The organism is Fodinicola feengrottensis (genome assembly GCF_039530045.1).
In the GTDB taxonomy this organism is placed as follows: domain Bacteria; phylum Actinomycetota; class Actinomycetes; order Mycobacteriales; family HKI-0501; genus Fodinicola; species Fodinicola feengrottensis.
Window position 1 is genome coordinate 37,453 of the sequence record NZ_BAAANY010000038.1, and the last position, 55,549, is coordinate 93,001.

At 66.5% G+C, this 55,549-nt stretch carries 56 protein-coding genes and 1 pseudogene (1 of these 57 cut by a window edge); 28 read left to right on the forward strand and 29 right to left on the reverse strand.

Translation table 11 applies throughout. The annotated features are described in order from the left end of the window. Positions 1–73: 73 nt before the first annotated feature. Complete coding sequence (locus ABD301_RS35775) at positions 74–334, reverse strand: hypothetical protein (RefSeq protein ID WP_344314591.1); 261 nt, start codon at positions 332–334, stop codon at positions 74–76. A 169-nt stretch (positions 335–503) separates the two neighbouring features. Between ABD301_RS35775 and ABD301_RS35780 the strand changes: the two genes are divergently transcribed. Then, on the forward strand, positions 504–1,721 hold the full coding sequence (locus tag ABD301_RS35780; protein ID WP_344314592.1) for a helix-turn-helix domain-containing protein: 1,218 nt from the start codon (positions 504–506) through the stop codon (positions 1,719–1,721). Between the two features lie 242 nt (positions 1,722–1,963). Here the strand turns inward: ABD301_RS35780 and ABD301_RS35785 are convergent, their stop codons facing one another. The 5 genes from ABD301_RS35785 to ABD301_RS35805 all read right to left on the reverse strand — a co-directional run bounded on the left by ABD301_RS35785 (position 1,964) and on the right by ABD301_RS35805 (position 4,248). After that, positions 1,964–2,257 carry a hypothetical protein gene (locus ABD301_RS35785; RefSeq protein WP_163567101.1) on the reverse strand — a complete coding sequence of 98 codons (294 nt, stop codon included), beginning with the start codon at positions 2,255–2,257 and terminating at the stop codon, positions 1,964–1,966. Between the two features lie 247 nt (positions 2,258–2,504). After that, entirely contained in the window at positions 2,505–2,681 is a 177-nt protein-coding gene (locus ABD301_RS35790; protein ID WP_163567100.1) for a hypothetical protein, read from the reverse strand. 422 nt (positions 2,682–3,103) lie between these two features. After that, on the reverse strand, positions 3,104–3,454 hold the full coding sequence (locus ABD301_RS35795) for a hypothetical protein (RefSeq protein WP_163567099.1): 351 nt from the start codon (positions 3,452–3,454) through the stop codon (positions 3,104–3,106). Beyond that, positions 3,451–3,606 (reverse strand): hypothetical protein, encoded by a 156-nt coding sequence (locus ABD301_RS35800; RefSeq protein WP_344314593.1) that lies wholly within the window; start codon positions 3,604–3,606, stop codon positions 3,451–3,453. The genes ABD301_RS35795 and ABD301_RS35800 overlap by 4 nt, the downstream gene beginning before the upstream one ends. A gap of 111 nt (positions 3,607–3,717) precedes the next feature. Further along, a complete protein-coding gene (locus tag ABD301_RS35805) occupies positions 3,718–4,248 on the reverse strand; it encodes an HNH endonuclease family protein (protein WP_279579327.1) in 531 nt (176 codons plus the stop codon). A 621-nt stretch (positions 4,249–4,869) separates the two neighbouring features. Between ABD301_RS35805 and ABD301_RS35810 the strand changes: the two genes are divergently transcribed. Further along, entirely contained in the window at positions 4,870–6,117 is a 1,248-nt protein-coding gene (locus tag ABD301_RS35810; RefSeq protein ID WP_344314594.1) for a hypothetical protein, read from the forward strand. Here the strand turns inward: ABD301_RS35810 and ABD301_RS35815 are convergent. The 4 genes from ABD301_RS35815 to ABD301_RS35830 form a co-directional block, all read right to left on the reverse strand. Continuing rightward, positions 6,114–6,701: a hypothetical protein gene (locus tag ABD301_RS35815; protein WP_163567095.1), complete on the reverse strand. Its 588-nt coding sequence runs from the start codon at positions 6,699–6,701 to the stop codon at positions 6,114–6,116. The two genes, ABD301_RS35810 and ABD301_RS35815, sit on opposite strands and share 4 nt — an antisense overlap. Positions 6,702–6,704: 3 nt before the next feature. Beyond that, on the reverse strand, positions 6,705–7,274 hold the full coding sequence (locus tag ABD301_RS35820) for a hypothetical protein (RefSeq protein ID WP_163567094.1): 570 nt from the start codon (positions 7,272–7,274) through the stop codon (positions 6,705–6,707). Between the two features lie 136 nt (positions 7,275–7,410). After that, positions 7,411–8,163 (reverse strand): ABC transporter permease, encoded by a 753-nt coding sequence (locus ABD301_RS35825; protein ID WP_344314595.1) that lies wholly within the window; start codon positions 8,161–8,163, stop codon positions 7,411–7,413. Continuing rightward, positions 8,160–9,083, reverse strand: a complete 924-nt coding sequence (locus tag ABD301_RS35830; protein ID WP_344314596.1) for an ABC transporter ATP-binding protein — start codon at positions 9,081–9,083, stop codon at positions 8,160–8,162. Before ABD301_RS35830 ends, ABD301_RS35825 begins: the two co-directional genes overlap by 4 nt. Before the next feature lie 138 nt (positions 9,084–9,221). Here ABD301_RS35830 and ABD301_RS35835 point away from each other — a divergent pair, with 138 nt between their 5' ends. From ABD301_RS35835 to ABD301_RS35875, 9 genes are read left to right on the forward strand one after another with little or no spacing between them, the layout of a single operon-like run. Continuing rightward, positions 9,222–10,004: a helix-turn-helix transcriptional regulator gene (locus tag ABD301_RS35835; protein ID WP_344314597.1), complete on the forward strand. Its 783-nt coding sequence runs from the start codon at positions 9,222–9,224 to the stop codon at positions 10,002–10,004. After that, positions 10,001–11,434, forward strand: a complete 1,434-nt coding sequence (gene sufB / locus ABD301_RS35840) for a Fe-S cluster assembly protein SufB (protein WP_344314599.1) — start codon at positions 10,001–10,003, stop codon at positions 11,432–11,434. The genes ABD301_RS35835 and sufB overlap by 4 nt, the downstream gene beginning before the upstream one ends. A 46-nt stretch (positions 11,435–11,480) precedes the next feature. After that, a complete protein-coding gene (sufD, locus tag ABD301_RS35845) occupies positions 11,481–12,653 on the forward strand; it encodes a Fe-S cluster assembly protein SufD (protein WP_163567093.1) in 1,173 nt (390 codons plus the stop codon). Next, positions 12,654–12,995, forward strand: coding sequence for a bifunctional 3-phenylpropionate/cinnamic acid dioxygenase ferredoxin subunit (locus ABD301_RS35850; RefSeq protein WP_344314600.1), 342 nt, complete (start codon positions 12,654–12,656; stop codon positions 12,993–12,995). It abuts the gene before it with no gap. Further along, positions 12,992–13,753 (forward strand): Fe-S cluster assembly ATPase SufC, encoded by a 762-nt coding sequence (gene sufC / locus ABD301_RS35855; RefSeq protein WP_344314601.1) that lies wholly within the window; start codon positions 12,992–12,994, stop codon positions 13,751–13,753. Before ABD301_RS35850 ends, sufC begins: the two co-directional genes overlap by 4 nt. Beyond that, positions 13,753–15,033, forward strand: coding sequence for a cysteine desulfurase (locus ABD301_RS35860; protein WP_344314603.1), 1,281 nt, complete (start codon positions 13,753–13,755; stop codon positions 15,031–15,033). The genes sufC and ABD301_RS35860 overlap by 1 nt, the downstream gene beginning before the upstream one ends. Then, positions 15,030–15,506: a Fe-S cluster assembly sulfur transfer protein SufU gene (gene sufU / locus ABD301_RS35865; RefSeq protein WP_163567091.1), complete on the forward strand. Its 477-nt coding sequence runs from the start codon at positions 15,030–15,032 to the stop codon at positions 15,504–15,506. The genes ABD301_RS35860 and sufU overlap by 4 nt, the downstream gene beginning before the upstream one ends. Continuing rightward, positions 15,503–15,862: a metal-sulfur cluster assembly factor gene (locus tag ABD301_RS35870; protein WP_163567090.1), complete on the forward strand. Its 360-nt coding sequence runs from the start codon at positions 15,503–15,505 to the stop codon at positions 15,860–15,862. Before sufU ends, ABD301_RS35870 begins: the two co-directional genes overlap by 4 nt. Further along, positions 15,846–18,161, forward strand: coding sequence for a molybdopterin-dependent oxidoreductase (locus tag ABD301_RS35875; protein ID WP_425552013.1), 2,316 nt, complete (start codon positions 15,846–15,848; stop codon positions 18,159–18,161). The genes ABD301_RS35870 and ABD301_RS35875 overlap by 17 nt, the downstream gene beginning before the upstream one ends. Here the strand turns inward: ABD301_RS35875 and ABD301_RS35880 are convergent. Further along, entirely contained in the window at positions 18,083–19,546 is a 1,464-nt protein-coding gene (locus ABD301_RS35880) for an MFS transporter (RefSeq protein WP_344314606.1), read from the reverse strand. The genes ABD301_RS35875 and ABD301_RS35880 overlap by 79 nt on opposite strands. A gap of 59 nt (positions 19,547–19,605) precedes the next feature. Between ABD301_RS35880 and ABD301_RS35885 the strand changes: the two genes are divergently transcribed. Then, positions 19,606–20,064, forward strand: a complete 459-nt coding sequence (locus tag ABD301_RS35885; protein ID WP_344314607.1) for a winged helix-turn-helix transcriptional regulator — start codon at positions 19,606–19,608, stop codon at positions 20,062–20,064. 3 nt (positions 20,065–20,067) lie between these two features. On the opposite strand, the gene ABD301_RS35890 is transcribed toward ABD301_RS35885, so the two are convergent. The 4 genes from ABD301_RS35890 to ABD301_RS35905 all read right to left on the reverse strand — a co-directional run bounded on the left by ABD301_RS35890 (position 20,068) and on the right by ABD301_RS35905 (position 24,900). Further along, positions 20,068–20,235 (reverse strand): hypothetical protein, encoded by a 168-nt coding sequence (locus ABD301_RS35890; RefSeq protein ID WP_344314608.1) that lies wholly within the window; start codon positions 20,233–20,235, stop codon positions 20,068–20,070. Between the two features lie 128 nt (positions 20,236–20,363). Continuing rightward, positions 20,364–21,893, reverse strand: a complete 1,530-nt coding sequence (locus ABD301_RS35895; RefSeq protein ID WP_344314610.1) for a GMC family oxidoreductase — start codon at positions 21,891–21,893, stop codon at positions 20,364–20,366. After that, positions 21,890–23,422, reverse strand: coding sequence for an APC family permease (locus ABD301_RS35900; protein WP_344314612.1), 1,533 nt, complete (start codon positions 23,420–23,422; stop codon positions 21,890–21,892). Before ABD301_RS35900 ends, ABD301_RS35895 begins: the two co-directional genes overlap by 4 nt. 8 nt (positions 23,423–23,430) lie before the next feature. Beyond that, on the reverse strand, positions 23,431–24,900 hold the full coding sequence (locus ABD301_RS35905) for an aldehyde dehydrogenase family protein (RefSeq protein WP_344314614.1): 1,470 nt from the start codon (positions 24,898–24,900) through the stop codon (positions 23,431–23,433). A gap of 93 nt (positions 24,901–24,993) precedes the next feature. Here ABD301_RS35905 and ABD301_RS35910 point away from each other — a divergent pair, with 93 nt between their 5' ends. From ABD301_RS35910 to ABD301_RS35920, 3 genes are all read left to right on the forward strand, one after another. Next, the gene (locus ABD301_RS35910) at positions 24,994–25,650 is read left to right on the forward strand and encodes an acVLRF1 family peptidyl-tRNA hydrolase (RefSeq protein WP_344314616.1); all 657 of its coding nucleotides are present in this window, start codon (positions 24,994–24,996) and stop codon (positions 25,648–25,650) included. 64 nt (positions 25,651–25,714) lie between these two features. After that, positions 25,715–26,326, forward strand: a complete 612-nt coding sequence (locus tag ABD301_RS35915) for a TetR/AcrR family transcriptional regulator (RefSeq protein ID WP_344314618.1) — start codon at positions 25,715–25,717, stop codon at positions 26,324–26,326. Beyond that, positions 26,323–27,555, forward strand: coding sequence for a glycosyltransferase (locus ABD301_RS35920; RefSeq protein ID WP_344314619.1), 1,233 nt, complete (start codon positions 26,323–26,325; stop codon positions 27,553–27,555). The genes ABD301_RS35915 and ABD301_RS35920 overlap by 4 nt, the downstream gene beginning before the upstream one ends. Here the strand turns inward: ABD301_RS35920 and ABD301_RS35925 are convergent. Then, positions 27,552–28,162, reverse strand: a pseudogene (locus ABD301_RS35925) (DUF899 family protein). The gene ABD301_RS35920 and the pseudogene ABD301_RS35925 overlap by 4 nt on opposite strands. Positions 28,163–28,563: 401 nt before the next feature. Between ABD301_RS35925 and ABD301_RS35930 the strand changes: the two are divergent. Together ABD301_RS35930 and ABD301_RS35935 are read left to right on the forward strand one after the other, a co-directional pair. Next, positions 28,564–29,253, forward strand: a complete 690-nt coding sequence (locus tag ABD301_RS35930) for an SDR family oxidoreductase (RefSeq protein ID WP_163573583.1) — start codon at positions 28,564–28,566, stop codon at positions 29,251–29,253. Positions 29,254–29,329: 76 nt separating this feature from the next. Then, positions 29,330–29,737: a hypothetical protein gene (locus ABD301_RS35935; protein WP_344314620.1), complete on the forward strand. Its 408-nt coding sequence runs from the start codon at positions 29,330–29,332 to the stop codon at positions 29,735–29,737. Between the two features lie 73 nt (positions 29,738–29,810). Here ABD301_RS35935 and ABD301_RS35940 read toward each other — a convergent pair whose 3' ends face one another. The 5 genes from ABD301_RS35940 to ABD301_RS35960 form a co-directional block, all read right to left on the reverse strand. Beyond that, a complete protein-coding gene (locus ABD301_RS35940) occupies positions 29,811–32,849 on the reverse strand; it encodes a S8 family serine peptidase (protein WP_344314621.1) in 3,039 nt (1,012 codons plus the stop codon). Positions 32,850–33,000: 151 nt separating this feature from the next. Beyond that, entirely contained in the window at positions 33,001–33,948 is a 948-nt protein-coding gene (ypfJ, locus tag ABD301_RS35945) for a KPN_02809 family neutral zinc metallopeptidase (protein ID WP_344314622.1), read from the reverse strand. 192 nt (positions 33,949–34,140) lie between these two features. Next, entirely contained in the window at positions 34,141–36,549 is a 2,409-nt protein-coding gene (locus ABD301_RS35950; RefSeq protein ID WP_344314623.1) for an AfsR/SARP family transcriptional regulator, read from the reverse strand. A 159-nt stretch (positions 36,550–36,708) separates the two neighbouring features. Then, positions 36,709–38,160, reverse strand: a complete 1,452-nt coding sequence (locus ABD301_RS35955) for a DUF2207 family protein (RefSeq protein WP_344314625.1) — start codon at positions 38,158–38,160, stop codon at positions 36,709–36,711. A 63-nt stretch (positions 38,161–38,223) separates the two neighbouring features. Beyond that, positions 38,224–38,778: a LemA family protein gene (locus ABD301_RS35960; RefSeq protein WP_344314627.1), complete on the reverse strand. Its 555-nt coding sequence runs from the start codon at positions 38,776–38,778 to the stop codon at positions 38,224–38,226. 270 nt (positions 38,779–39,048) lie between these two features. Between ABD301_RS35960 and ABD301_RS35965 the strand changes: the two genes are divergently transcribed. Together ABD301_RS35965 and ABD301_RS35970 are read left to right on the forward strand one after the other, a co-directional pair. Then, a complete protein-coding gene (locus ABD301_RS35965; RefSeq protein WP_344314628.1) occupies positions 39,049–40,650 on the forward strand; it encodes an ABC-F family ATP-binding cassette domain-containing protein in 1,602 nt (533 codons plus the stop codon). Between the two features lie 226 nt (positions 40,651–40,876). Beyond that, positions 40,877–41,113 carry a helix-turn-helix domain-containing protein gene (locus ABD301_RS35970; protein ID WP_163573572.1) on the forward strand — a complete coding sequence of 79 codons (237 nt, stop codon included), beginning with the start codon at positions 40,877–40,879 and terminating at the stop codon, positions 41,111–41,113. On the opposite strand, the gene ABD301_RS35975 is transcribed toward ABD301_RS35970, so the two are convergent. Both ABD301_RS35975 and ABD301_RS35980 read right to left on the reverse strand, forming a co-directional pair. Continuing rightward, positions 41,110–41,595, reverse strand: coding sequence for a MaoC family dehydratase (locus ABD301_RS35975; RefSeq protein ID WP_279583218.1), 486 nt, complete (start codon positions 41,593–41,595; stop codon positions 41,110–41,112). The genes ABD301_RS35970 and ABD301_RS35975 overlap by 4 nt on opposite strands. Before the next feature lie 36 nt (positions 41,596–41,631). Continuing rightward, positions 41,632–42,114 carry an Lrp/AsnC family transcriptional regulator gene (locus tag ABD301_RS35980; RefSeq protein WP_344314629.1) on the reverse strand — a complete coding sequence of 161 codons (483 nt, stop codon included), beginning with the start codon at positions 42,112–42,114 and terminating at the stop codon, positions 41,632–41,634. A gap of 142 nt (positions 42,115–42,256) precedes the next feature. On the opposite strand from ABD301_RS35980, the gene ald reads away from it, so the two are divergent. Further along, positions 42,257–43,372: an alanine dehydrogenase gene (gene ald, locus ABD301_RS35985; RefSeq protein ID WP_163573586.1), complete on the forward strand. Its 1,116-nt coding sequence runs from the start codon at positions 42,257–42,259 to the stop codon at positions 43,370–43,372. A gap of 66 nt (positions 43,373–43,438) precedes the next feature. Here the strand turns inward: ald and ABD301_RS35990 are convergent, their stop codons facing one another. Further along, a complete protein-coding gene (locus ABD301_RS35990; RefSeq protein WP_344314630.1) occupies positions 43,439–44,254 on the reverse strand; it encodes an aldo/keto reductase in 816 nt (271 codons plus the stop codon). Between the two features lie 74 nt (positions 44,255–44,328). Here ABD301_RS35990 and ABD301_RS35995 point away from each other — a divergent pair, with 74 nt between their 5' ends. Genes ABD301_RS35995 through ABD301_RS36005 form a run of 3 tightly spaced genes read left to right on the forward strand, consistent with a single transcriptional unit; the run spans position 44,329 to position 46,189 of the window. Beyond that, positions 44,329–45,267 (forward strand): LysR family transcriptional regulator, encoded by a 939-nt coding sequence (locus ABD301_RS35995; protein WP_344314631.1) that lies wholly within the window; start codon positions 44,329–44,331, stop codon positions 45,265–45,267. Positions 45,268–45,308: 41 nt separating this feature from the next. Further along, the gene (locus ABD301_RS36000) at positions 45,309–45,809 is read left to right on the forward strand and encodes a methyltransferase family protein (RefSeq protein WP_163573570.1); all 501 of its coding nucleotides are present in this window, start codon (positions 45,309–45,311) and stop codon (positions 45,807–45,809) included. 2 nt (positions 45,810–45,811) lie between these two features. Then, complete coding sequence (locus ABD301_RS36005) at positions 45,812–46,189, forward strand: nitroreductase family deazaflavin-dependent oxidoreductase (protein ID WP_163573569.1); 378 nt, start codon at positions 45,812–45,814, stop codon at positions 46,187–46,189. On the opposite strand, the gene ABD301_RS36010 is transcribed toward ABD301_RS36005, so the two are convergent. Next, entirely contained in the window at positions 46,186–46,758 is a 573-nt protein-coding gene (locus tag ABD301_RS36010; protein WP_163573568.1) for a TetR/AcrR family transcriptional regulator, read from the reverse strand. The two genes, ABD301_RS36005 and ABD301_RS36010, sit on opposite strands and share 4 nt — an antisense overlap. 76 nt (positions 46,759–46,834) lie before the next feature. Here ABD301_RS36010 and ABD301_RS36015 point away from each other — a divergent pair, with 76 nt between their 5' ends. Both ABD301_RS36015 and ABD301_RS36020 read left to right on the forward strand, forming a co-directional pair. Then, positions 46,835–47,671 carry a carbon-nitrogen hydrolase family protein gene (locus ABD301_RS36015; protein WP_344314632.1) on the forward strand — a complete coding sequence of 279 codons (837 nt, stop codon included), beginning with the start codon at positions 46,835–46,837 and terminating at the stop codon, positions 47,669–47,671. A gap of 56 nt (positions 47,672–47,727) precedes the next feature. Then, entirely contained in the window at positions 47,728–48,210 is a 483-nt protein-coding gene (locus tag ABD301_RS36020) for a DUF1203 domain-containing protein (RefSeq protein ID WP_344314633.1), read from the forward strand. On the opposite strand, the gene mug is transcribed toward ABD301_RS36020, so the two are convergent. Beyond that, entirely contained in the window at positions 48,190–48,729 is a 540-nt protein-coding gene (gene mug / locus ABD301_RS36025) for a G/U mismatch-specific DNA glycosylase (protein ID WP_344314634.1), read from the reverse strand. The two genes, ABD301_RS36020 and mug, sit on opposite strands and share 21 nt — an antisense overlap. Before the next feature lie 22 nt (positions 48,730–48,751). On the opposite strand from mug, the gene ABD301_RS36030 reads away from it, so the two are divergent. Then, entirely contained in the window at positions 48,752–49,237 is a 486-nt protein-coding gene (locus ABD301_RS36030) for a methylated-DNA--[protein]-cysteine S-methyltransferase (RefSeq protein ID WP_163573565.1), read from the forward strand. Positions 49,238–49,258: 21 nt separating this feature from the next. Here the strand turns inward: ABD301_RS36030 and ABD301_RS36035 are convergent, their stop codons facing one another. Both ABD301_RS36035 and ABD301_RS36040 read right to left on the reverse strand, forming a co-directional pair. Then, positions 49,259–50,083: a class I SAM-dependent methyltransferase gene (locus ABD301_RS36035; RefSeq protein ID WP_163573564.1), complete on the reverse strand. Its 825-nt coding sequence runs from the start codon at positions 50,081–50,083 to the stop codon at positions 49,259–49,261. Positions 50,084–50,142: 59 nt separating this feature from the next. After that, entirely contained in the window at positions 50,143–51,102 is a 960-nt protein-coding gene (locus ABD301_RS36040; RefSeq protein ID WP_344314635.1) for an aldo/keto reductase, read from the reverse strand. Between the two features lie 160 nt (positions 51,103–51,262). Between ABD301_RS36040 and ABD301_RS36045 the strand changes: the two genes are divergently transcribed. Further along, positions 51,263–52,408 carry a low temperature requirement protein A gene (locus ABD301_RS36045; RefSeq protein ID WP_344314636.1) on the forward strand — a complete coding sequence of 382 codons (1,146 nt, stop codon included), beginning with the start codon at positions 51,263–51,265 and terminating at the stop codon, positions 52,406–52,408. Between the two features lie 73 nt (positions 52,409–52,481). On the opposite strand, the gene acnA is transcribed toward ABD301_RS36045, so the two are convergent. Further along, positions 52,482–55,280 (reverse strand): aconitate hydratase AcnA, encoded by a 2,799-nt coding sequence (gene acnA, locus ABD301_RS36050; protein WP_344314637.1) that lies wholly within the window; start codon positions 55,278–55,280, stop codon positions 52,482–52,484. Positions 55,281–55,439: 159 nt separating this feature from the next. On the opposite strand from acnA, the gene ABD301_RS36055 reads away from it, so the two are divergent. Continuing rightward, a protein-coding gene (locus tag ABD301_RS36055; protein ID WP_344314639.1) for a VOC family protein crosses the window boundary here: on the forward strand, positions 55,440–55,549 show its 5' portion. The gene runs 256 nt beyond the window's last position; 110 of the gene's 366 nt are visible here — the first part of the coding sequence; its start codon is at positions 55,440–55,442; its stop codon lies off the right edge, out of view.

Genomic DNA, 55,549 nt, shown 5'->3' on the forward strand with positions numbered 1-55,549 from the left:
AGGTAGTCGGCACGGACCTCACCCGAAGGCACCTCCCGGGACGGCTCTGAGCCAGGCTGCTCGTGTTGGCCGGTCATATTGACCGAAGGCCGTTCATCAGGTCCTGTAGCAGACGCTGGACACGGGCCGTATCCATCTCGTGTGGCGTGTACGCGATGCCCGTCGCGCTCAGCCATTGGATCTCGTGCCGGGCCTTGGCTTCCCGGGTGAGGTTCGCGTACCAGCCGGACAAAGCGCGTTCGGATTCGTTAGCGTCCCGGTGCTTGTGACTGTCGAGGAACGCGTTCCGGACGCCGCGAGGGGACAACGGGCCTCCCAGGTAGTGGCGCTGCATGGGCAGTGACCGTATGGGCGCCTCGGGTCACCGGCCGGTCCATAAAGATCCCGGCCAGGAGGGGGTACGGTTTTGCCCCCCTTGCCCAAGATCGTTTAGATCACCGGGCCGCTACTGTCGCGTACGCTTGTGAGATGTCGCAGCGCGCCTAGCCAGAGGGGCAGCAGCAATGGACGACCTAGAAGGCCTCACAGTGGGCCAGCGCATCCAGACCGTACGAGAGCGTAAAGGCAAGACCAGGGCCGTTGTCGCCGGTCTCGTCGGGCGCTCTGAAGAGTGGCTCAAAAAGATCGAGAAGGGCCGCCTACAGACCCCCCGGTTCGCCATGTTGGTGAACCTCGCCGAGGCACTGCAGGTCGACGATCTGTCGCTCCTGACCGGTACCTCGAACATTCCAATGGGCCTGGCTCAGCGGGCCTCTCATGAGGCCGTCCCGGCCATCCGGGAGGCCATCGAGGAGACCATGCTGACGGTCGCCTCCGAGCCCTGGCCCGACGCCGACGACCTGCAGCGCCGAGCCTCCGCAGCCTGGCGTCAGTGGCACGTCTCTGTCGCTCCCCGCAGTGACGTGGGGATGCCTCTTCCCGGGCTCATACGGGAGTGTCAACGTGCCGTGCGCGTCCTGGAGGGAAACGACCGCCGGAAGGCCTACCGCGCCCTGAGCGAGGTCTACGGGCTGTGCGAGCAGATCCTGGCCTGGGTCGCGGAGCCCGCCTTGCTCTGGCTGGTCGCTGACCGAGGTATCCACGCTGCCCAGCAGGCGGACGACCCGCTGGCCCTGGCTGGTGCGGCCTGGGTCCTGGGCAACGTCCAGCGGTCCGCCGGTCGCGAGGAGGAGTCCGTCCACCTGGTGGACCAGGCAGCCGAGCTGATCGAGCCGGAGCTGGACTCACGCCAGGAGTCCCGCGCGATGTGGGGCGCCCTCCAGCTGCATAACTCCATCACCTCCGCCCGGATGGGTCGCGAGGGCGACGCTCTGCGGTACCTCGACCTCGGCGGCGAGGCGGCCCGATCACTGCCGGCCGGCTACCACCACTCGTGGACGGTGTTCGGGCAGGCCAACACTGACGTGACCGCCGTGTCGGTGAACGCCGACCTCCGCAAGGGCGGCCGCGCGTTGAGCGAGGCCGAGCGGGTGGACCCGGACTCTGTCCCGTCTAACGAGCGCCGCGCCCGGCTGTGGCTGGAGATGGCCCGCTCCTACCAGCTCCGCAAGGACAAGATGGGCGCGCTCAACCTGCTCGCCAAGGCGGCCGATGTGTCCCTGGAGGCGATGCGCTGCCACCCGCTGGCCCGGGGCTTGGCCGGCGAGCTGGTGACCTCTGGCGGCCGTGTCATCGAGAAGGACGCCAGGAGCCTCGCCACCCGGCTGGGTGTGGCCGTCTGACCTACAAGGACGCCGCGATCTGAGCGCACTTCCGGCATGATCGCGCGAACCCGGGAGGCCACGGCCCTGTGACGAGCACGATGGCTGCCCCGCAGATGGCGGCGGTCTCGCCCTCTACGACGCGGTGGGCGAACCCAGCAGGCGTCTTAGGCGAGTCTCGTCGGTAAAGACGGCCGCCGCCGACCGCGTTGCTCTCTAGCCGCCGTGTCGCGCTGTAGCCGACCAGGTAGTTTGCCACCGGTCTACCAGCGCCGCATCCCTGAGGTTCGGGAGCCGGGGGCGACCTTGCCGTCGATCGTCGTCTCGCCGCTGCTGCTGACCCGCACGTCGACGAACCGGCCCCATGACGAGGTATGCACTCTCATGATGAAACGGCTGAGGTCCAGGTTGAGCGTGCCCTTGGCCTCCAGGACCATCTCCTCGAGGAGCGACCTGACGGCGGCCCCGTCCTGAGGGTCGATGTTTGTCTCCAGCACGCCCAGACGCGAGCCGCTGCCGGCGCTCTTCAGCTCGACCTCATACCTTTTCGCGACCATCGGGACCTCCCGAGCCGATCCTATGAATCTGGGATGCTCCCACCCGCGCAGCGCCAGCGCCATAGTCTGCGCCGCCCTGGCATATACACAGAGCGTCATGTAGCCTCGCGCGCGCGGGCGCGCGGCTGGGCGTTGGGGTGATCTTGAGGGCGTGTACTCGGGGCGTGTACTCGGCCGTGTACTTACCCTCGGTGACGACAAGGCCCCGTCCATATCGGACGAGGCCCTGCTGGCGGGTTTGTTTTGGTCAGTGGACGAAGCTAAGTACGACGTTGGCGATGCCGATCAGCAGCTGGCCGGCGATCGAGTCCGGGTGGGTGGCGGCGACCCAAACAACAATCGCGACGGGGATCGTGCCGAGCAGGCCGGCCCCCTTGAACCTGCCACCGGCTTTGGCAGTCGGTCGGCCCGCGCCGGCCTTCATCGGACACTCCGCGTACGTACGTAGGTGGCGACGCCGTCCAGCGAGACGGCAGCGAGGATCCCGAGGACTGCGCCGAGCATGGCGAGAATCAATTTTATAGCTCCTTTACTGGGGCGGCTGTTCGCGGCCGGCGTTTCGATGTCTCGCTCGTTCTCGGTGCGGTCTCGTTCTCGCGAGACCGCACCGAGACACCGAGACACCGAGACACCGAGACACCGAGACACCGAGACACCGAGACACCGAGACACCGAGACACCGAGACACCGAGACACCGAGACGCGCGAACTCGTCCGAGAGGCGGCCTCCGCTCTCGCTCTCGTCGCCGGTCTCGTCTCGGTGTCTCGGTGTCTCGGTGGTCTCGTCGCGACACCGTCTCGCTCGTCGTCTCGCGCGAGAGTGCGTCCTGAGCTGCGCGACCGTCATCACGAGACCCGCGGCGAGATGTCGCGGGTCTCGCTCGCGTGCGCCTCGTCGTCTCGGTGGTCTCGCGCCGCTAGCGGGGCGACGCGGAGATCGTCCTGGTCGCCTGGGTCATCCTCCAGATAGGCGTTGCCGATCTCCCAGCCAGTCTCGAGCTGGATGACGGCAACCCAGTCCTCGGCCAGCGTCCCCTCGGCGCTGTGCGCGTACGCCTGCGCCAGACGGTACATATCCAGCCATATCGGCCGCTCGTCAGGCACCCAGTCTAGGCCGAAACTCTCATCAGCAAGCCAAAAGTACAGCTCATCGAGTGCTGCGGCATCCTTATACAAACTCTCAAGGTTGTTGTTCATACTTCCCTTTCTTTGCGGGTCATCCGCGTGACCTCCCGGCGCCACCACGCTTCCATGACCTGGAGCGCTGCTTTTAGCTCGGTCGCTGGCATTTCCTCGCCAGCGCGGTGGCGGCGGAGCGTGTCGCTGGCCGCCTGGACCTCGTCGTCCATCAGGGTCCCTTCAGGTGGGCAAATGTCTGCAATTTTCGCTTGGAATGGGGCGCCGGCCGGTGGTCTCCTCCGGGCGGGCGCGGCACGAGCCGACGCCCCCGGCTAGGCGGCTTATACCCGCCGGGCCCTCCCGCCGGTCAGCTCGTGGAGGTCACCGATGAGGCCAGCGGCGAACTCTGGACGCGGGCCGTGCCGGCGCGAGCGGCGGTCTTCCACGCACCGCACACACCGCCGCCGCCAGATGCCGTCGGTGCCGACGGCCATCTCGCCGTCGTAGAAATGGCCGCTCGGGCAGGTAGCTGAGCGACCTCGAATGGCGCACGCGCCGTTGCCGCGCATCACATTTTCTCGCCGGGACAAGGGGCGCAGGTGGCGCGGGTTGACGCAGCCAATCGGGCCGCAATTGAACCGATGATCGACATCGTCGTCATTAGAAAGTTCTCCGACGAACGCTCGGAAAATGGCCCGATGCGCTGACGTGTTGATTCCGCCGATCTGCGTGATTCCATAGCCGGTCGAGGTGCGAGCCCCCAGCCAGCGCCAATGGGCGTCGTCACCGCCCGAGCGATCGCAAAATCCCCAAAGCCGCACCGCGTCGCGCATGGTGGGTGCCGGCGATATTCTTTGGTCCCGCGCCGCCATAACTTCCTCCGTGCTAATCGCTACAGAAGGTCAGCTGGCGGTCCGACCCGGTGATCCAATCACCTGATTTCAAGTAGACTGCAAAGATCCGGCTGCGTCAAGAGCATCTAGGCCGGATTCTCAGCTAAAGTTGTTAGACACCAAGGAAACTTGGAGACGTGGAGGGGTTGTGACAAGAGGGCCGCAAAGATTTATGTCAAAACAGTCCGTACTGCTGGACGAGGCGACGAAAGCCGCGTTAATGCGCGTCGCGAGCGAGCAGCAGCGCAGCGTGAGCGATGTGGTACGGCTCGCGCTGCAATCGTACATTGAGGCGCACGCCGCGACGCGAAGCCGCTAAAAGAAAAAGCCCGGCCCGGATCCCCCTCATCCGGGGCCGGGCTTTTCTGCGTCCTGGGCTCAAATCTTTTGATCTGCTTCTAGTTAGGTTCCATTGGTACCATATGTATGGTACCAATCGGATGCTGTGGTGCAAGGGAAACTCGCGCTCGATCTATAGCTCGGGCAATGGCTGCGGCGTAGAGTCGACCTCAGAAAAGACTAAAAAAATGACTGAGCGGCCCGGGCCACCACGCCCTAAGCCGCTCACCAGTAGGCCATTCCCTAGCGAAGGACCACCGGATGTCTTCGATAAGTGTACCCAGCGCGCCCGCTTCCGCACCATCCTCAGCGGAGATCAAGATCCCAGTCGGAGATCAAAAGATCAGCGTCCATTTCGCGCCGCCGGAGTCCGGCTGGGCCAAGATCCCCAATGAACTGCTGCGCGACAGCCGGATCTCGGGACTCAGCATCGCCGTCATGGCTTTTGTGTTGTCGCATCCGGCAACCTGGACGTGGTCGGCCGACCAGATCGCCCGGCACCGCACGGAGGGCCGCAACGCCGTACGGAAAGCGGTCGCGCAGCTGGAGCAGTTTGGCTACACAAGGAAGATCCGAACGGCCGGGCGGGGTGGGCAGTGGACCTCCAGCCGTGAGTGGCACTGGCCTCCGCTGCAGCTGGAGGATGAATCATCAAATGATGATCTGGAACCGACGCCCGAGATCCGGTCGTCGGCCGCACCTGCAGCTATACCGGCCCAGCAGGTGTTTCCCCAGGTCGCACCGACGACCGAAAATGGGGCGTCGGTTAACGGGGCGTCGGCGGACCGGGCGTCGGCGAATGGGGCGTTAAAAGCGAAAACCAATCCCGAAGACTGTGAGAAGACTGTCGAGGAAGACTGTCGCTCGCTTGCGACGCGAGCAACCGCCAGCGACGACCCCGACCGGGTCGGCCAGGACTCCCCGGTGGCCCCCACCACTCCTGGTCGGGATCAAAAGATCGACTGGCGAGGGGAGCTGGAGCACCTGGACCCGTACGACAACCCCGTCCTGGCAGCAAACGCCGTCCTGGCCCACTACGTCCAGGGCCTGGACGAGCGCGGAAAGAAGATCTCCGAGCGAGACCAACTGGGGATCTGGTCGGTCATCGCCAAGGAGCTTGAGGCGCCGGGGAGGGGCCGTACATACCTGGACGTGGCCTGGGAGCTGGTTGACGCCCATGACCGAGAGGTCCTGCCGAGGCTCAATGCCCACGGCAGCCCTAAGGCGTACGCCACCTTCATCATCAGGTACCGGTCGGAGCGCGCCCAGGAGCGGCGAGAGGCCGCTGAGAGCCACCAGGACGCTCCAGTCCCGACTCCGGTCGTCTCGGTCGAGGACTTAGACCTGGTGCTGCCCACGACGGCCTCAGAGGCGGCGCCAGCCACCGAGTCACCAGTCACCCAGTCTCGGGACCTGGCCCTCCTGAGGGGGATCCTGATGGCCCGCGACCCCGAGACCAAGCGGGAGCTGGAGGAGGAGCTGGCCGCGCTGCAGGCGTCAGCCGCCTAGCTCTCTTGGTTCGCGGGCGGGACGTTGGACGCGATCATCTGGAGGTAGCTGATGTCGTGGGGGTCGCCCAGCTCCGGGACGCTGCCCGAGCGGCGGTAGTCGGCTAGCTCGCCGCCAAGCTTGGCCAGTAGCTTCATGATCTCGTCCACGACTGTATCGATCTGAGGCGTGCCCCACGCTTTATCGAACGCGGCAGCTGCTTGGTCGTAGCCCGCTATGACGTGATGGATCAGGATCGGCTCGTCGATCGCGGGCGGCTTGATCATGACGATCTCCCTCAGGTGAGTCCATGCTTGCGTGGTGTCTGGCTCAGTTTCTAAGGACCGGCCACGGCTCCAGTTGAGCCACGACCGCAGAGACACGTCTAGAGCTGCCAGTGCCTGGCCGATCGCCTCAGCCGCCGCGAGTGCTGCCTGTTTGCGAGCCAGTAGCTCGGTGTGCCCACGGCCGGTCTCGGCCAGCCGCTCGGCGTGCTGGCGTCCTTTGCGGGAAACGTAGAGCGCGACGCCGGTGGAAATGAGTCCATTGAGGAGCGCACCGGCTCCTGCCCCTATAAGCGGCGGGATGACGACGCTCCAGTCCACGGGTCAGCTCACCTCCTGATTCGGGCTGATGGCCGCCGAGATCTCCGTCGCGATCAGGTCTACGTCCGCCGCCTCGCAGGTGCCGTCCTGGCGCCAGTCGTAGATCGAGCTGCCGAGCCTCAGCATGACCCGCTGTACGGTCTCGACCCTCGTCCTCTTGGCAGCAGGGGTCGACCGCTTGATGACGGGTATGGCCGCCTGACATGCCTTCGTCGTGGCCCGTACGCGATTGACGAGGTTCTGGTCGGCGATCGCTGGGAGCTTGAGGAACTGGACGCGCTCGAATTCGTCGAGCATCGACCCGATGGTCGCCGGGGCTCCCGCATCGATCGGGTCGCTCTCGACCGTGTTGGCCAGGTAGTCGAGCAGACCGGCCAGCGACTCATGGACGGACTCTGCGGCAGCGAGGGCAGCCTGCTTGCGGGCCAGCTCCTCGGCGTGCTCCTGCCCCCTCTTCGAGACATACAACGCGACGCAGGTCGCGATCAGCCCGTTGAGCACCACGCCCGTCAGGGTCCCGACGATCGGCGGCGTCTTGTCGAGTACTGCGACGAAGCTGTCCCACCAGTTCATGCCAGCGGAGCGTAGAGCCTCTCGGACCGCCGCTGAATGAGCCGAACGTACGCCTCCCACCGTGGCTCGCGGGCGGCTATGCTGGAGACGAACTGACGTCAGGCGGGTGCATCAGCCCAGCTCAGTACCGGCCCTCTCATTCCCACTTGAAAAAACGGGCGGCGGCGGAGATCGAGACCACGGCCCAAAAAAGCAACACTAGCCACGACTGCAATGGCACCGTGCCACCGGTCAAAGCCGCCCGCATCCCGGTAGTCAGCGCGTCCAGGGGGAGCAGTCCAAGAATGCCAGCCGCGAAAGACGGTACGGCGGTCACGACGCCGCCGACGGCCAGCATCAACAAATAGACGAGGTTGGCGGCGGCGAGAGTTGCCTCGGCGCGGAGGGTGCCGGCCATCCACAGGCCAAGTCCGGAAAACGCGGCCGTACCCACGACAGCGAGCCCGAGCGCCGGCAAAATTCCGGCAGCTGATGGATGCCAGCCGGCCAACAAACCGACGACGGCCAGTACGGCGACTTGCAAAACAATGACGGCGATGACTCCCACGGTTTTGGCGACCATCAGGCCCCAGCGCGGCAATGCGGAGGCGCCGAGCCGTTTGAGTACGCCATAAGAACGCTCAAAACCAGTGGCGATCGCCTGGCCGGTAAAAGCGGTCGACATCACCGCGAGGCCCATCACACCGGGCACCACAAAGCCCATGCGATCGGCGGTCGGCAGGCGTACGACAGATGTCAGCCCGATGCCAAGCAGCACCAGAATCGGAATGACCAGTGTCAGCAACAGAGACTCGCCGCGGCGGAGCGTGAGCTTGAGCTCCATCGCCGACTGGGCCAGCAAAATTCGGGACATCGGCGCGCGTCCCGGCGCCGGCGCGAAAGTGCTCACGTCCGCAGCTCCCGTCCGGTGAGCTCAAGGAAAACGTCTTCGAGCGTACGTTTGGCTGTGCGAAGGTCGCCCAGCAGAACGTCATTCCCGGCGCCCCAGGCGGTGACAGCGGCCAGCACCTGCGGCGTCAGGTCGCCGGACACGACGTACTCGCCAGGGCGCGGCTCCAGAGCGGCCAGGCCTTCCGGTAAGACAGCCTGCAGGGGAGCCAGCGGGAGGTGCGCTCGGGCGGTGAAGGACAACCGCTCGCAGCTGCTGGTCAGGTGGCCAGGCGTGTCGTCGGCGAGGACCTTGCCGCTGTCGATGATCGTCACCCGGTCCGCCAGCCGCTCGGCCTCGTCCATCAGGTGGGTCGTGAGGACGACCGTGACGCCGTCCTTACGCAGTTCGTCGACGAGGTCCCAGGTCGCGTGCCGGGCCTGCGGGTCCATGCCGGCCGTCGGCTCGTCGAGGAACACCAGGTCAGGGCGGCCGACGACAGCCATCGCGAGGCTGAGGCGCTGCTTCTCGCCGCCAGACAGCCGCCGGTACGGAGTGTTCGCGACCTTCGCCAGGCCGAGCCGCTCGGTGAGCATCGCGGTGTCCAGTGGACGCGCCGCGTACGCGGCGATCAAGCGCAACATCTCTGCTGCCCGGGCGCCCGGGTAGACCCCGCCGGCCTGCAGCATCACGCCGATCCGGGGCATCAGCTGGTCGTGTTCGCCGACCGGGTCCAGGCCGAGGACGCGGGCCGAGCCACCGCTGGCCCGCCGGTAGCCCTCGCAGACCTCGATCGTGGACGTTTTGCCTGCTCCGTTGGGCCCCAGCAGGGCATGCACGGAGCCGCTTCGGACCGTAAAGGAGAGACCGTCCACCGCCGTGACTGGCCCATAACGCACGAACAAGTCCTGCAGCACTACCGCGGGTTCGTCGGCTCGCACAGCTTTACTCTACGCGCTGTAGAACTAGATGCGTGACCGGCATCGGGAGCCTCCTGGGCAAGGAGTGATGCGTGCCACCGTACGACCGGGCCTTCTTAGGGTTGGCTCACATCGAGCGAATTACGTAACATAGGTGTTGTGAAAAACGACAGCGACGAGTCGGGGCGCCTGAGCGTGCCCGCGACGACTGCTGTCAACAGTAAGGTCCTCGACGAACTGGTCGCGGGCGGGATGGCCGAACAGCGGACTCGCGACCGGGTCGTGCAATTGCTGTTGGAGCACGGCCCGCAGACCGCCGCCCAGCTCGCGCAGCAGCTCAGCGTGGTTCCGGCGGCGATCCGCCGGCACTTGGAGACGCTGCTGGCCGAGGACCGGATCCGCCGCTCGGAGAAGCCGATGGTGGGCCAGCGCGGTCGCGGCCGGCCGGCCCAGCTGTTCGAACTCACCGAGACCGGCCGGGCGCCGTTCCCGCACGCGTACGACGACCTTGCCGCCGTCGCGCTGCGGCATCTGTCGACGTATGCGGGCTCCGAGGCCATCCAGGCGCTCGCCGCCGAGCGGGTGGCTGGGCTGGAGCGCCGCTGCCGCGAGGTGGTGGACGCCGCCGGCGACGATCCGGCCGCTCGTACGGAGGCCCTGGCCAGCGCGTTGACCGCGGAGGGTTACGCTGCGACGGCCTCGATGATCGCGTCCGGCGGGATGATCTGCCAGCACCACTGCCCGGTGGCTCATGTCGCCGCCGAGTTCCCGCAGCTGTGCGAGGCCGAGACCGCCGTCATCAGCCGGCTGATCGGCAGCCACGTGCAGCGGCTGGCCACCATCGCACACGGTGACGGGGTCTGCACCACGCACATCCCGTCCCAGCCCAAGAATATCGAAATCGCACCAACAACCACCCGTTCCGGGAGGACGCACGCATGACCACCACGCCCGAAGTTAGGCCGATCAGCCAGGACGAGCACATCGAGGCGCTCAGCCGTTATGGCTACGGTTGGGCCGACAGCGACACGGCGGGGTCCGTCGCCCGACGCGGCCTGAACGAGGATGTCGTACGTGACATCTCGGCCAAGAAGAGCGAGCCCGAGTGGATGCTCAAGCGCCGGCTCAAGGCGCTGAAGCTGTTCGAGCGCAAGCCGATGCCGCACTGGGGCGCGTCGCTGACCGGCATCGACTTCGACAACATCAAATATTTCGTACGCTCGACCGAAAAGCAGGCGACCACCTGGGACGAGCTGCCGGACGACATCAAGAACACGTACGACCGGCTGGGCATCCCGGAGGCGGAGAAGCAGCGGCTGGTCTCGGGTGTCGCCGCGCAGTACGAGTCCGAGGTCGTCTACCACAAGATTCGTGAGGATCTTGAGGCGATGGGCGTCATTTTCCTCGACACCGACAGCGGCCTGCGCGAGCACCCAGAGCTGTTCGAGGAGTATTTCGGCTCGGTGATTCCCAGCGGTGACAACAAGTTCTCCGCGCTGAACACCGCGGTGTGGTCCGGCGGCTCGTTCATCTACGTGCCCAAGGGTGTGCACGTCGACATCCCGCTGCAGGCGTATTTCCGGATCAACACCGAAAACATGGGCCAGTTCGAGCGGACCCTGATCATCGTCGACGAGGATGCCTACATCCACTACGTCGAGGGTTGCACCGCGCCGATCTACAAGTCCGACTCGCTGCACTCCGCGGTGGTTGAGATCGTCGTGAAAAAGGGTGCGCGCTGCCGTTACACGACCATCCAGAACTGGTCTAACAACGTTTACAACCTGGTCACCAAGCGGGCCGTGGCGCACGAGGGTGCGACCATGGAATGGATCGACGGCAACATCGGTTCCAAGGTGACGATGAAATACCCGTCCGTCTACATGGTCGGCGAGCACGCCAAGGGTGAGGTTCTGTCGGTCGCTTTTGCAGGCGAGGGCCAGCATCAGGATGCCGGTGCCAAGATGGTGCACGCGGCGCCGCACACTTCTTCCACGATCGTCTCGAAATCGGTGGCGCGTGGCGGCGGGCGTACGTCGTACCGCGGGCTGATCCAGGTGCTGGAAGGCGCTTCGCAGTCCAAGAGCACGGTCAAATGTGACGCGCTTCTGGTCGATGCGATCAGCCGCTCAGACACTTACCCGTACAACGACATTCGCGAAGACGACGTGTCGATGGGCCACGAGGCGACCGTTTCCAAGGTCAGCGAGGACCAGCTTTTCTACCTGATGTCCCGCGGCATGAACGAGGACGAGGCGATGGCGATGATCGTCCGCGGTTTCGTCGAGCCGATCGCCCGCGAGCTGCCGATGGAATACGCGCTGGAGCTCAACCGGCTGATCGAGCTGCAGATGGAAGGCGCAGTCGGCTGACCGCTGGCTTGCTGATCTAGTTTTCAAAGAGGAGAACCGGAAACACATGACGACGACCACCGCCGATGCGCGCTCTCAGCCGGGCGCCGGCGCCCCACCGGCCACCCGGTCCGCGGCCCTCACGTCGTATGACGTGGCGGATTTTTCGGTGCCGACCATGCGCGACGAGGACTGGCGGTTCACTCCGCTGAGCCGCCTCGCCGGCCTGCATGACGGCTCGTTCGTGGCCAGCGGGACGCCGGTCAAGCGGTCGGTCGCGGAGCTGCCTTCGGGCGTACGCATCGAGAACGTCGGCCGCGACGACAAGCGCATCGGCACCGCTTTGGTGCCGTTCGACCGGATCAGCGCTCAGGCGTACACCTCCTTCACCGAGGCTTTTGTTCTGTCGGTGGACAAAGACATCCAGGTCGAGACACCAGTGGTGGTCGACGTGGGTGGCGGCGATCTTGACGGAGCGTCGTTCGCGCACACCGTCGTCGACATCGGCGCCGGCTCCGAGGTCACCGTGGTCCTTGACCACACCGGTCCGGCCGTGCTGGCCGACAACGTCGAGGTGCTGGTCGGGGACAACGCGAAACTGATCCTGGTCAGCGTGCAGGACTTCGACTCCGGTTCGGTGCACCTGCAGCACCAGCGGCTCAAGCTCGGCCGGGACGCCCGCATCACGCACATCTCGGTCAGCCTCGGCGGCGATGTGGTACGACAGTTCACCACTGTCGACTACACCGGTCGCGGCGGCGACGCGCAGGCTCTGGGCATCTACTTCGCCGACGGCGGCCAGCACCTGGAACACCGCCAACTGGTCGACCACTCGGTGCCGGACTGCCGGTCCAACGTGGTCTACCGCGGTGCCCTGCAAGGAAAAGACGCGCACACGGTGTGGATCGGTGATGTCCTGATCCGGCCCGAGGCGACCGGCACGGACACGTACGAGATCAACCGGAACCTGGTGCTGACCGAGGGCGCCCGCGCGGATTCGGTGCCCAACCTGGAAATCCAGACCGGTGAGGTCGTCGGCGCCGGTCATGCGAGCGCGACCGGTCGATTTGACGACGAACAGCTTTTCTATCTGATGTCTCGCGGCATTACCGCTGAGAACGCCCGCCGCCTGGTCGTGCGGGGATTCTTCGCCGAGCTGATTGGCCGCATTCCGGTGGAAGAGCTTCGCGATCGGATCACCGCCACGGTGGAAGCGCGGCTCGCAGAGGCGGGCGCCTAAATGGCCAATGATTTCGTACGTGCCTGCGCGGTCGGCGAAGTGCCGGCCGGCGAGGCCATCGGCGTTCAGGTCAACGGCGAGCCGGTGGCGGTCGTGCACACCGAGGACGATCAGTTTTTCGCGATCCGCGATGTGTGTTCGCACGCCGAAGTTCCGTTGTCCGAAGGCGATGTCGAAGGCTGCACCATCGAGTGCTGGCTGCATGGCTCGCAGTTCGACCTGCGGACCGGAAAACCGACCGGCCTGCCGGCCACCGAAGCCGTACCCACCTATGAAACCCGCATTTCGGACGGCGACGTTTACGTTGCCGTACAGACAGCAACTCAGGAGCCCGTGAAGTGAGCACTCTGGAAATCCGTGATCTGCACGTCAGCGTCGCCATCGCCGACGGCGAGGAGAAACAGATCCTGCGCGGCGTCGACCTGACGGTGAAAGCGGGCGAAACCCACGCGATCATGGGGCCGAACGGCTCCGGCAAGTCGACACTGGCGTATTCCATCGCTGGCCACCCGAAATACCGGATCACGTCCGGCTCGGTCACTCTCGACGGCGAAGACCTGCTGTCGATGACCGTCGACGAGCGCGCTCGCGCCGGCATGTTCCTCGCGATGCAGTATCCCGTCGAGGTTCCAGGGGTCAGCGTCTCGAACTTCCTGCGTACGGCCGCGACCGCCGTTCGCGGCGAGGCGCCGAAGCTGCGTACCTGGATCAAGGAAGTCAAGGAAGCGATGGAGCGGCTTGAGGTCGACTCCGCTTTCGCTGAGCGCAACGTGAACGAGGGCTTCTCCGGTGGCGAGAAGAAGCGCCACGAGATCCTTCAGCTTGAGCTGCTCAAGCCGAAGATCGCGATCCTCGACGAAACCGACTCGGGCCTGGACATCGACGCGCTGCGAGTGGTCAGCGACGGCGTCAACCGGGTCTCCGAGACCGGCGAAGTCGGCGTGCTGTTGATCACCCACTACACGCGCATTCTGCGGTATGTGAAGCCGGACTTCGTGCATGTCTTCGTCGGTGGCAAAATCGTCGAAGAAGGCGGCTCGGAGCTGGCCGACCGGCTGGAGTCCGAGGGGTACGTGCGATACACCAAGGCGGCGGTCTGATGGGCGCGCCGGCTCCGGAACTGACGCTGGACGTAGAGCGGATCCGAGCCGATTTTCCCATTCTGCAGCGCACTGTCCGGGACGGCCACCAGCTGGTCTATCTGGATTCGGGTGCCACGTCGCAGAAACCCGTGCAGGTGCTGGACGCTGAGCGCTCGTACTATCTGCGGCACAACGCGGCCGTGCATCGCGGAGCCCACCAGCTCGCCGAGGAAGCGACCGATCTTTACGAGGGTGCGCGGGCGAAAATCGCCGCCTTCATCGGCGCGCGGGACAACGAGGTGGTGTTCACCAAGAACGCGACCGAGGGCCTGAACCTGGTCGCGTACTCGATGAGCAACGCGGCCACGTCCGGGCCGGAGGCGGCTCGGTTTGTGGTGGGTCCCGGCGACGAGATCGTCGTCACCGAGATGGAGCACCACGCGAATCTGGTGCCCTGGCAGCAACTCTGTCAGCGGACCGGCGCCACCCTGCGCTGGTTTGGGCTGACCGACGAGGGTCGGCTGGATCTGTCCGATGTGGACAGTGTGATCACCGAGCGGACCAAGCTGGTCGCGCTGGTGCATCAGTCCAATGTGCTCGGTACGGTCAATCCGGTCGCCGAAATCGCTGCGAAGGCCCACAAAGTCGGCGCCCTGGTAGTGCTGGACGCTTGCCAGTCGGTGCCGCACATGCCGTTTGATGTGGTCGAGTCCGGCGCGGACTTTGTCGCCTTCTCCGGCCACAAAATGCTCGGCCCGACCGGTGTTGGTGTGCTCTGGGGCCGATACGACCTACTCGCCGCGATGCCGCCGTTCCTGACCGGCGGCTCGATGATCGAGGTCGTACGCATGGAGGGCACGACTTTTGCCGCGCCACCGCAGCGTTTTGAGGCCGGTGTGCCGAACATCGCCCAGGTGATCGGGCTCGGTGCCGCGGTCGACTACCTGACCGAGGTCGGCATGGCCAATGTCGCCGAACACGAGAAGCAGCTCACCGCGTACGCACTGGACGCGGTGGAGTCGCTGCCCGGCGTACGTGTCATCGGCCCTCCCACGAATGTGGCCCGCGGCGGCGCGGTTTCCTTCGTAGTGGACGGCATCCACCCGCACGATGTTGGGCAGGTGCTGGACGACCAGGGCGTTGAGGTCCGGGTTGGGCACCATTGCGCTTGGCCCATTGTCCGCCGCTTCAACATTCCAGCGACCACCCGCGCGACGTTCTACCTCTACAACTCGACAGAGGACATCGACGCGCTGGTGGCGGGAATAGAACGCGCCCAGAGGTTCTTCAAGCCATGAAGATGGAATCGCTCTACCAGGAAATCATCCTGGACCACTACAAGCACCCGCACGGGCGGGGGCTCAAAGACCCGTATTCGGGCGAGGCGCACCACGTCAACCCGACCTGCGGCGACGAGCTGACCGTGCGGGTGCAGCTGTCCGCGGATGGCTCGGTGGTCGAGGAACTTTCGTACGAGGGACAGGGTTGTTCGATCAGCCAGGCCTCGGCATCGGTGCTGCACGACCTGGTCGCCGGCCAGCCGGTGATGGACGCGATGGCAGTCGGTGACGAGTTCCAGCGGATGATCGGTGGCCGCGGCACGGTCGAGCCGGATGAGGAAGTGCTTGGCGACGGCGTCGCTTTTGCCGGCGTCGCGAAATATCCGGCTCGGGTGAAATGCGCGCTGCTGGGGTGGATGGCATTCAAGGACGCGACCGCGCGGGCTGTGGCGGGCGCCGACGCGTCGACTTCGACGGAGGCAACACGATGAGCGACGAGACCACAACGCCGACCGCCGAGCGGACCAAGGCGGAACTTGACGACGTAGAAGAGGCGCTTAAAGACGTCGTCGACCCAGAACTTGGCATCAACGTCGTCGATCTTGGCCTGATCTACGGGATCCACGTCGATGATGAGAACATCGCCACGGTTGACATGACGCTGACCTCGGCAGCCTGCCCGCTGACCGACGTGATTGAGGACCAGGTCCGCGAGGCGCTGGTTTCCGGGCCAACCGGGCTGGTGAACGACTTCCGGATCAACTGGGTCTGGATGCCGCCGTGGGGCCCGGACAAGATCACCGACGACGGCCGCGACCAGCTCCGCGCTCTTGGCTTCAACGTCTAGAGAAGTCCCGCACAGCTCCCATTGGGGAGCCTTTGTGGCAACGGCTCAGGACGGTCGGATCGTTGGCGTAGAGCCACATCCGGTCGATCCTGAGCCGTCTCCGCTTATCGGCAATGTCGTCGACGCGCATCGGCATCGGTCGCGGATCAAGCAGCCGTACGTTCGCGCCGGCTGGCTTAGCGCCGGTCCTGGTCCGGATTCTCGGCGAGGATCTGACTCGTACGTTCCCGTCAGTTGGTCCAAAGCTCTGGATCTGCTCGCCGGTGAGCTGTCTCGGGTAAAGGAGTCTTACGGAAATCGCGCGATTTTTGGCGGCTCGTACGGGTGGGGGAGCGCCGGCCGGTTTCACCACGCGCAGTCGCAAGTGCACCGGTTCCTGAATTCGATCGGTGGCTACACCCGATCCGTCAACAACTACAGCAATGCCGCGTCCGAGGTCACCTTGCCGCGGATTCTTGGCCCGGCTGGTGGACATCAGGTTTTCCGGCAGGGCATGTCGTGGAAGACGATCGCCGCCAACACCGACTTGATAGTGGCCTTCGGTGGCGTACGGCGGAGCAATCTGGCGGTCGCGCCCGGCGGACTTTCCGAGCACCGGATCGGTTCCGAGCTTTCCGCGCTGCATAACGTGGAGGTGGTGTCTATCAGTCCGCTGGCTGACGATGCGGCTTCGGAGCTGAATGCGCGGTGGGTGCCCACCATTCCCGGCACCGATGTGGCGATCATGCTCGCGATGACCTGGGTCCTGGTGACTGAGGGGCTGGCCGATCGGTCCTTTGTGGACAGGTATGTGGCTGGCGCTGACATGGTCGAAAAATACCTCACCGGCGGGGTCGCCAAGACGCCTGAATGGGCAGCTGAGTTGTCCGGCGTACCGGCCGATGAGATCCGGACTTTGGCTCGGCGGATGGCTTCTTGTCGGACGTTGGTGACGACAAGCTGGTCGTTGCAGCGCATTCAGTACGGCGAGCAGAGCCTGTGGGCGGGCCTGACGTTGGCCGCATACCTGGGGCAGATCGGCCTGCCGGGCCGTGGTTTCGGGCACGGGTACGGCTCGATCGGTGACGCCGGCAAGCCTTTGTCCGGCCCGCTGCCGACGCTGCGGCAAGGTCGAAACGAGGTTTCCGATTTCATCCCGTGTGCGCGCATCGTCGACATGTTGGAGCGGCCCGGCGAATCGGGCGACTTCAACGGGCATCGACTGTCCTATCCGGACACTCGGTTGATTTACTGGGTTGGTGGTAATCCCTTTCACCATCACCAGGACTTGCAGCGGCTGACTCGCGCGTTGGCCAAACCCGACACGATCGTTGTGCATGAGCCGTTCTGGACTGGGATGGCGAAACATGCGGACATCGTGCTGCCGGCGACTCTGACGATCGAACGAGACGACATGGGCGCCGGTAGGGGGGACCCGTACCTGATCGCGATGAAGCAGGTCGTGCCTCCGGTCGGCCAGGCCCGCGACGACTACGACATCTTTGGTGACCTGGCCTCGCGCTTGGGCGTATATCAGGAGTTCACCGAGCGCCGAGACTCAGCAGCCTGGTTGCGAAAGCTTTATGGCAACTGGCAGCAGTCCTGGAGAAGACGCGGTCACGAGGTGCCGGACTTCGACGTTTTTTGGGAGACTGGCAACATTCGGCTGCCGGGTCTGCGCGAGCCCGATCCACCACTCGCTGATTTTGTGGCCGATCCAGACAAGCATCCGCTGAACACGCCGAGCGGCCGGATTGAGATCTTCTCCGAGACGGTCGCTGGGTTTGGCTATGCCGACTGCCCTGGACACGCCGCTTGGCTGGAGCCCGAGGAATGGCTCGGTTCTGAACTGGCCCAGCGCTTTCCGTTGCATCTCATCGCGAATCAGCCCGCTCGGAAGCTGCACAGTCAGCTGGACATGGGCGCTCACAGCATGGCCGGTAAGACTCACGGGCGTGAGCGCGTACGCGTGCATCCGACGGACTGTGCGTCTCGCGGACTCTCCGACGGTGACGTCGTACGCATCTTCAACGACCGGGGTAGCTGCCTGGCCGCCGTCGAGTCCACTGTGGACGTACGCGTCGGAGTCGTGCAGCTTTCCACCGGAGCCTGGTACGACCCGTCCCGCCCGGACATCGCCACCTGCATCCATGGCAACCCGAACGTTCTCACCACCGACCGCGGCACGTCGTCGCTCGCCCAGGGCTGCACCGGCCAACACGCTCTTGTCGAAATCTCCCGCTACACCGGTGAACTTCCAGCGGTCGCCGCCTTCGATCCGCCGTCCTTTGCCGGGTGCGTCGCGGAACGACGTTCGTAGGGCGTAAAACCAGAGGACAACAAGACGACGGCGGACAGGATCGCCATGCCCGCGACGAAAAGCCAACCGCGATGGAAGGCATTGATCGCGGCGATGGGCTCGGCGGCCGCTGGGTTGCCGACGATGCTGACGAATGCGGCCGCGCCGAACGCGCTGCCCATCTGTTGGAACATCGAGGAAATGCCCACCGCGGTGGAGATCCTGGCTGGGTCGACGACGCTGAGGGCCACCGAGACGAACGACGGGATGGTCATCCCGACGCCCATACCGGTCAGCAGTTGAGCCGGCAGCAGTTCGCTGACGTAGGCCGGTGTCGGCCCGATTCGCCCGGTCAGCCAGACGGCCCCGGCGGCCATCAACAGACCGCCAATGGCTCCGACCCGGTGTGGGCCGAGCCGTGGTCCGAGCAGGCGAGAGGACGGGATTGCGACACAGGCGGCCATGATCGGGCCGGGGCTCAACTGGAGGCCGGTGGCGAGGATGGACTGATGCCAGTGCAGGGGCAGGAACTGCGCTCCGGCCAGGATGCCGGCTGCGAAACTTACCGAGAAGAGCAGCGCGGAACTGACCGCGAACAGGAAGGTGCGCCGGCGGAGCAGGCCGATTTCCAAGGCAGGGGACCGATGCCGTAACGACCTGCCGACCACCGCGAGCAGGATCGCGGCGGCGATCGCGGCGGTGATCAGCGTGGTCGGAAGGCTCCACTGACCGAACTTGTCGATGGTGAGGGTCAGCGCGGTGACGCCGACAATCAACCCGGCGGTGCCCCAGAGATCAGGCAGCTGCCACTCGCGCCGGTCGCGGCTTTCCCGTAGCCGCAGCGATCCGAGGATCAGCGATGCCATTCCGAGCGGAAGGTTGACCAGGAAGATCCAGCGCCAGTCGAACTGGACGAGCACCGCACCCAGCAGCGGCCCACTGGCGGCCCCGGCGCCCCCAACCGCCGCCCACGCACCGAAAACCGCGGCCCGGCGCTGCGGCGGGAACTCAGGCAGGACCACGGCGAGCGCTGCCGGGGTGAACAAGGCCGCGCCAGCGGCTTGGAGGATCCGGGCGGCAATCAGCATCGCGGGCGAGATCGCGATCGCGCAGGCCGCCGAGGCCGCCACGAAAAGTCCCAAGCCGAGCAGGAACATCCTTTTCCGCCCGATGGCATCGGAAATCCGGCCGGAAGGGACCAGCAGAGCGGCGAAGACGATGGCGTACGCGGTGAAGATCCAGGACAAGTCGGCAAGTCCGGAGCCTGGAAAGTCCTTTTGGATCGCCGAGAACGCGAGATTGACGATGAACGTGTCCAGGAGGGACGCGTAGATGGCGACGGAGACGATCGCGAAGGAGAACCACCCGCGCCGGGACGTGGCAGGTGGGCCAGTGAGTAGCGTCATGCGACCGACTGTACGGGTCGTGAGTCGCTTGATGCAACTGACTGGGATAGGGTGGCGTTATGTTGGGGCGTACGTACGAGGGTCAGCGCTGCTCGATCTCACGGTCGTTGGAGGTGGTCGGGGAGCGATGGTCGCTGTTGATCCTGCGTGACGTGTTGCTCGGAATCAGCCGATTCGACGACCTGCAAAAGAGCCTCGGCATCACTCGGAGCGTGCTGTCCACCCGGCTTGAGCACCTGGTCGAGGAGGGCGTGGTCGCGCGCCACCGCTACCAACGCCGTCCGGACCGGTACGAATACGTGTCCACTCCGAAAGGCCTTGAACTTTGGCCTGTCCTCATGCATTTGCTCGACTGGGGTGACCGGCACTATCCGCAGGCCGACGGCCCGCCGAGGGTCATCGCGCATGTCGACTGCGGCGGCCGGATGAACAGCGATCTGTGCTGCGACCGCTGCGGTGAGCGGCTCGCCCCGGCGAACACCGAGAACGGTTCACCGAAGTCACCGAGTCGCCGGTGACCCTCAGTGTGGGAAGACGCAGGCCTCGCAGCTGGCCCAGAAGGTGCACTGGAGTCGGGTGGGTGGTGGGGGAAAGCGCGGGTCGTCGATGAGTTTCATCGTCGGAATCCGGTCCGCGATGCGAATGTCGAGATCGAATTCGTCAGCGCCGCGGGTTTCGTCGGTTGTCATGATTTCCTTCCGGCTGGGCGAGCTGGCATCTCGTCCAGAGTGAGACCGGAACGCCCTGGCCGGAAGGGGCGGTCATCGGGAAAAACCGGGAAATGCTCCCGACTTAAAATTGGTCTTGACCTGGCCAGCTAGCGAGCGTCCTCATTGATCATGTCGGCGCATTTCTCGCCAATCATCATCGTGGTGATGCACGGGTTGACCGCGACCAGAAACGGCATGGCCGAGCCGTCCGCCACCCGCAGTCCGGTCACGCCTTTCACCCGGAGCCGACTGTCCAGCGGGCCACCCATCGGGACGGTCGCGGAGGGGTGATAGACGGTGTTGTGGGTTTTCCTGATGTAGTCGGCGATCTCGTCGTCGGTCTGGGCGTCCGCGCCGGGCGCGAGCTCGTCGCCGGCCCAGCCGGCCATTGCCGGTTGCGCGACGATTTCACGAGCGAGCCGGATCCCGTACGTCATCACCCGCAGGTCGTGTGGATCGCTGAAATAGCGCGGATCCACCCGTGGCTTGTCGCGGAAGTCACGCGTACGCAGGCGTACTGTCCCGGTCGAACGACTGCGGGTGACGTTCGGGGTCAGGCAGAACCCGTTCTCGGTGGTCGGATATCCGTGCCGGAGCGTGTTCATGTCGAAAGGCACCGAGCCGTAGTGGAACATCAGGTCCGGCCGGTCGAGCCCCTCCTCGGTGGTGGTGAAGATGCCGATTTCCCACCATTGGGTGGATTCGGTCACCATCGGCCGCTTCGCGTTCCACTGCACCACGCCCTCGGGATGATCCTGCAGGGTGGAGCCGACGCCTGGGGAGTCGACCAGCACCTCGACGCCAACCTCGCGAAGGTGGTCGGCCGGGCCGATGCCGGACAGCATGAGGATTTTCGGGGTATCGATCGCGCCGGCGGACAGAATGACTTCTCGGCGCGCGGTTACCGAAACGCCGTGTACGAGATCTTCAGCCAGGTATTCGGCGCCGATCGCGCGGGTTCCATCAAAAAGCAACCGCTTGACGCGCGCGCCCGTACGAACGTCCAGATTGGACCGCCGGCCGATGATCGGGTGCAGGTACGACACGGAGGCGGATGCGCGGGTGCCGTTGTCTTGGGCGTTGATCTGAAACCAGTTGGCGCCATGGGTGACCGTACACCCGGTGTTGAAGGCCGTGGTGGGAATGCCGGCCTGCGCGCAGGCTGCCAGCAGTGCCACGCCACATGGATCGTGCGGCGGGACGCTGCGGATCCGTACTGGCCCGGAGCGTCCGTGGTGGTCGCCGGGATCGGCATTGTTCTCCAATCGCTGGTAGAGCGGGAAAATGTCCTTGGCGCTCCACCCGTGGGCGCCCAGAGCCGCCCATTCGTCCAGATCTTCGGCCGGTGCCCAGAAGGCGATGCACGAGTTGTGTGACGAACAGCCGCCGAGCACCCGGGCCCGGGCGTGCCGAAGAAACGAGTTTCCGGACTTCTGTGGTTCGACCGGATAGTCCCAGTCGTAGCCGGACTCCAGGAGCGCCATCCATTTCGTCAGCTCCAAGACGGCCGGATCGTCCACATCGGACGGTCCAGCCTCCAGCAGGCAGACCGTTACGTCCGGATTCTCCGACAACCGAGCCGCCACGACCGCTCCGGCGGTGCCGCCACCGACCACCACATAGTCGTATGACGTCATGAAACAGCCTCTCCTTCGGTTGCCTTCACGGCGGCGTGATCGGCCAGGATCCCGACTCGAGAGCGCTGGACGAACCAGTAGTATGCGAAGCCGCCGCCGGCGAGGACGACCACGAAAAGCACCGAACTCCACTGCAGATACCAGTGAAATGGCGGAGTGGCGTTGTAGATGTCCTTGCGTGGCCAGGCAAGATTGACGCTCATGCCGATGCCCCACAGCACGGCGAGGATGTTGACCGGCAGGCCGAACTTCCCGAGCCGGAAGCGGCCGGCCTGCTGGGCGTTGGCGGTCGGCCATCTGCCACGTAGCCGGGCGACCAACATCGGGATGGTGACGAGCAAGTACGAGACATAGATCAGCACCACCGCGAGACTGGTCACCGCGGAGAAGATCTGCGGCTGGTTGATGTTGACCACCAGCAACAAAACCGCGATCGCCCCGATGATGATCGAAGGAAGCACTGGTGTGTGGAAACGCGGGCTTACTCGGGCGAGCACCGATCCGCCCGGCAGACAGTTGTCCCGGGCCATCGCGAAGGCGATCCGGATTGCCGCGGTGTGGACGGCCAACACGCAGACGGTGATCGCGATGGCAATGGCGATCAGGAAAGCGCGGCCGATCGCCGGCCCGAGCGCGTCGGTCAGGACGAACTGTAGGCCGTCGGTCTTGAGCTGCGGCGCGTTCAGGTTCCGGGCCGCCATCAGCCCGAACAGAATGATCAAACCGCCCAGAATGAACGAGCCGACCAGTGCGCGAAGCACTGCCTGTGGTGCATTCTTGCGCGGGTTCAGGGATTCCTCGCCGAGCGAGGCCGCGGTGTCGAAACCGTACATGACGTACGACGAAGCCAGCGATGCGACCAGAAACGCGCCGAGATAGCCCCAGGTGTGCCCGGCTCCGGTACCCAACGTTTCGGTGACCACGCCCGGCCCGCGGGTCATGACCGTGGCCAGTGCGATGATCAGCAGGACGGCCGCGACCAGTTCGATGAAGACGCCGGTGCTGTTGATCCGGGCCATCAGTCTGACGCCGACCGCGTTGACGACAGTGGTGAAGACAATCAGTACGGTAGCCAGCAGAACAGCGTTCGCGGCATCGTCGTACGTCCCCTTGCCGTTGCCGATGAACTGGAAGATCGGATCGATTTGCGGCAGGGTCCGCTGGTACGCGAGCGCCGTCGCCGAAATCGACACGATGGAGGCGACCAGCATCATCCAACCGGCGAGCCATGCCACATGCGGGTTCGACAGCCGCTTGGACCAGTTGTAGATCGCGCCGGCGACAGGGAAGTTCGAGGCCAGTTCGGAGAAACACAGTGCGACCATCAGTTGGCCGCCGAAAACCATCAGCCACGACCACCAGTAGGCCGGGCCGCCCTCGGCGATGCCCAGATAGGAGAGTTGAAAGGTGCCGGTCAGGATCGAGATGTAGCTGATCCCGGCGGCGAAGGTGTGGAAGCTGCCCAGTGAGCGTTTGAGCTTGTTGGAATATCCGAACTCGTTGAGTTCCGCGTCGTCAGCTGTCGACATATCACTCCCTATCCGGAGAACCATCGCTGCGGAGCCGGCCGCAGATTCTGGTAGATGTGTTTCACCTCCTGATATTCGGCCAGTCCGTGTGGGCCGAGCTCGCGGCCGACACCGGACTGCTTGAACCCGCCCCATTCGGCTTGCGGCAGATACGGATGGAAGTCGTTGATCCAGACCGTGCCGTGCCGCAACCGTCCGGCCACTCGTTGCGCTTTGCCGGCGTCCTGGGTGAAAACCGCGCCGGCGAGACCGTAGATAGTGTCGTTGGCGATGCGCACGGCGTCATCCTCGTCCGTGAAGGTCTCAACTGTGAGGACAGGCCCGAAAGCCTCCTCGACCACGGCGTTGGTGCCCTGCCGTACGCCGTCCAGAACCGTTGGTAGGTAGAAGAAACCGTTGGCGAACTCGGTTCCGTCCGGCCGTTTGCCGCCGGTGCGTACGATCGCACCTTCGGCGATCGCGGTGGCCACATACTTCTCCACCTTTTCCCGGTGAACGGCCGAAATCAGCGTTCCGGTTTCGGCGTTCTCGTCGAACGGCCCACCGAGCCGGATCCGGCCGGCGCGGGCGACCACCTCGTCGACGACCTGGGCGTGCACAGTTTCCTGGACGATGAGCCGGGCGCCGGCCGAACAAACTTGGCCGGAATGCAGGAATGCGCCGGTGAGCGCATAGTCGATCGCGGTTTCCAGGTCGGCGTCGGCGAAAACCACATTCGGGTTCTTGCCGCCCAACTCCAGCGCCACTTTCTTGACGGTGGCCGCGGCATTTGCCGCGATGACGCGGCCGGTGGCGAGGCCGCCGGTGAACGAGACCATATCGACGTCTGGGTGTTCGGCCAGCGGTGCGCCGGCGGTGGCGCCGGCACCCAACACAAGATTCCCGACGCCCGCTGGCAAACCGGCCTCGGCCAGCACGTCCATCAGCAGGATCGCGGTGCTCGGCGTCAACTCGCTCGGCTTGAGGACGAAGGTGTTGCCGGCGGCCAGCGCCGGTGCGACTTTCCACGACACCTGCAACAACGGGTAATTCCATGGGGTGATCAGCGCGCAGACGCCCAGCGGTTCATGGACGATCCGGCTGAAGGTATCCGCGTTGCCGGTGTCGACGATCCGGCCGGCGTCCTGACCGGCGAGTTTTCCGAAGTAGCGAAAGCACGACACGATGTCGGCGATGTCGTATTCGCTCTCCACCAGCCGCTTGCCGGTGTCCAGGGATTCGGCTCTCGCGAAGACATCTGTGCGGGCCGCGATGCCGTCTGCCACCCGCAGCAACAGATCCCCGCGCTCGGCGGTGGCCGTTCCCGGCCAATCGCCGGCATCGAACGCTTTTCTGGCCGCGCCAATAGCGTGGACGGTGTCCGCCGCGGTCGCCTCATCGACGGTCGCGACCAGCGTTCCATCGGCGGGGCAGTGGATTTCGCGCACCCCGCGGGCTTGTGCCGCGACCCAGCCGCCGTCGATGAACAGGCTCGCCATCTGCCACCTTTCGTCGATCCGCTCTCGCACCCTAATCTGACCCGCGCCCGTACGCGAGGCAGCGGCAGGTGGCTTGGGGCGTAGCGTGGCGGCATGGTGCGGCAGGCAGCGGGTGGGGGGCGGTGGGTGGACGTGCCGCCAGAGCGGTTGACCGGCTGGCTGAACCGGTTCGCCAATCGGCATGGTTCGTTGGACACCACACTTGCCGACGACGTGGTGTCCGTACGCGCCGAGGACGGCTCGACCGCGCGCATCCCGGTGCCTTTCCCGCCGTTGAAGGTTTCCGGGGGGTTGCTCACGTCGTTGGCCGCCCACGCCGGCGTCGACCGTACGATCGGCGTCCTGCTGGTACGTCTTGGCGGCCACGCGGCCGGTGTCTTCCACGGCACCGAACTCAAGGTGTCCAAAGTGGACAGCCGGTTGGTGCACGGCCGTAGTGCGGCCGGTGGCTGGTCGCAGCATCGCTTCGCGCGCCGCCGCGACGGCCAGGCCAGGGCCGCCCTGCAGGCGGCGGCCGCGGTCGCTGGCCGGATCCTGCTTCCGTACGTGCCAGACCTCGACGCGTTGGTGACCGGCGGCGACAAGTCGGCGGTCGAGACGGTCTTGGAGGAGCCGCAGTTGGCCCCGCTTCGTCCACTCGTCAGTGACCGCTTCCTGGCCGTGCCCGATCCCAAGCGCGCGATCCTCGACCAGACCCCCGAACAGTTCCGTGCCCTGCAGATCCTCGTCCACGACGTGACCCGCGACTGACCTGTCTGACAAAGACAGGCTCGGTCCGCTCGCATGTGTAGATCAGTCGATCTACAGTTAGATCATGCGATCTAAAGGCGAGCGTACGTTCACCGAGGGAGCCAGGCGGGCACAGATTGTCGACTGTGCGATTGACGTGATCGCCGAGGTCGGTTACCCGCAGGCTTCGATTCGCAAGATCGCGGACCGGGTCGGGGTCGCGATGAGCGTGGTGCTCTACCACTTCGCCGGCAAGGACGAGCTGGTGGGTGCGATCGTCAGCAAGCTCTACCGGCTGTTCATTGAGCGGATTTTGCCGGCGGTGCAGGCTGAAACGACAGCGGCTGGCAAGTTTCGGGCGTACATCCGGGGAAATGTGGCTTACATCGCCGACCACAAGAAGGAACACGGCGTCATCATCGACATCGGAATGACCTATCGATCCGCGACGGGGAAACGACTTTATGACCTTGAGCTCGATCCCGAACTGTTGACGCAACTGTCCAAATTGGACCTCGAGTCGATCTTCGGCCTGGGCGAAGGGATTTCCGCGCCCCATCCGAAGTTGACGGCGGTCGCGGTGCGGTCGGCGCTCAATGGCGCGGTGCTCGAAGTCGGCCTGGATCCGGACTTCGACGTTTTGGGCTATGGCGAGGAACTGGTCAGGCTGTTCGAACCGATCTGGAGGATGTCATGACAAGAGTCGTGATCGCCGCGATGGGGACGCGCGGTGATGTGGCGCCGTTGACTGACGTGGGCGTAAGACTGCTGGCCGCCGGCCACCAGGTCGTGCTCGCCGCTTCAAGGCCTTTCGCGGCCGAGATCCAGCGGTGTGGCCTGGAGTTTCGGGCCATGGGTGGTGATTTCCGTGAGACCGAGATCGCCGGTGCGAGCCCGGCGAAGCTGGTGTTGACCGCGGTGTCTCCGGCCAGCGTACGGGCAATGGGCGAGTTGGTGTTGACAGCACTGGAAAACGAGAAGGCCGATGTGTTGTTGTTGTCGCCTTGGGCGGAGTTCGCCGGCCATCCGTTCGCTGAGGCCAACGGCATTCCCAGCATCGGCGTACGGTTGCAGCCGCTGTCGGCGACGGCCGCCCATCCACCGTCCGTGCTGGGAGCGTGGTCGCTGGGCGGACCGGGAAACCGGCTTGCCGGGGCGGCTGGCGGGGCGCTGGTTGATCGAGTGTATGGCAACGTTGTCAACGATATTCGGGCTCGGGTGGGGCTTTCGGCGACCAGTGTGAGCGCGCTCAGACGGCGGCGCACCGAGGCTGGTTGGCCGATCCTGCACGGCTATTCGCCCGCGGTCGTGCCGCGGCCGCGGGACTGGCGGACGGGTCTTGAAGTGGTCGGTTATTGGTGGCCGCAGGTCGTTCCCGGCTGGCGGCCACCAGCCGAGCTGGTGGATTTTCTGGACGCTGGGCCGCCACCGGTCTTTCTGGGTTTTGGCAGCGTGATGACCGGCCCGAAGGCGGCGGCCAGACTGTCCGAGCTTGCGCTCGCCGCGTTGCGCGCGGCCGGTGTGCGGGGAGTTATCCAAGCGGGATGGGCAAATCTGGACGTACGCTCCGACGACGTGATAACCATCGGGGACGTCCCGCACGAGTGGTTGTTCCCAAGAATGGCGGCCGTTGTGCACGCCTGTGGGGCTGGTACGACCGCGGCCGGGCTGCGCGCCGGAGTGCCGGCTGTCGGCGTACCCGTCGCTGGCGACCAGCCGTTCTGGGCATACCGGCTGCGCGAACTCGGCGTCAGCCCGGCGACCGTGCCGTACTGGAGGTTGACAGCCGGCCGCCTTGCCGCGGCTGTCCAGGCCGCGGTCAAGGATCCGGCGTACGGCCGCGCCGCGCGAGAGATCGCCAGTCACCTCGCCGAAGAAGACGGCGCTGGTGCGGTCGTCAAAGCTGTCGAACAGGCCCTTTGTTAGCCATAGGTGGGTTTCTGGGGCCAGCCCGCGGGGGAGTCTTCCCAGTCCTCCTGCCGGCCGAAAGGGGTCAGGTCGAGGAAAAGCGCGGGCAGGTTCAACAAATCCAGGCCTCGTGCGTACGCCGAGTAGGTGTGGAAGACATCGTTTCCGGCCCGCAGGAAAACACTGTTCGCGGGTCCGTCGCCGAGCAGGTAGTCCTTCATGCCGGCCGCGATGAGCTCTTCTTTGTTGCGGTAGTTGAATTCAACCGGCGCGACCGACTCATCGAGGGTGGCGTGGAAATCGTAGCTGAAGGTGGTGTTGTACGAGGAATAGAACGGGAACCGCCAGTCGTGGCCGTCACTGTGGCGGGCGATGCTGGCCAGTGGCGCGCGTGCGATGGCAACGAAAGTGATGTCGTGAGCCGGCGCCCCTCGAATAGGTCGAGCAGGCTGGTTTTCCCGTCCGGGCCCTGGAAAACGTACTCCTTGTCGACCTTCACCATGGGCAACCGGCGGCGCTGCGCGTTGACCGCGTCGCGTTGCCGGGTGAGCGCCTTCTCCTGGGCGAGCAGCTCGCGGCGGGCGACCAGCCACTCTTGTCTGGACGCGATCGGGGGAAGGGCCATTCTTGCCTCCTGGGTGCGTTGGTCCTGCATCCGTACAGACTCGCCGGCACCGCAAAAGTGATCGGCGCGACACTATTGCGAAATTCTGGCAATAAGGGCGTACTGACTGAGTGAACGGGCCCCCGGTACGCACCGTGGAACATCGCCCGCATGCGAGCGGGGACTGTTGCTGCGGCTGGGAGCTGCGCGGGAGCGCGTTCAGCTGGTCGCCGGCGCTGGCCGACCTCGGACTCTCGATCGAGGAACCGCGGTTATCCGGCCCTGCGCTTCGCGCCCGGCCGAAACTCGCGGATGATGCAGTCGGGCCGACGGGTTTTTGGTCACGCGCCAGGTGTCCGTACGGTCGCAGGTGCTGGCTTGCGAGCTGCATAAGCTGACACGTAGTCGGGGAGGAGCGTGGGATGGCCGAAACGCCGGTGGCGCTAGTGACGGGTGCGAACCGTGGCATTGGGTTGGAGGTGGTGAGGCAGCTCGCTGATCGCGGCTATGCGGTGGTGCTCGGGTCGCGCGACCTGGCCAAGGGGGAGGCGGCCGCGAAGGAGTTCGGCGAGCGGGTACAGGCGTGCCAGCTGGATGTCGCCGACAGTGCGAGTGTGGCGGCGATGGCCGAGCAGGTCAGCCGTACGTACGGCCGCGTGGACGCGGTTGTCAACAACGCGGCGATTCTGTACGACACGTGGCAACGTGCTGTCACGGCCGACCTCGCCGTCGTCCGGGAAGCGATGGAGACCAATCTTTTTGGTTCGTGGCAAGTAACTCAGGCGCTGCTGGACCCGCTGCGGGCGAGTGCGCATCCGCGAGTGGTGAATGTGAGCAGCGAAGCCGGCTCGCTGGCCGCGATGTCCGGTGGCACTCCGGCGTACAGCGTGTCCAAGGCAGCGCTCAACGCGCTCACCCGACTTCTGGCGGGAGAACTCAAAAGGGATCGCATTCTGGTGAACGCGATCTGCCCGGGCTGGGTGGACACCGACATGGGTCAGGGCGGCCGGCCGGTCGCCGAGGGAGCCGCCGGGGTGGTCTGGGCGGCGACCCTGCCGGACGACGGGCCAACCGGTGGCTTCTTCCGCGACCGCCGTCCACTGCGCTGGTAACGGTTTGGTCGCGGCGAGGGTGGGGTACTCCGGGGGTGCGGTCCTGGACGGGCCGACTCTCGGAGGTGAACTGGCGATGATCATCGGACTTCTGCTCATCCTGGTCGCGATCGTGGTGGCGGTGCTGGGAATCGCCTTCACCGGCGGTCCCAGCCACTCGATCACCGCGTTCGGGCAACACCTGGCGACGCTGAACGGCCCTGAGCTGTTCGCCCTCGGCATCGCCGTGGGGCTCGTGTTCTGCCTGGGATTCTGGATGCTCGGGGTGGCCTCCCGACGGCGTCGCGCCACCCGGGCGGACCTACGGGCCGCTCGCCGGCAGGCCGCCGAGGCCGCCCAGCAACGCGACGAGTTGGCGGCCCGGCTGAACGAGCCCGCGGTCACCGCGCCGCGCCCGGAGCACTACGCGGCCCCGGTGGAGCCGACCGATCGGTACGCGGACGGTACCGGCACGGTCGACGCCGGCCGCCACGTAGCCCGATAGGGCCCTCCCGAACTCGACGTTTTCGTTGCCGACACTGGCGCGTCGGTGACGAAAACGTCGAGTTCGCGGGTGGTTAAAGATTGAGGGTGAGGGTGGTGTTCGCGTACGGGGTTGCGTTGCCTGAGTAGGTGAGGCGGGCCAGGTAGCGGGCGCCGGCGGGCAGGGCCGACCAGGTGGTCCTGACCGAGGCGCTCTTGCCGTTGGTGACGGGTTGGGTGGCGGGAGCGATGGTCAGGTTGTTGGCCGCGGCGCTGCCGAGCAGCCAGTCGTTCTCGGTGATGACCTGCTCGGTGGCGCCCGAGCCGAGCGCGAACATGTCGACGTAGATGTCGTACGTGCCAGCCGCTGGCCCGACGAGATCGACCTGTTCCTGCGCGGTGCCGCCGGTGCTGGAGCCGACCAGCGTGGTGGTGCCCCCCTTGTAGACGAACATGTCGACGTCGGTGCCGGCGGCCACGTCAGCGTCGAAGGTGGCGAACCGTGCGAACGATGTTCCAGCCGGCACCGTTACGGTGTATTTGGCGGTGTGGTCGGTGGCCGCCGGGTTCGTGGTCGGGAAGCTCGAACCACTCGGGTTTTTCAGCGTGGCCGGGCGTTTGGTCGACGGTACGAAGCCAGCGACCGACGTGCTGAGGGTGCCGGTGAAGCCGGATTTCACCGATACCGTGGTGGAACCGGAGGCGCCACTGCCGGTGACGGTGGCCGGTGCCCGGACGCCCACCGGCCGGATGACGAGTTGGCTGCGGACGCTGTGAGTGCCGTCCGCCCACGTCAGTGCGCCGGTCACGTACGAGCCAAAGGCGGCGGTCGTACGGGTGAAAGTCACCTTGTACGACGCCGTACGTCCCGGAGCGACGGTCAGGGTCGTCGGTGAAACAGTGGCGGTGACGCCCGCCGGCGCGGCGATGTGGGCGGTGTAGGTGGAGCGCTTGATGCCGACGTTGGTGACTGTACGAGTCACCGTCTGGTTGCCGGCGAGGTCGCCGATCGCGATGTTCGGCGCGTTCAGGTCACTGGGGTCGGCGCTGCCCACGATCCGGCAGATCGTGTTGCTGGCGGCCAGGTCACCGGTGCCGCACAGGAACCGGCCCCAGTCGATCACGTTGCTGTCGTAGACCAGGCCCGGATCGGCGGCGGAGTTCGGTGTGACGTGGCCTGAGCCGTAGTCGAACGCGCCGGCCGGGCCGCCGGTGTCCGCGGTGATCGGGTCGCCTTTGTTGTCCAGCAACGAAGAAGTCGTCATCAGCGCCGACTTCACCATCATCGGTGTCCACTGTGGATGGAGCTGGCGGATGAGCGCGGCGATGCCGGCGATGTGCGGCGACGACATCGATGTGCCGGACTCGAAGTCGAAGTTCCGGCCGTCGTGCGAGACCGGCGAAACGGCGGCGAGTACGTCCACACCGGGCGCCATGATGTCCGGCTTCAGCACGTCACCGCCGCCGGCCAAGGCCGGGCCACGCGAGGAGAAGCTGGCCACGCCGGGAGCTTCGACGCCACTGACCTTGTGGCCGGCGGACAGCGATGCGGTCGGGGTCGCGGTGCCGCCGAGATAGGCCTTGACGGCGGCGCCGTCGGTGTCGCTGACGTGCACGGTCGGCAGCGTGTGCAGGTCGGCGTTGAGCGAGTTCGGGCTGGTGTTGGCCAGTACGACGCCGACGCCACCGGCTTCCCGTACGGCCTTGCTCTTGTCCACTCGGTCGTTCGTGCCGCGGTCGCAGACCACGATCTTGCCGGCCACCTTGGCCGGGTCCAGCGCGCCCTCGGGGTGCGCCGGATCCCAGGTTCTGGAGAAGCAGAGCCGGGCCGCGGTCGGGTTGGCGCCCGCCAGCGCGCCGGCGGTCCCGAGGATGAGCGGGCTGCTGGGTACGGCCGCACCGATGCCGGCGCCGGTGTAGGTCGCCCCGTTGCCGAGGGTCACGCTCGCCTGGAACGCGCGGTCGTGCGTACCAGCGGCGACGGTCGTCAGCCACGGTGAGTTGTGCGCGACCGTGCTGGTGCCCGGGCCATCGTTGCCGGCCGAGGTCGACACGAAAATGCCAGCCGCGGCCGCGTAAAGGAACTCGACCTCGACCGGGTCCAGATCGTTCGTACGACTGCCGGAGATCGAGTAGTTGATGACGTCGACGCCGTCGATGATGGCGTCCTCGATGGCCTGGACAAGGTCGGCGGTGCTGCCGGACGCGCTGGAACCGGTGTGCCACAACGCCTTGTAGACAGCGATCCGGGCGGCCGGCGCCATCCCGCTGCCCAGGCCCAGGGAGTTGCCGTTGACGATCATGTCGGTGTGGTAGTCGCCGGCCGCCGTCGACGCGGTGTGCGATCCGTGGCCGTTGATGTCCCGCGCCGAGGCGACCTCGTTCACGTACGGCGCGGCCTTGACCGCCGCGTTGCCGCCAATGCCCGCGTTGTAGTAGCGGGCGCCGACGATTTTGTTGCCACAGTTGGCCGTGGTCCATTGTTCGGCGGCCGCGCAGCTGCCCTGGAAACCGGTCAGCCGGCTGGGGTTGGTGAGTGCCCGGAAGGACGGGTTCTCCGGCCAGATGCCGCTGTCGATGTCACCGATGACCAGGTTCTGGCCGCCGCCCGCGCGCTCCGGACCGCCGAGTTTTTCCCACAGTCCGCCGGGTTTGTCGAGACCGAGGAAGGCCGGCGTGCTGACCGTGTCGGCCTGGCGCAGCTCGTTCTTGCTGACGCTGAGAACGCCGGTCGTACGGGCCAACTGGGCGGCTTTGGCGGCGGTCATCCTGGCCGCGAAACCGTTGAAACCAACGGAATAGTCGTAGACCTTGCTGATACCGGCCTGACGGGCCAGCGAGTCGTGCCGGCCCCGCAGATAGCCGCGATATTTGCTCGCGTCAGCGGAATTCGAGTGGAATTTGGTGCCGGGCGCGGGCTTGGTGGCCCGATATCCGGAGACGCTCCCGGTGTAGCCGGTCGCTGGCACCTCGGCCATCTGCACGATGTACGTGTTGGTCGGGCCGCCGCTGGCCGCTGCGGCCGGGCCCGAGGCCGCGACCGCGGTCATGCCGGCGGTCAGGGCGGTCACCGCGAGAACGGTGACCAGCCGCCGCCTTCTCGGTGTCCGCGATGCCGTTGTCTCGTCGAGCATGGGCCCAGTCCCCTCACGTCCGCCGACTCGTGCTGGGCACGTACGAGCAGCCCAGGCATGCCGCGGCATAGTATGCGCGAAGGTTCGAAGATCGGTAAGGGTTTTCCAGTATTTCCTTGACTAAACTGGGTAGACGCGCCGGGTTTGTCGGCTATCTGGTGGCGCTGAGCGTGTCGCATTTCGTCGGGTCGCCGGTGGTGTAGCCGGTGAAGAACCACTGCTGGCGGGACTTCGCGGAGCCATGGGTCCAAGTCTCCTGGTTCACCCCGGCGCCGGCGGCCTGCTGGATCCGGTCGTCGCCCACCGCGGCGGCCGCCTGCAGCGCTTCCTGAATGTCCTTGTCGTCGACGGTGGCGACGGGTCCGCCGCCGGCGTTCTTCGCCCACACGCCCGCATAGCAGTCGGCCTGCAGTTCCAGAGCCACCGAATACACGTTCTTCTTTGACGGGTTTTGTTGCTGCAGCTGGCGAACCCGCCGCTCGGTGCCGGTCAGGTTCTGGATGTGGTGGCCGAACTCGTGAGCCAGCACGTACGCCTGCGCGAACTGTCCAGGTGCGCCGAACCGGCTGGAGAGCTCGGCATAGAACGACAGGTCGATGTAGACCAGCTCGTCCGCAGGGCAGTAGAACGGCCCGACGTCCGAGGTCGCCTGGCCGCAGCCGGTGTTTGTCGAGCGAGAAAAGAAGACCGCTTTGGTCACTTTGTAGCGGACGCCGAACGTGGTCGGCAGCTCCCGGTTCCAGAACTGCTGGATGTCGTTGACGTAGAAGCCGTTCCGGCAGTCCAGCTCGGTGAACCGCTGCGGGTTGCTGGCCGCGCATTTCTGCGCCAGTGCCCGGTTGTCGCCGGAGGAGGTGCCGCTTGCGCCGCCACCGCTGAGCGTGGACAGGTCGATGGTGCCGGTGCCGAAGAGGGCGCCCACCACGACCAGCACGATCAGACCGACGATGCTGCCGCCGACCGTACGCCCGCCGCCCGGGATAGTGAAGCCTCCGCCGCCACCACCGAACCCGCCGCTGCCGCTGCTGTCAGAACCGCGCCGGTCGTCGATCTGGGAGGCGTCGAGTTCGGCGTTGGAGTCGAAGTCGTTGTCGGACATGCGCCCGATTATCAGTGGTCCGCCATCGCGGCCCGAAGGCGCGGTCAAGGAAGATGCAAGGTTCCCTCCGGGACGACCGCGCATAGTGACAACGCGGCGCCGGGCCGACAACCGGCGCCGCACCTGACCAGCACAGATGCGGAGGGAGGCGGCGATGCGTACGAACGACGGAACCCGAGTGACCGTGCACGGTTAAGACAATGACGCGTACCGGCCGCGGGCGGTGACGGCCTGGGCCTGGCCCGCGCGGTCGCCGGAGGAACCAAAGATCGCGTCGGCCTCGGCGGCATGGCTCATTGCCTCGGCGAGTTCCTGCCGCGCGGCGCACACCTTGGCGAACGTCAGCAGTGCGTAGCCTCGCTCGTCCGGGTCGCCGATCACGTCGGCCAGTGCGAGGGCGGCCGCCACGTGCTGGTTCGCCTCCTCGGCGCAGCCGATCCGCGCCCGCAAGTCGGCCAGCATCCGGTGACAGAGCGCTTGGCCCGGCAGGTCGCCCAGCCGTACGGCCGCGGCCAGCGCGGCACCTTCGGTGGTGAGCTGGTCACGCGGCCGCATCCGCGCACCGAAGAACTCCCAAGCGGTCCACGCCAGTCCCCAGGCGTGCGCGTTGAAGGCGCCTTCGTCGGCTCGTACGACCGCGGCCAGCAACGTGGACTGCTCGGCGCCGAACCAGGCCAGCGCCGATGGCTGGTCCGAGAACCGCTCTGGCGTCACGCCGTCCGCCGGCGGCTCGAGGTCCAGGGCCGGTCGGGACGGGTAAAGCACTCGGTCGGCGGCGTACGCGGAGTGCAGATAGTAGTCGAGCAGGCGGCGGGTGGCCGCCTCGCGATCCTGGTCATGCTGGCCGGCGAGGTCGGTCGCGTAGCCGCGGAGCAGATCGTGCATCGCATACCGGCCGGGCGCTGGTTCGGCGAGCAGGTGCGCGGTCGTCAGCTCTGCCAGCAGCGGGCGGACTACCGCTGCTGGCAGGCCGGCGAGGCAACCGGCCGCGGCCATCCCCAGGTCCGGGCCGGGACAGCTGCCGACCAGCCGGAACAGCCGGCCGGCAGCCGTGCTGAGGGCTTGGTACGACCAGGAGAAGACGGCTCTCACATCGGTGGCCGGGTCTGCTCCGGCGAAGGCGTCCAGCCCACCGCCGGCATCGGATCGCAGGTCAGCGGCGGTCGCGGCGAGCGGGAAGGCCGGCACAGTGGCGGCCCGGGCGGCCACGATCGCCAGCGCGAGCGGCAACCCGGCGCAGCGCTTGACGATCTCGTCCACTGCCGCCGGCTCCGCCTGAAGACGGTCCGCGCCGAGCCGCGCGCCGAGCAGTCGTACGGCTTCGCCATGCCGGAGCACGTCCAGCGTCAGCGGCCGGGCGCCTTCGGTGGCGACCAGTCCCGGCAGCTGGTGGCGGCTGGTCACCAGGACCAGGCAGTCGGCCGAGCCGGGCAGCAACGGCCGCACCTGATCGGCGTCGGAAGCGTTGTCCAGCAACAAAAGCATCCGCCTGCCGGCGAGCAGGCTGCGAAAGAGCCCGGTCTGTGCCGGCGCGCTCAACGGCACCTCGGAAGCAGGTACGCGCAGGGCGTCCAGGAACACCCGTACCGCCTCGGTGGGCGTGGTCGGGTGGCCAGTCGGACCGAAGCCGCGCAGGTTCACGTACAGCTGACCGTCCGGGAACCGGTCCTGGATCCGGTGCGCCCAGTGCACCGCGAGTGCGGTCTTGCCCACCCCGGCCGTTCCGGAAATCACCACCAGCCCGCCTTGAATCCCGTGCAGTTGGTCGATTTCGTTCTGCCGATTGACAAAACTCGGCAGGTCGGCGGGCAGCTGGCGAGGCAGGGTGCCGACGGCCGTGGCGGTGACCGGGATCGCGAGAGCCGGATCGGCGGTGAGGATGCGCTGATGCAGATCGCGCAGCGGCGGGCTCGGATCGCTGCCGAGCTCCTCGGCCAACCGGTGCCGAACTTTCTTGTAGTGGCCCAGCGCGTCAGCGGGTCGCCCGGCGCGATAGAGCGCCAGCATCAGCTGCCCGGCCAGCCGCTCGTCCAGTGGGTACGAAGTGACGCGGCTGGTCAGGTCGGCGAGCAGGGAGGCGTGTTGGCCAGCCCGCAGCCGTACGTCGTCCCTGTCCAGCTCGGCAGCCAGCCGGTCCTGGCAGAGGCTTTCCCGCAGGTTGTTCACCCACGGTCGGTCGAGGGTCCCGAACGCCTCCCCACGCCATAGCTCCAGGGCCTGGTCGTACAGCTTGATGGCCTGGTCCGGGTCGTCCGCCGCGCGAGCTTCCCGGACGAGCCCGCGAAAGACATGCAGGTCGATTTGGAGCGGATCGATGCTCAGCGAATACCCACCCGAGTGGTGCCGGAGCTCGACGCCCTCGGCGCCGTCCAACAGCCGGCGAAGCCGGGAGACGTACGTGTAGAGGGTGCTGGCCGGGCGCTGCTGCTGGTCGTCCCAGACCCGCTCGATCAAGGTGGGGATAGGTACAGCGTGGTTGGCGTCGGTCAGCAGTGCCGCCAGCACGCACTGCTGCCTCGCGGGCCCGACCGACACCCGCTGCCCGTCCACCCGCGCCTCAAGCGGCCCCAACACCGCGAAGGAGATGTCCATGTCGTCCATCCCAAAGACTTTTCGATTTCCCGGCGGAAACTAACACGCGCCGTCAAATGCCGGCTCCCTTTCGCCGAATGTAACGAAAGGGCAAGGATCCGTCCGTTTGTGAGCCGTATCGTTACATTCGGCGAGCCCGAATACGGCCGAGGTGGGAGCGGGCCGTCTTCACGAACTGGCTCGACGTCTTGATCCGGCTCGTCGGCGACGGGTTCGGGGCGTACGCGCGCCGACGCGGGTGATGTCGAGCCGACTGACGTAGCCACCGGCGGTGACCCAGGCGCGTACGGTGTCGCCGACCCGCGCGTTGCCCCGGATTTTTGGCGCGGCGGTGAGCATGCGAATGGCGGGAGCGGTTCCGTCGTCGACGGCCAGGTGGCAGATCCGGTCGTCTCGTACGAACCGGATCAGCTCGCCTTCCACCGGTGTGCCGGTGCCGCCGTGGCGGGCCGCCCACCAGGCCCGGATGGTGCGGGCAGTGGTCAGGATGCCGCTTAGCGGAGCCCAGACGAACAGCGCGAACGCGAAGCCGGCCGCGAGGACGAACGCGAACGCGAACGCCTTCGGCACCGCGTTCGGGCCGACCACGCTCAGGTCGTAGTGCAGCGCGAAGCCGACGGTGGCGATGGGAAAACCCCACCGAAGCGCGTCCGCGAGAAAGTCGCGCCGGCTCCGCGCTGGGTCCCGCAGGCGTACGTGCCGCCAGAGGCCACTGTGCGTGGACCACGCGTGGTGGTCGTCTGGATCGCCGAAGACGGGCAGGTGGGCGACCGCTTGAGCGGCGAGGCCGGTGGCCGCCGCGTACCCGAGCGACTTACCCCAGACGGTGACCGCGGCCGGCGACAGCGTGTCGATGCCGTGGATGTCCCGAAGCCGCTCTCGCTCGCCGAGCCAACCGCCGGCGGCCCGGCGACCGGCCCGGGTCAGGCGTTCCGGTGGGGTCCGGGACATCCAGGAGGCCATCGCGATCGCCGCCGCCAGCGCGGCCGGGATCACCAGGCCGCCGCCGGGATGCCCTCCCACCAGTGGCAACACCGCCGCGTCAAGCCAGAGTCCCACCCAGCCGGCGGCGATCATCACGGTGAAGATGGCCGCCGACTCGGCGCCGCCGCGGGTGAGTTTGCGGCGCTGCGCGTCGGTCCGTACGGCTTCCTCGAAGTGCGCCGCCAGCCGGTTGTCGTCATCCTGTCCGCCGGCCAGCGCGTCGGTGCTGATGGTCCCGTCGCGGACCAGCCCTTCCACGTACGTCACGAGTTGCGCCTCGTACGGCCGGAGTTTCCCGGGGTGGGCCTTGGGCCGCGGGTGCAGCAGGATAGTGGTGGCGGTGACCTGCTCGAGGTCGTACCAACCACGACTCGCGAGGTCCAGCAGGGTCGCCGCGGCTGCCTCGTCCTGCTGGAACTGGCCGCGGGTGACGAGCAGGTTGACCACCGCCGGCGGCAGTTTGGCGGTCGTCTCGGCGAGTTCGCGGACCCGCAGGTCAGGGCCGCGAGTGCGGTAGAGCGCCCAGCACAGATGCAGGATCGCCAGCGACACGAAGCAGGCCATGCCGGCGCCGATCAGGCCCGGTACGCCCGGTTGTCCGATCCACCACTGGAAAAGCGCGTTGAGGTTGTCCACCGGCTTCATCGGCAGGCGGCGGCTGGCCGGAGGATCTCGGGCCGGGTGTGGTTGGTCATGCCGTCAGAACTTCACCTGGACGTTGCCGCGTTCGTCGCCGGACGTGCCGAAATAGAACTTCGCCGGCGCGTTGCCGGCCAGGATATTGGTGGGGAAGGTGGTGATGGCGTTGTTGTACGCCAGCACCGCGTCGTTGTAATACTGCCGGGCGTAGGCGATCCGGTTCTCCGCGGCGGCCAGTTCGCGTTGCACGGTCGCGAAAGCCGTGTTGGCCCGCAGTTCCGGATAGGACTCGGTCAGCGACAGCAGGCTTTTGAGTGTGCCGGACAACGCCGTCTCGGCCTGCGCCTGCTGAGTCGGTCCCTGCGCGGAGATGGCGGCCGAGCGGGCCGCGATGACCGCTTCCAGGGTCTGCCGTTCGTGCGCGGCATAACCCTTGACGGTCTCGACCAGGTTGGGGATCAGGTCGTGCCGCCGGGTCAGCTGTACGTCGATCTGCGCCCACGCGTTGTCGGTCGCGTTGCGCAGCCGGGCGACCGTGTTGAAGGTCCGGATGACCAGCACGAGCAGCAGAACCACCACGAAGGCGAAGACGCAGAGAACGATGAGGGGGATCACCGTTCCAGCCTGCTGGATCGGGTGCCGCCGGGGGATGGGCGAGCGGGTGGCCGTACGGGCATCCGATGGTGCCCGTCAGCCTGCAACCGATCCACGGGCGTTGCGCTGGTCACGGGATGCCAAAACCGGTGGACCCGCCCGGTAGTATGTACGTGTGACGATTCGGACCTCCTGATGTGGCCGCGCCCGGCGCTTGAGTGACTCGCTTCCTCCAGCGTTTACGGGCTCCGACGGCCCATCCCTGCTACCTGAGACACAGGTCCCTTTCTCATGATTTCCGTTACTGATCTCGAACTGCGCGCTGGCGCGCGCATCCTGATGTCCGAGACCAACCTCCGCGTGCAGCCCGGCGACCGGATCGGCCTGGTCGGCCGCAATGGCGCCGGCAAGACGACCACCCTGAAGGTGATGGCCGGCGAGGGCATGCCGTACGCCGGCACCATCACCCGCACCGGAGCCGTCGGCTACCTGCCACAGGACCCGCGTACGGGTGACCTCGACGTGACCGCTCGCGACCGGGTGCTGTCGGCCCGCGGCCTGGACGCTCTCCTGCACGACATGGAGAAAACCCAGATCGGCATGTCCGAGGCGGTCGAGGACGCGCACCGCGACAAGTTGATCCGCCGGTACGGCCGGCTGGAGGACCAGTTCGCCGCGCTCGGCGGCTATGCGGCCGAGAGCGAAGCGGCCCGGATCTGCGCGAACCTCGGTCTTCCCGACCGGGTGATGGCGCAACCGTTGCGTACGCTGTCGGGCGGTCAGCGCCGCCGCGTCGAGCTGTCTCGCATCCTTTTCTCGGACGCTTCGATCCTGCTGCTGGACGAGCCGACGAACCACTTGGACGCCGACTCGATCAGCTGGCTGCGCGATCACCTGAAAGGCCACAAGGCCGGCTTGGTGGTCATTTCCCACGATGTCGAGCTGCTCGACGCGGTGGTCAACAAGGTGTGGTATCTCGATGCCAACCGGGCGATCATCGACTTCTACAACATGGGCTGGTCGACGTATCTGCAGCAGCGCGAAACCGACGAGCGTCGGCGCCGGCGCGAGCGGGCCAACGCGGAGAAGAAGGCCGGCGCGCTGTTGGCGCAGGCCGACAAGATGCGGGCGAAGGCGACCAAGGCGGTGGCTGCCCAGAACATGGCCAAGCGGGCCGAAAAGATGCTGTCCGGGCTGGAAGACGTACGGGTCAATGACAAGGTCGCGCGGGTCCGGTTCCCGGCTCCGGCGCCCTGCGGGAAAACGCCGCTGACCGCCGAGGGCCTGTCCAAGTCGTACGGTTCGCTGGAGGTTTTCGCCGGCGTCGACCTCGCCGTCGACAGGGGCGCTCGGGTGGTCATTCTCGGCCTGAACGGCGCTGGCAAGACGACGTTGCTGCGGTTGCTTGCCGGGGTGGAAAAGGCGGACACCGGCGAGGTGATGCCCGGGCACGGCCTGAAGATTGGCTATTACGCACAGGAACACGAAACGCTGGACACCGATCGTACGGTCCTGGAGAACATGCGGTCGGTCTCGCCGACCTGGACCGACGGCGAGCTGCGCAAGGTGCTTGGCGCCTTCCTGTTTTCCGGTGACGACGTACAAAAACCGGCCAGCGTGCTGTCCGGTGGCGAGAAGACCCGGCTGGCGTTGGCCGGTCTGGTCAGTTCCAGCGCCAATGTCCTGCTGCTCGACGAGCCGACGAACAACCTCGACCCGGTGAGCCGGGAACAGGTATTGGACGCGATTGACCGCTATCCGGGCGCCATTGTGTTGGTGACGCACGACGGCGGCGCGGTCAAGGCTTTGCGGCCGGACAAGGTGATCATGCTGCCCGATGGCGTCGAGGATATCTGGAGCGAAGACCTCGCCGACCTGGTCGCGCTCGCCTGACATTTCCCGCTGCCGAGGTCCCGCGGGGATTTCCTTGCGGGACAACGGGTTCCAGCTTGATCGTTAAGGCTGTCCGATATGCCGGCAAGATCACTAACTGGCCGAAAATCTTGCCGGCGTTGTCCGTCTGCCGAGTGGCCAGCGAGCCCACGAACGAGCATGATCTCTTGTTACGGTCGTCACAGGCCGTGTACGGACCATCCTCGAGCTGTGAGGGACGGCAGTGATGGCACCCAAAAGCAAAGCCAAGACCGAGCAGGCCATGGCGAAGGGGCGGCGGATCACCGGGGACGAGCGCTCCACCCTCGCCAAGGACCTGACCCGGCGCTATGACTCCGGCGAAAGCATCCGCTCACTGGCGTCGTCCACTGGCCGGTCGTACGGCTTCGTGCACCGGATCCTGAGCGAGTCCGGCACCACCCTGCGCGGTCGCGGCGGCGCCACCCGAGGCAAGAAAAGTTAGCTGACTTTAGTACGGATGAAATTCATCGCGGTCAGTGTCAACACGACCTGATCGTGCTGGTTGAAAAGCTCCACGGCGGTGTGCACCAAGCCGCGGTCCGGCTTGGATTTCGACCGCCGGGCGCTCGCCACGGTCGCGGTGAGCGCCAGCTGGTCGCCGGGCCGGACGGGAGCCGTCCAGCGCAGTTCGTCCACGCCTGGTGAAGCGAGGCTGGCATTCGAGGACACGTAGTGGTCCGCGAGCAGCCGCATCATGATCGCCGTGGTGTGCCAGCCGCTCGCGATCAGTCCGCCGAACGGCCCGGCCGCGGCGGCCACCGGATCGATGTGGATGGACTGGGTGTCGAACCGGCGCGCGAACTCCAGCACCTCTGCCTCGGTGACGGTGATCCAGCCGTACGAGTATTTCGCGCCGGCTTGGTAGTCCTCGAAGAACCGGTGGTCGATCGGGGCGTCGAAGTCAGCGATGAGTGCTTTGGTCACTCGTCCATCCTAGGTCGCCGCTGGACCGGCGGACCGTCAGGTGCGCTGGGTCGGGATCGCCTTTCCGCGCCGGCTCTCGAAAATCAGGCTGGTGTTGGTGTGTTGCACCGCCGGTTCCGAGCTCAGGTCCAGCACGAAGTCCCGGAGCACGTCAGCGCTGGGCAGCGCCACGTGAATGACGTAGTCGTCGGTGCCGGACATGAAGTAGACGGCGATCACGCCGGGCATCAGCGGCGCCTTCGCGAGGAAGGCGTCCATCTGGCCGCGGGTGTGCGCGTGCAGCCGTACCGAGATCATCGCCTGCACCGCGAGCCCGATCGCGCCGAGGTCGAGGTCCGCGTGGAAACCACGGATCACCCCGTTGGCGCGCAGCGCCCTTACCCGCGCGTGGCACGTCGACGGCGCGATCCCGACGGCCTCGGCGAGTGCGTTGTTCGGGATTCGGGCGTCCTCGTCGAGCTTGGCCAGGATGAGCCGGTCCACCGGGTCCAGCGCGGCGGGCTGCAGATTGTTCGGCACGTGAGCGACATTACCGCGCCAGCCGAAACATCGGCGAGATTCAAACGACACACAGAATTATCTGCCGTCTTTCTTGCACTGAATCGGGCATCTGTTCATCATGGCGAGAACAGTCGAGATAGTCGTACAAGGGGGCACCCAGGTGAAGGTCGCAGTTCCACGCGAGGTCAAGAACCGGGAGTACCGGGTCGCGATCACCCCGGCCGGGGTGCACGAGCTGGTCCGGCAGGGTCATCAGGTCTTTGTCGAGACGGACGCCGGCGTCGGCTCGTCCATCCCGAACGAGGACTACCAGCAGGCCGGCGCCACCATCGTGGCCACCGCCGACGAGGCCTGGGCGGCCGGTGACCTGGTGCTGAAGGTCAAGGAGCCGATCGAGTCCGAATACCACCGGATGCGCGAAGGCCAGACCCTCTTCACCTATCTGCACCTCGCCGCCGACAAGCGCCTCACCGAGGAACTGATCGCCCGCAAGGTCACTGGCATCGCGTACGAGACCGTTGAGCTCGCCGATCGTTCGCTGCCGCTGCTCGCCCCGATGAGCGAGGTGGCTGGCCGGCTCGCGCCGCAGGTTGGCGCCGCCACCCTGATGCGCGCGGCCGGTGGCCGAGGCATCCTGCTCGGCGGTGTGTCGGGTGTGTACGCGGCCAAGGTCGTGGTCATCGGCGCCGGCGTGTCCGGCATGAACGCGGCCGCCATCGCGCTGGGCATGCAGGCCGAGGTGCTGCTGCTCGATCGCAACATCGAGAAGCTTCGCGCCGCCGACCGGATCTACCAGGGCCACCTGCAGACCGTCGCCTCCAACGCGTACGAGGTCGAAAAGGCCATCTCGGACGCCGACCTGGTGATCGGCGCGGTGCTCGTGCCGGGGGCGAAGGCGCCGACGCTGGTCACCAACGAGCAGGTCTCCCGGATGAAGCCAGGCTCGGTGCTGGTGGACATCTCCATCGACCAGGGCGGCTGCTTCGAGGACTCGCACCCGACCACCCACGACGACCCGACCTACCCGGTGCACAACTCGCTGTTCTACTGCGTGGCGAACATGCCCGGCGCGGTGCCGCACACCTCCACGTACGCGCTGACCAACGTCACGCTGCCGTACGCGGTGGAGCTCGCGACCCACGGCTGGCAGGACGCCTGCCGCCGGGACGTGGCGCTGGCCAAGGGCCTCAACACCTGGAACGGCGCCGTCACCAACGCCCCGGTCGCCGAGGCCCACGGCCTGCCTGCCCTCAACCTGGCCGACGCTCTCGCCTGACCCGTCTAGCCGCGATGCCTCATCGCGTGCGCCTGACGCATGCGGTCAGGCATCGCGGCCAAACGCTCAGTCGAGGAAAGCCAGGTCGGCGGGGGACAGGGTCACGTCGGCGGCGGCGAGGTTCTCCTGGAGGTGGGCCATGGACGAGGTGCCGGGGATCGGGAGCATCACCGGGGAGCGGGACAGCTGCCAGGCGAGGGCCACCTGCGTACGAGTGACGCCCAGCCGCCCGGCGATCTTGTCGGCCGCCGGAGAGGTCGTACGCGGCGCGATAGGCAGCCACGGCAGGAAGGCGATCCCGCGCGATTCGCAGTAGGCGAGTACGTCCTCAGATGCGCGGTCAGTCAGGTTGTAGCGGTTCTGCACGCTCACGATCGGCGTGATCGTCGAGGCCTCCTGGACCTGCGCCACCGTGACCTCGGAGAGTCCGACGTGCCGGACCTTGCCCTCGTCCTGCAACTGTCGCAGCGCGCCGAGCTGGTCGGCCAGCGGCACCAGCGGATCGATCCGGTGCAGCTGGTAGAGGTCGATCCGGTCCAGTCGCAGCCGGCGCAGGCTCAGCTCGGCCTGCTGGCGGAGGTATTCCGGCCGGCCGCAGGGAATCCAGTCGTTCCCCGGATGGCACTGGCCGCCCTTGGTGCCGATGACGAGGTTGTCGGCGTACGGGTAGAGGGCGTCGGCGAGCAGTTCCTCGTTTTCGCCCAAGTCGTACGCATCAGCGGTGTCGATGAACCTCACGCCGAGTTCGACAGCCCGGCGCGCGATCGCGATGCCGTCGGCGCGGTCCGGCCAGTGGGGAGCGCCAGTGAGTCGCATGGCACCGAAGCCGAGCCGGTGAACAGGTAAGTCGCCGCCGAGAGTGATAGTCAGGTCGTTGGTCATGATGTCCACTTTGCGACGGCCCATTCGTAAGGACAAGCGAGACTTTGTCGACCTGATTGCGTAGCATCTCTACGATGTTGAATCTGGAGCGGCTCCGGGTCCTGCACGCCGTGGCGACCACCGGTTCGGTGGTCGGCGGCGCTCGTACGCTGCATGTCACGACTTCGGCGGTGTCGCAGCAGATCGCCCGGCTGGAGCGAGAGGTCGGCCAGCCACTGGTCGAGCGGCAGGGTCGCGGGATCCGGCTGACCGAGGCCGGCGAGCTGCTCGCCCGGGAGGCCGACGCGCTGCTCACCCATGTCGAGCGGATCGAGGCGGACTTCGCCGGGCACCGCGGCCAGGTGGCCGGCCGGCTCACCATCGCCGCCTTCGCCACCGCCGCGCGCGGCCTGATGCCGGCGGTCCTGCGCACCCTGCGGGGCCGCTGGCCGGACCTGGAGGCCTCGCTGTCCGAGCTGGAGCCGCACGAGGCGATCCCGATGCTCGTACGCGCCGACCTGGACATCGCCGTCGCGCAGGACTGGCCGGACTCGCCGCTCCCGCTCCCGGACGGCATCTCCCGGCTGGCGTTGTTCGACGATCCGTTCGACATCGCGCTGCCCGCCGACCACCCGCTGGCCGGCCGCGACCAGGTCAAGATCACCGAGCTGGCCGCGCAGGACTGGATCAGCTGGAGCGCAGGCCAGATCTGCCACGACTGGCTGGCGCACACCCTGCGTTCGTACGGCGTCGAGCCGCGGATCGTCCACACGGCTTCCGAGCATCCGACCCAACTCGCTTTGGTGGCGGCCGGTCTGGGAGCCGCGGTGGTGCCGCGGCTGGGCCGGGACCTGGTGCCCACCGGCGTCCGGTTCGTCGAGATCCACCCGCAGCCGGTCCGCTGGGTTTTCGCGCTGTGGCGGGACAGCTCGGCTGCCCGGCCGGCCGTCCGAGCCACTCTCGGGGTGCTCCGCGACGCGGTCCCCGGCCGGACTCTCGCGGCTCGCCGGCCCTTGCCCCACTCCCGTCTGTAGCGGACAATCGCAGTCGTTCGGCGGGAAGGCGGGTCCTGGTCATGCGTAGGTCAACGGCGGCTCTGGGCAGCGCGGCGTTCTTCGTGGTGGCACCGGGAACGGTCGAAGGGCTGATTCCGTGGCTGCTGACCGGCTGGCGGCTGGACACTCCGCTGCCGGGCTGGACCGTGGCACGGGTCGTCGGTGTCGTGCTGATCGTGGTCGGCCTGATCCCGCCGATCTCGGCCTTCGTGGAGTTCACCCGGGCCGGTGGCACCCCGATGCCGGCGGCGGCCCCCGGGCAGTTGGTGGTCTGCGGCTTCAACCGCTACATCCGCAACCCGATGTATTTCGGCCTGCTGGTGGCGCTGGTCGGCCAGGCGCTGCTGTTCGGTCAGGTCATCGTGCTGGCGTACGCGGCGATTGTGTGGGCGCTGTCAGCGTCTTTCGTGCGCTGGTACGAAGAACCGACGCTGACCCGGCGGTTCGGGACCGAATACGCGGCCTACCGGCGAGCGGTCCCGGCCTGGTATCCGCGGCTCGTCCCCTATGTGAGCGCCTGACCGTGCCGATGTCCCAGCGCGTCGCGCGCTTCAACAAGGTGGTCACGAACCGTACCATCGGCCGCGTTGCGCCCTGGATGCCTGGCTTTGGGGTGGTGCATCACCGCGGTCGCCGCTCTGGCCGCGAGTTTCACAGCCCGGTCAACGTGTTCCGTACGTCCGACGGCTATGTTTTCGCCCTGACGTACGGTTCGCGGGCCGACTGGGTGCGCAACGTGCTCGCCGCCGGCGGCTGCGACCTGGAGACCCGGCGCCAGGTTGTGCACCTGGCAGAGCCGCGGCTTTACGTGGATACACAGGCGAAAGCGATGCCCGGGTTCATTCGGGTGGGCCTGCGGTTGGGCAAGGTCGACGAGTTCCTCGAGCTGAAGATCCGCTAGCGGCGGCGGACCGCTTCCTCGACGAGATCCAGGACTGGCGCCAGGTCCGCGGTCGTACGGCCGGTGCCCAGATGCATGACCAGGCCGTCCAGCACCAGCTCCAGGAACCGCTGCAGGGTCTCCGGCGGCACGTCCTCCCGAAGGGTCCCAGCGGCCCGCTGGCGGGCCAGCCGGTCGCGGGTCGCGGTGGCGATCGCGGCTGCCCGGGCGGCCCACCGGTCGGCGAACTCCTGATCCGTGCGCAGCCGGCGGGACACCTCCAACTGGGTGCCCAGCCAGCCGGTCTCGGCCACGTCGTCAGCGCGGGTCAGCAGATCGCGCATCACCTGGACGAGCCCTTGTTTGGCGACTGTCTCCACCATTTCCGCCGCGTCGTCTTCGGCGACCGCGAGGAATAGCGATTCCTTGTCGCGGAAATGATGAAAAATGGCCCCGCGGGACAGGCCGGTTGCCTCTTCCAGTCTGCGAACCGTGGCGCCCTCATATCCATGCCGGGAAAAGCAGGCCCGGGCGCCGGCGAGAATCTCGCGGCGCCTGGCGTCGAGGCGGTCCTGACTCACACGGGGCATTCGGCGATCATAAACGGTACGTTCGTCTTGCGGCATCTGGCGGTGGTTGTCGGTCCTAGCTGGCAAGATTAGGAGTATGCCGACCGTCCCCTCGCACCCGCTGCGCGTTGCCGTCGCCCAGGCCCCCGCAACGCCGGGTGATCTCACCGGAAATGCCGTTCTAGCCGGCAAACTGGTTCGCCAGGCCGCCGCCGAACGGGCCGTTCTCGTGGTGCTGCCGGAATTGTTCCTCCCGGCGTATCATCCACCGGCATTGGATGCCGATCCGCTGGGCACCGATCTGCTGGTGAAAGCCGGCCAACTGACCGATTCCCGACTGTGGCCGATCCAGGAAGCGGTCATCCAGACCGGGATTCACGCAATTGTCGGCGCTTCGGTGCGGGTGGACGGTCATCGATTCATCTCCGCACTACATTTTCGCCCGGATGGCAAGGCTCTGGACGCATATCACAAGCAGAACCTGATTATTCCCGATGAAACCGATCTGTTTGAGGCCGGAAGACCCGGTGACACACCGGGCGCGATCGAAGTCGGCGACTGGGTGATCGGGCTTGGAATCTGTTATGACGGTTGTTTTCCCGAGCATGCACGTGCAGCTGCAATTGCAGGCGCACATGCATATGCCGTTCCGATGGCTTATGTGCACGGCAGCGACCATCGCCGTGATCTCTATTACGCGGCCCGCGCTCTGGACAACACCTTTTATGTGTTGGCATGCAATGCGGTCGACGGCCCGCAGCCGTGGCGGTTCAGCGGTGGCAGTGCTATTTACGATCCGGAAGGGCAGTCGATGGGCCAGGCCCCGGGCAGTGGCGAGGGCCTGGTGGTCGCGGACCTGGATCCGGAGTTCATGGGGCGTACGAGGGCGGTCCACCGGATGCTGGCCGACCTGGAGCTGGCCAGAGTGAGCTGAAATGCCACGTCCGATAGCCGCCAGCTTTCGCCGTGATCGGGGCTGATAGTGGTGTCATGACTGACATTCACGTGATTGCCATCGATCCGGACCGGCTGGCGGCGATGCGGGCCACCGGCTCCGACGAGCACGGAAACCCTTTCACCGCTTTCCCGGCGGTCGGCTGGGAACCGCTGCGCTGCTGCCTACGCAGTGCCGCTGAGGACGAGTCGATCGCGCTGATCTCGTACGCCGCCTTCACCGAACCCTCGCCCTGGCGCGAGGTCGGCCCGGTCTTCGTGCATGCGAAGGAGTGCGAGGGATATCCGAAGACCTCGGTGTTTCCGGAAAGCTACCAGCGCGGCCGGCGGCTGCTGCGCACGTACGCATCGGATCTGACGCTGGACTACGACCACATTCGGATGACGGCCGACGACGAAGACGTCGAAGCCGCTGTCCGGGAGTTGCTGGCCGTGCCGGAGGTGGGCGAGGTGCACGTACGAGCGGCCGAGGCGCAGTGTTTTGCCTTCGCCGTCCGGCTAGCCGATCCGCTCGCGTAGTTTCGCGAACTCCGCGGCCAGCGAATCCGGCGTGTAGTGGGCGTTCAGCCCGCTCGGATTCGGAAGCACCCACAGCGCGGACGGACCGATGCCCACCGGCTGCTCGCCGATGACAGCCTTGGGCTGGCGCCATCCGGTGCGGTATGCGGTGATCCCGACCAGCGCGATCCACTGTGGACCGAAGTCGGCCGCCTTCGCGGCCAACATCTGCGCCCCGGCGACGAACTCGTCGGGGCGCAGTTCGTCGGCCCGCGCGGTCGCTCTGGCGACCACGTTGGTGATGCCGAGCCCGTACGCCAACAGCTCCTGCTGTTCGCTCGGGTGCAACTGCCGGTCGGTGAAGCCGCCGCGGTGCAGCGCCGGCCAGAACCGGTTGCCCGGCCGGGCGAAGTGGCGGCCGGTGGCGGCCGAATAGAGCCCCGGATTGATGCCGACGAACAACACCTTCAGGCCGGCGTCGATCACGTCCGGGATGGTCCGGCCGTACGCGTCCGCAAGTGCCCGCCGGTCGACTGTCACACCTGGAACGTAACCTGAACTCGTGGGCTGGACGACGCTGCCATCACCGATCGGCGCCTTCGGGGTGATCGCCGACGAGAACGTCGTGCGCGGCGCGAGTTTCGGTGGCCGCATCCCCGCCGGAGTGCCGCGCGCCGGCGGCCAGCTGCTGCTCGACCGGGCGGTGGCCCAGCTGCGGTCCTACTTTGCCGGCGAGCTGCTGGACTTCGACCTGCCACTGTCGCTGGCCGGGTCCGACTTCGAGCTGAAGGTGTGGGAGGTGCTCCGCCGCATCCCGTACGGGCAGACGGTGACCTACGGCTGGGTCGCCGCGCAGGCCGGCGACCCGCTCGCCGCCCGGGCGGTCGGCACCGCCTGCAACCACAACCCGATCCCGGTCATCGTGCCCTGCCACCGGGTGGTCGGCGCGAACAAGACCCTGGTCGGTTTTGGTGGCGGGCTACCGCGCAAGCGATGGCTGCTGGAGCATGAGGCCCGAGTGGACATGGAACGCGCTTTCGCCTTCTAGAGCGTGGCAGTTGAGCGACGGTCAGGGACGTTTCACGGCCTGGATGGTGTAGGAGTGTGGGAGCCGCCAGGGCCGGTCGGTCAGCCGCCATTCGTTGTTGGGCAGGCTCTCCATCGCGCCGGGGAACAGCTCGCCGTGCACGCTGTCATGTTCGACGAACATGGTCAGATCCAAGCCGGCCGCGAGCAGGGCGGTGATGATCTCGGCGAGGCCATGACTCCACTGGTGGGCCACGGTTTCCTGGAAAACCACGTCCGTCTGCACGTACGTGCCGCCGCCGGTGCCGGTGATCGGTTGGTCGCGTTCGAAATAAGCACCCTCGATCGCCAAGGTGCCGTCGTCCAGGCGGTCGGTGGCCCACAGCATCTGGTGGATCTCGCGGAGGAACAGCCGGCCGCCGGGTCGCAGCAGCTCCGCGACCACTCGCGCCCAGCGCTGGATGTCGGGCAGCCAGCAGATCACCCCGATGCTGGTGTAGACGAAGTCGAAGGCCCCGGCGCCCAGCGCGTCGACCGCGTCGTACACGTTGGCGGTGACGAAATCGGTGTTGTCGCCCAGTTTCGCGGCCAGACTGCGGGCCTCGGTGACGGCTGCGGGTGAGAAATCCAGGCCGGTCATCCGCGCGCCGAGGCGGCTCAGGGACAGTGTGTCGGTGCCGATGTGGCACTGCAGGTGCGCCCCACGGAGCCCGTCGACCTTGCCCAGTCGGGGACGGTCGAATCGGACAACATTGCTGAGAAAGGCCGGATCTTCGAGGAATTTGTCCACCTCGTAGTCCGGTGATGCCGCGTGAGCGGGTGCGCGCTCATCCCAGTTTGCGCGGTTCTGGGCCACATAGAGATTCATGCCGGCGACGGTCGCACACCCGGCCCGATCTCGGCCACGGAATTTGCCTTTACGGGCAGCTACTCGTGTCCCAGCACTCGGTGCGGGCGGTAAGGCGCCTCCAGAGTCGCGATTTCCGCCGGATCAAGGGAAATTTCGGTGGCCGCGACGGCGTCCTGGAGATGGGAGAGTTTGGTGGCGCCGACAATCGGCGCGGTGACACCGGATTTTCCCAACAACCAGGCCAATGCGATCTGTGCCGCTGGCGCGCCACGGTTCTGCGCGACCGTACGGACAGCGTCCACCACGTCGTAGTCGCTGTCCTCGTACGTGTCGTCCGCGAGTGGATCGTTGCCGGCGCGGGTGGTGGCCCGGCCGCCGCGGGTGCCGGTGAGGAAGCCGCGGGCGAGTGGACTGTACGGGATGACGCCGACTCCCTGGTCTTGGCAGAGTGGGATCATTTCCCTTTCCTCTTCCCGATAAACCAGGTTGTAGTGGTTCTGCATCGAGACGAACCTGGTCGGCGCGAGCTGCTGGGCCTTGCCGAACTGCCAGGCATACATGCTGGAGGCGCCGAGATAGCGGGCCTTGCCGGATCGTACGACCTCGTCGAGCGCGGCCATCGTCTCGTCGATCGGAGTTTCGTCGTCCCAGCGGTGAATCTGGTAGAGATCCACGTAGTCGGTGCCCAACCGCGCCAAAGAAGCGTCGATCGCGCTGAGAATATGTTTGCGGGACAGGCCTTTGTCGTTCGGGCCGGCGCCCATCGGGAAATACACCTTGGTCGCGAGCACGTAGTCCTCGCGCTGGCCGAAGAGCTTGCCGAGCAGCCGGCCGGTGACTTCCTCGCTGGCACCTTGGTCGTACATGTCGGCCGTGTCGAAGAAAGTCACGCCAGCCTCGACCGCCCGCCGGACGATCGGTTCGGCCTGGTCCTCGGTGAGGTGCCAGCCCCGGCTGGAGTGGTCGCCATAGCTCATCATGCCGAGGCCGATGCGGGAGACCCGCAGTCCGGACCGGCCGAGTCGGGGATAGTCCATGCCGATCATGGTGCCGGTCGTACGCACCTGCCGGAATGGGGTTCTCCAGGCAAAGTCCGCCGAATCCCTGGAAAACGAAAGCAACGGGCGCGGCGGGCCACCAAGGTTCTCCAACGGGTAGTTTACAGACCAGCCACCGGGTTCAGGAGGATTACCGACGATGACCGCGCCGCCCCGACCCTGGTACCGGCCGATGGTGGCCCGCCGGGCGGATGAGGAACACCGCGCGTCGACACCGCTGGAGCTGCTTTTCGACCTGTGCTTCGTGGTCACGGTCGCGCAGGCCGCGGCCGGGCTGCACCACTCGCTGTCCGAGGGCCACGTCGCAATCGGTGTCGCACGGTATGCGGCGGTCTTTTTCGCGATCTGGTGGGCCTGGATGAACTTCACCTGGTTCGCCTCCGCGTACGACACCGACGACGGCATTTACCGCGTCACCACGCTCGTCCAGATCGCCGGTGGGCTGGTGATGGCCGCTGGCATCGCGCGGATCTTCGACCATGCCGACTTCCGGGTGGTGGTGGGCGGCTTCGTGGTGATGCGGCTCGCGATGGTGGTGCAGTGGCTGCGGGCCGCGAGTGCCGACCCGCAGCGCCGCCCGGCGGCGCGGCGGTACGCCGCCGGCATCACGATCGCGCAGATGTGCTGGGTGGGTTACCAGTTCTTCCCGGCGGCCCTCGCGGTGCCGGGTTTCGTGTTTTTCGCGCTGGTGGAGCTGGCGGTGCCGATCATCGCCGAGCGAGCGTCGCCGACCACCTGGCATCCGGAGCACATTGGCGAACGGTACGGGTTGTTCACCCTGATCGTGCTCGGCGAGTCGGTGGCGGCCGCGTCGACGGCCATCCAGACCGGCCTTGGCGCCGGGTCCGGACTGGTCGAGCTGTTCGGCCTCGCGGCCAGCGGGCTGGTGGTCGTTTTCGGGATGTGGTGGGTCTATTTCGACCAGTCGGGCAAGCGCGGTCTCGACGAGCTGACCGCCAGCATGAAATGGGGCTACGGGCATCTCGCGGTGTTCTCGGCGGCGGCTGGTCTCGGTGCCGGGCTGCAGGTCGCGGTCGATGGCCTGCGACACGACGCCCATCTGCCGGCGCTGACGGTCGGGTTGGCCGTCACGGTACCCATCGCCCTCTACCTGTTGAGCGTCTGGATCCTGATGATCGGCCCGACCCGCCGAGAGCTGTCCGCGCAGCTCTTCCCGGTCGCCGCGGTGTTGGTGCTGGCCGGCAGCGTGACGCCGGTGCCGGTCACGGTGGCGGCGGTCGTGTTGGCGGCGCTGGTGCTCGTACGGCTGGCGAGTTCCCGGTAGGCGCGGTCGCCGCGCCTGGAAATCGGCACGCAGAACGCCCTGGCCGACTTGGCCGGGGCGTTCTGCGGCGAAACTACTTGGCGAGCAGCGAACGCAGCACGTACTGCAGGATGCCGCCGTGCCGGTAGTAGTCGGCCTCGCCGGGAGTGTCGATGCGCAGCACCGCGTCGAAGTCCACAGTGGACCCGTCGGTTTTTTTGGCGCTGACCTTGAGAGTACGCGGACTGGGACCGTCGTTGAGTGCGGTCACCCCCGAGATGTCGAAGGTCTCGTCGCCGGACAGGCCGAGGGATTGCGCGGTCTCGCCGGCCGGATACTGCAGCGGCAGGACGCCCATGCCGATCAGGTTCGAGCGGTGGATCCGCTCGTACGACTCGGCGATGACGGCCCGCACGCCCAGCAGTCGGGTGCCCTTGGCCGCCCAGTCGCGGGACGAACCGGAGCCGTATTCCTTGCCGGACAGGATGACCAGCGGGATGTCCTGCTCCGCGTAGGCCTGCGCGGCGGCGTAAATGGTGGTCTGCTCGCCGTCGGCCAGCCAGTTGCGGGTGTAGCCGCCCTCGACACCGTCCAGCAGTTGGTTGCGCAGCCGGATGTTGGCGAAGGTGCCGCGGATCATCACCTCGTGGTTGCCCCGCCGCGACCCGTACGAGTTGAAGTCCCGCTTGGCCACGCCGTGGTCGGTGAGGTAGTCACCGGCTGGCGAGTCGAGCTTGATGGAGCCGGCGGGGGAGATGTGATCGGTGGTGACCGAATCGCCCAGCTTGGCCAGTACGCGCGCGCCGCTGATATCCGTCACTGGTTGCGGTTCTGGTTGCATGCCTTCGAAATACGGAGGCTTGCGAACGTACGTCGACTCGCCCTCCCACTCGAAGGTGGCGCCGGTCGGGGTCGGCAGCGACTTCCAGCGCTCGTCGCCGGCGAACACATCGGCGTAGTCCTTGGCGAACATCTCCTTGTTGATCGCCGAGGCGACGGTCTCCTGGATTTCCTGCGGCGACGGCCAGATGTCCTTGAGGAACACGTCGTTCCCGTCGGTGTCCTGGCCGAGCGGGTCGGTCTCCACGTCGAAGTCCATCGTGCCGGCGAGCGCGTACGCGATCACCAGCGGCGGGGACGCGAGGTAGTTCATCTTCACGTCCGGGCTGATCCGGCCCTCGAAGTTGCGGTTGCCGGACAGCACCGAGACGACCGCGAGATCGTTGTCCTGGATGGCTTTGCTGACCGGCTCCGGCAGCGGGCCGGAGTTGCCGATGCAGGTGGTGCAGCCGTAGCCGACCAGGTGGTAGCCGAGTTTTTCCAAGTACGGAATGAGTCCGGCCTTCTCGTAGTAGTCCATGACCACTTTGGAGCCGGGGGCGAGTGACGTTTTCACCCACGGTTTCACCGAAAGTCCGCGCTCGACGGCGTTGCGGGCGAGCAGCGCCGCGCCGATCATCACCGACGGGTTGGACGTGTTGGTGCAGGACGTGATGGAGGCGATGGCGACCGCGCCGTGGTCGATCTCGCATTCGGTGCCGTCGTCCATGGTGATCCGCGCCGGGTTGCTCGGCCGGCCGTGGGAATTGCGGGCAGCTGACGCGTACGCCGCCATCGGCTCGTCGTTTCCGCTGGTCGCGGGCGCGTCGCTGGCCGGGAAGGACTCGGCGGACGCTTCGTCCACCGTGGTCTGGATGCTGTCACCGTTGGTGTAGTTCTTCAGCGCGTCGCGGAAACCCGCCTTGGCGTGGGAAAGTTCGACGCGGTCCTGTGGGCGTTTCGGGCCGGCGATCGACGGGACCACAGTGGACAGATCCAGCTCGAGGTATTCCGAATAGGTGGCCTCGTGCTCGGCGTCGTGCCAGAGACCCTGTTCTTTCGCGTACGCCTCGACCAGAGCGACCTGCTCATCGCTGCGGCCAGTCAGGGTCAGGTAGCGAATGGTTTCGTCGTCCACCGGGAAAATCGCGCAGGTGGAGCCGAATTCCGGGCTCATGTTGCCGATGGTGGCGCGGTTCGCCAGCGGCACCGCGGAGACGCCCTCGCCGTAGAATTCGACGAATTTTCCTACCGCGCCATGCTTGCGCAGCATCTCGGTGATCGTCAGCACCACGTCGGTGGCGGTTGAGCCGGCCGGAATTTCGCCGGTCAGCTTGAAACCGACGACTCGCGGGATGAGCATCGACACCGGCTGGCCGAGCATCGCGGCCTCCGCCTCGATGCCGCCGACGCCCCAGCCGAGCACGCCGAGGCCGTTGACCATCGTGGTGTGCGAGTCGGTGCCGACCAGCGTGTCCGGATAGGCCTGGCCGTCGCGGATCATCACGACCCGAGCAAGGTGCTCAATGTTGACCTGGTGGACGATGCCGGTGCCCGGCGGCACGACCTTGAAGTCGTCGAAGGCGGTCTGGCCCCAGCGCAGGAACTGATAGCGCTCGCGGTTGCGCTCGTACTCGATCTCGACGTTGCGCTCGAAAGCGTCCGGGCGACCGAAAACGTCGATGATGACCGAGTGGTCGATGACGAGTTCGGCCGGCGCCAGCGGGTTGATCCGGGTCGGGTCGCCGCCGAGCTCCGCGACCGCCTCGCGCATGGTGGCGAGGTCGACCACACACGGCACGCCGGTGAAGTCCTGCATGACCACTCGGCCGGGGGTGAACTGGATCTCGGTGTCCGGCTCGGCCTCGGGGTTCCAGCCGGCCAGCGCGCGGATCTGGTCGGCGGTGATGTTCACGCCGTCCTCCGTACGAAGGAGGTTCTCCAGGAGCACTTTGAGGCTGTACGGCAGGCGTTTGGCGCCCTCGACCGCGTCCAGCCGGAAGATCTCGTAGTCGGCGTCACCGACCTTCAAGGTGTTCTTGCTGCCAAAACTGTCGGTGCTGCCGGTAGCCACTCGTACTCCTTCGGTGCGCCCGTCTCTTCGTTGTCCTTGCTCGCCTCGATCGTCTCGCAGGTCGGAGGCCGACGCTGCTCGAACTCTCAACCAAACAGTACGTCCGTCTTGCTATAGTCGTCAAACTGTCCGCATCGAGAATCAGTCGAGGTGGTTTTCGTGATCCATCATGTCCAACTGGCTTGTCCGTCCGATGGTGAGGCTGACCTAAGAAAGTTCTACGGCGACGTACTGGGCATGACAGAGCTCGCCAAGCCTCCAGTGCTGGC

Bases quoted from the DNA above. Each gene is read 5' to 3' on its own strand.
- ABD301_RS35775 (WP_344314591.1), bottom strand. From the start codon at position 334: ATGCAGCGCCACTACCTGGGAGGCCCGTTGTCCCCTCGCGGCGTCCGG.
- ABD301_RS35780 (WP_344314592.1), top strand. From the start codon at position 504: ATGGACGACCTAGAAGGCCTCACAGTGGGCCAGCGCATCCAGACCGTA.
- ABD301_RS35785 (WP_163567101.1), bottom strand. From the start codon at position 2,257: ATGGTCGCGAAAAGGTATGAGGTCGAGCTGAAGAGCGCCGGCAGCGGC.
- ABD301_RS35790 (WP_163567100.1), bottom strand. From the start codon at position 2,681: ATGAAGGCCGGCGCGGGCCGACCGACTGCCAAAGCCGGTGGCAGGTTC.
- ABD301_RS35795 (WP_163567099.1), bottom strand. From the start codon at position 3,454: ATGAACAACAACCTTGAGAGTTTGTATAAGGATGCCGCAGCACTCGAT.
- ABD301_RS35800 (WP_344314593.1), bottom strand. From the start codon at position 3,606: ATGGACGACGAGGTCCAGGCGGCCAGCGACACGCTCCGCCGCCACCGC.
- ABD301_RS35805 (WP_279579327.1), bottom strand. From the start codon at position 4,248: ATGGCGGCGCGGGACCAAAGAATATCGCCGGCACCCACCATGCGCGAC.
- ABD301_RS35810 (WP_344314594.1), top strand. From the start codon at position 4,870: ATGTCTTCGATAAGTGTACCCAGCGCGCCCGCTTCCGCACCATCCTCA.
- ABD301_RS35820 (WP_163567094.1), bottom strand. From the start codon at position 7,274: ATGAACTGGTGGGACAGCTTCGTCGCAGTACTCGACAAGACGCCGCCG.
- sufB (WP_344314599.1), top strand. From the start codon at position 10,001: ATGACCACCACGCCCGAAGTTAGGCCGATCAGCCAGGACGAGCACATC.
- sufD (WP_163567093.1), top strand. From the start codon at position 11,481: ATGACGACGACCACCGCCGATGCGCGCTCTCAGCCGGGCGCCGGCGCC.
- ABD301_RS35850 (WP_344314600.1), top strand. From the start codon at position 12,654: ATGGCCAATGATTTCGTACGTGCCTGCGCGGTCGGCGAAGTGCCGGCC.
- ABD301_RS35860 (WP_344314603.1), top strand. From the start codon at position 13,753: ATGGGCGCGCCGGCTCCGGAACTGACGCTGGACGTAGAGCGGATCCGA.
- sufU (WP_163567091.1), top strand. From the start codon at position 15,030: ATGAAGATGGAATCGCTCTACCAGGAAATCATCCTGGACCACTACAAG.
- ABD301_RS35870 (WP_163567090.1), top strand. From the start codon at position 15,503: ATGAGCGACGAGACCACAACGCCGACCGCCGAGCGGACCAAGGCGGAA.
- ABD301_RS35880 (WP_344314606.1), bottom strand. From the start codon at position 19,546: ATGACGCTACTCACTGGCCCACCTGCCACGTCCCGGCGCGGGTGGTTC.
- ABD301_RS35885 (WP_344314607.1), top strand. From the start codon at position 19,606: ATGTTGGGGCGTACGTACGAGGGTCAGCGCTGCTCGATCTCACGGTCG.
- ABD301_RS35890 (WP_344314608.1), bottom strand. From the start codon at position 20,235: ATGACAACCGACGAAACCCGCGGCGCTGACGAATTCGATCTCGACATT.
- ABD301_RS35895 (WP_344314610.1), bottom strand. From the start codon at position 21,893: ATGACGTCATACGACTATGTGGTGGTCGGTGGCGGCACCGCCGGAGCG.
- ABD301_RS35900 (WP_344314612.1), bottom strand. From the start codon at position 23,422: ATGTCGACAGCTGACGACGCGGAACTCAACGAGTTCGGATATTCCAAC.
- ABD301_RS35905 (WP_344314614.1), bottom strand. From the start codon at position 24,900: ATGGCGAGCCTGTTCATCGACGGCGGCTGGGTCGCGGCACAAGCCCGC.
- ABD301_RS35910 (WP_344314616.1), top strand. From the start codon at position 24,994: ATGGTGCGGCAGGCAGCGGGTGGGGGGCGGTGGGTGGACGTGCCGCCA.
- ABD301_RS35915 (WP_344314618.1), top strand. From the start codon at position 25,715: ATGCGATCTAAAGGCGAGCGTACGTTCACCGAGGGAGCCAGGCGGGCA.
- ABD301_RS35920 (WP_344314619.1), top strand. From the start codon at position 26,323: ATGACAAGAGTCGTGATCGCCGCGATGGGGACGCGCGGTGATGTGGCG.
- ABD301_RS35930 (WP_163573583.1), top strand. From the start codon at position 28,564: ATGGCCGAAACGCCGGTGGCGCTAGTGACGGGTGCGAACCGTGGCATT.
- ABD301_RS35935 (WP_344314620.1), top strand. From the start codon at position 29,330: ATGATCATCGGACTTCTGCTCATCCTGGTCGCGATCGTGGTGGCGGTG.
- ABD301_RS35940 (WP_344314621.1), bottom strand. From the start codon at position 32,849: ATGCTCGACGAGACAACGGCATCGCGGACACCGAGAAGGCGGCGGCTG.
- ypfJ (WP_344314622.1), bottom strand. From the start codon at position 33,948: ATGTCCGACAACGACTTCGACTCCAACGCCGAACTCGACGCCTCCCAG.
- ABD301_RS35950 (WP_344314623.1), bottom strand. From the start codon at position 36,549: ATGGACGACATGGACATCTCCTTCGCGGTGTTGGGGCCGCTTGAGGCG.
- ABD301_RS35965 (WP_344314628.1), top strand. From the start codon at position 39,049: ATGATTTCCGTTACTGATCTCGAACTGCGCGCTGGCGCGCGCATCCTG.
- ABD301_RS35970 (WP_163573572.1), top strand. From the start codon at position 40,877: ATGGCACCCAAAAGCAAAGCCAAGACCGAGCAGGCCATGGCGAAGGGG.
- ABD301_RS35990 (WP_344314630.1), bottom strand. From the start codon at position 44,254: ATGACCAACGACCTGACTATCACTCTCGGCGGCGACTTACCTGTTCAC.
- ABD301_RS35995 (WP_344314631.1), top strand. From the start codon at position 44,329: ATGTTGAATCTGGAGCGGCTCCGGGTCCTGCACGCCGTGGCGACCACC.
- ABD301_RS36000 (WP_163573570.1), top strand. From the start codon at position 45,309: ATGCGTAGGTCAACGGCGGCTCTGGGCAGCGCGGCGTTCTTCGTGGTG.
- ABD301_RS36010 (WP_163573568.1), bottom strand. From the start codon at position 46,758: ATGCCCCGTGTGAGTCAGGACCGCCTCGACGCCAGGCGCCGCGAGATT.
- ABD301_RS36015 (WP_344314632.1), top strand. From the start codon at position 46,835: ATGCCGACCGTCCCCTCGCACCCGCTGCGCGTTGCCGTCGCCCAGGCC.
- ABD301_RS36020 (WP_344314633.1), top strand. From the start codon at position 47,728: ATGACTGACATTCACGTGATTGCCATCGATCCGGACCGGCTGGCGGCG.
- ABD301_RS36035 (WP_163573564.1), bottom strand. From the start codon at position 50,083: ATGAATCTCTATGTGGCCCAGAACCGCGCAAACTGGGATGAGCGCGCA.
- ABD301_RS36040 (WP_344314635.1), bottom strand. From the start codon at position 51,102: ATGGACTATCCCCGACTCGGCCGGTCCGGACTGCGGGTCTCCCGCATC.
- ABD301_RS36045 (WP_344314636.1), top strand. From the start codon at position 51,263: ATGACCGCGCCGCCCCGACCCTGGTACCGGCCGATGGTGGCCCGCCGG.